Annotated in this window: 42 protein-coding genes and 1 pseudogene (2 of these 43 running past the window's edge); 15 read left to right on the top strand and 28 right to left on the bottom strand. The window is 66.2% G+C overall.

All coding sequences use genetic code 11. From position 1 onward, the window contains the following. Together ACIBCN_RS01610 and ACIBCN_RS01605 are read left to right on the top strand one after the other, a co-directional pair. Positions 1 to 11,202, top strand: partial view of an ADP-ribosyltransferase gene (locus tag ACIBCN_RS01610; RefSeq protein WP_396989516.1) — the end only. 20,424 nt of this gene lie to the left of the window's left edge; the window shows 11,202 of its 31,626 coding nt (coding positions 20,425–31,626); its start codon lies off the left edge, out of view; the stop codon is at positions 11,200 to 11,202. Between the two features lie 77 nt (positions 11,203 to 11,279). Next, positions 11,280 to 12,074: a hypothetical protein gene (locus ACIBCN_RS01605; RefSeq protein WP_396989515.1), complete on the top strand. Its 795-nt coding sequence runs from the start codon at positions 11,280 to 11,282 to the stop codon at positions 12,072 to 12,074. A 150-nt stretch (positions 12,075 to 12,224) separates the two neighbouring features. On the opposite strand, the gene ACIBCN_RS01600 is transcribed toward ACIBCN_RS01605, so the two are convergent. From ACIBCN_RS01600 to ACIBCN_RS01580, 5 genes are all read right to left on the bottom strand, one after another. Next, positions 12,225 to 15,182, bottom strand: coding sequence for an AfsR/SARP family transcriptional regulator (locus tag ACIBCN_RS01600; protein ID WP_396989514.1), 2,958 nt, complete (start codon positions 15,180 to 15,182; stop codon positions 12,225 to 12,227). 142 nt (positions 15,183 to 15,324) lie between these two features. Then, the gene (locus ACIBCN_RS01595; protein WP_396989513.1) at positions 15,325 to 16,176 is read right to left on the bottom strand and encodes an NAD(P)-dependent oxidoreductase; all 852 of its coding nucleotides are present in this window, start codon (positions 16,174 to 16,176) and stop codon (positions 15,325 to 15,327) included. A gap of 2 nt (positions 16,177 to 16,178) precedes the next feature. Further along, the gene (locus ACIBCN_RS01590) at positions 16,179 to 16,304 is read right to left on the bottom strand and encodes a hypothetical protein (protein WP_396989512.1); all 126 of its coding nucleotides are present in this window, start codon (positions 16,302 to 16,304) and stop codon (positions 16,179 to 16,181) included. A 208-nt stretch (positions 16,305 to 16,512) separates the two neighbouring features. Next, positions 16,513 to 16,713 (bottom strand): hypothetical protein, encoded by a 201-nt coding sequence (locus ACIBCN_RS01585; protein ID WP_396989511.1) that lies wholly within the window; start codon positions 16,711 to 16,713, stop codon positions 16,513 to 16,515. After that, entirely contained in the window at positions 16,710 to 16,949 is a 240-nt protein-coding gene (locus tag ACIBCN_RS01580) for a hypothetical protein (protein ID WP_396989510.1), read from the bottom strand. Before ACIBCN_RS01580 ends, ACIBCN_RS01585 begins: the two co-directional genes overlap by 4 nt. Positions 16,950 to 17,206: 257 nt before the next feature. Here ACIBCN_RS01580 and ACIBCN_RS01575 point away from each other — a divergent pair, with 257 nt between their 5' ends. Genes ACIBCN_RS01575 through ACIBCN_RS01565 form a run of 3 tightly spaced genes read left to right on the top strand, consistent with a single transcriptional unit; the run spans position 17,207 to position 18,905 of the window. Continuing rightward, positions 17,207 to 17,503: a hypothetical protein gene (locus ACIBCN_RS01575; RefSeq protein WP_396989509.1), complete on the top strand. Its 297-nt coding sequence runs from the start codon at positions 17,207 to 17,209 to the stop codon at positions 17,501 to 17,503. Beyond that, positions 17,503 to 18,054: a DUF6879 family protein gene (locus ACIBCN_RS01570; RefSeq protein WP_396989508.1), complete on the top strand. Its 552-nt coding sequence runs from the start codon at positions 17,503 to 17,505 to the stop codon at positions 18,052 to 18,054. The genes ACIBCN_RS01575 and ACIBCN_RS01570 overlap by 1 nt, the downstream gene beginning before the upstream one ends. Then, positions 18,051 to 18,905 carry a helix-turn-helix domain-containing protein gene (locus ACIBCN_RS01565; RefSeq protein ID WP_396989507.1) on the top strand — a complete coding sequence of 285 codons (855 nt, stop codon included), beginning with the start codon at positions 18,051 to 18,053 and terminating at the stop codon, positions 18,903 to 18,905. Before ACIBCN_RS01570 ends, ACIBCN_RS01565 begins: the two co-directional genes overlap by 4 nt. 58 nt (positions 18,906 to 18,963) lie before the next feature. Here the strand turns inward: ACIBCN_RS01565 and ACIBCN_RS01560 are convergent, their stop codons facing one another. Further along, complete coding sequence (locus tag ACIBCN_RS01560; RefSeq protein ID WP_396989506.1) at positions 18,964 to 19,497, bottom strand: hypothetical protein; 534 nt, start codon at positions 19,495 to 19,497, stop codon at positions 18,964 to 18,966. After that, positions 19,497 to 19,652, bottom strand: a complete 156-nt coding sequence (locus ACIBCN_RS01555) for a hypothetical protein (RefSeq protein WP_396989505.1) — start codon at positions 19,650 to 19,652, stop codon at positions 19,497 to 19,499. Before ACIBCN_RS01555 ends, ACIBCN_RS01560 begins: the two co-directional genes overlap by 1 nt. 236 nt (positions 19,653 to 19,888) lie before the next feature. Here ACIBCN_RS01555 and ACIBCN_RS01550 point away from each other — a divergent pair. Further along, positions 19,889 to 20,806: pseudogene (locus ACIBCN_RS01550) on the top strand (LysR family transcriptional regulator); the annotation flags it as partial. Positions 20,807 to 20,833: 27 nt separating this feature from the next. Here the strand turns inward: ACIBCN_RS01550 and ACIBCN_RS01545 are convergent. The 4 genes from ACIBCN_RS01545 to ACIBCN_RS01530 form a co-directional block, all read right to left on the bottom strand. Further along, positions 20,834 to 20,959 (bottom strand): zinc-binding dehydrogenase, encoded by a 126-nt coding sequence (locus ACIBCN_RS01545; protein WP_396990155.1) that lies wholly within the window; start codon positions 20,957 to 20,959, stop codon positions 20,834 to 20,836. Between the two features lie 121 nt (positions 20,960 to 21,080). Next, positions 21,081 to 21,500, bottom strand: a complete 420-nt coding sequence (locus ACIBCN_RS01540; RefSeq protein ID WP_396989504.1) for a DUF2871 domain-containing protein — start codon at positions 21,498 to 21,500, stop codon at positions 21,081 to 21,083. Then, a complete protein-coding gene (locus ACIBCN_RS01535; RefSeq protein WP_396989503.1) occupies positions 21,497 to 21,991 on the bottom strand; it encodes a DUF1772 domain-containing protein in 495 nt (164 codons plus the stop codon). The genes ACIBCN_RS01540 and ACIBCN_RS01535 overlap by 4 nt, the downstream gene beginning before the upstream one ends. Next, positions 21,988 to 22,425, bottom strand: a complete 438-nt coding sequence (locus tag ACIBCN_RS01530) for a DUF4267 domain-containing protein (protein WP_396989502.1) — start codon at positions 22,423 to 22,425, stop codon at positions 21,988 to 21,990. The genes ACIBCN_RS01535 and ACIBCN_RS01530 overlap by 4 nt, the downstream gene beginning before the upstream one ends. A gap of 284 nt (positions 22,426 to 22,709) precedes the next feature. On the opposite strand from ACIBCN_RS01530, the gene ACIBCN_RS01525 reads away from it, so the two are divergent. After that, the gene (locus ACIBCN_RS01525) at positions 22,710 to 23,927 is read left to right on the top strand and encodes an MFS transporter (RefSeq protein ID WP_396989501.1); all 1,218 of its coding nucleotides are present in this window, start codon (positions 22,710 to 22,712) and stop codon (positions 23,925 to 23,927) included. Between the two features lie 10 nt (positions 23,928 to 23,937). Here ACIBCN_RS01525 and ACIBCN_RS01520 read toward each other — a convergent pair whose 3' ends face one another. The 8 genes from ACIBCN_RS01520 to ACIBCN_RS01485 all read right to left on the bottom strand — a co-directional run bounded on the left by ACIBCN_RS01520 (position 23,938) and on the right by ACIBCN_RS01485 (position 34,374). Continuing rightward, positions 23,938 to 25,959 carry a LuxR C-terminal-related transcriptional regulator gene (locus ACIBCN_RS01520; RefSeq protein ID WP_396989500.1) on the bottom strand — a complete coding sequence of 674 codons (2,022 nt, stop codon included), beginning with the start codon at positions 25,957 to 25,959 and terminating at the stop codon, positions 23,938 to 23,940. A gap of 229 nt (positions 25,960 to 26,188) precedes the next feature. Further along, on the bottom strand, positions 26,189 to 27,130 hold the full coding sequence (locus ACIBCN_RS01515) for a hypothetical protein (RefSeq protein WP_396989499.1): 942 nt from the start codon (positions 27,128 to 27,130) through the stop codon (positions 26,189 to 26,191). Between the two features lie 3 nt (positions 27,131 to 27,133). Further along, entirely contained in the window at positions 27,134 to 28,183 is a 1,050-nt protein-coding gene (locus ACIBCN_RS01510; RefSeq protein WP_396989498.1) for a 3-oxoacyl-ACP synthase III family protein, read from the bottom strand. A gap of 91 nt (positions 28,184 to 28,274) precedes the next feature. Continuing rightward, on the bottom strand, positions 28,275 to 29,105 hold the full coding sequence (locus ACIBCN_RS01505; protein ID WP_396989497.1) for an SDR family oxidoreductase: 831 nt from the start codon (positions 29,103 to 29,105) through the stop codon (positions 28,275 to 28,277). Between the two features lie 654 nt (positions 29,106 to 29,759). Then, the gene (locus ACIBCN_RS01500) at positions 29,760 to 30,773 is read right to left on the bottom strand and encodes an ABC transporter permease (RefSeq protein ID WP_396989496.1); all 1,014 of its coding nucleotides are present in this window, start codon (positions 30,771 to 30,773) and stop codon (positions 29,760 to 29,762) included. Further along, positions 30,770 to 31,738, bottom strand: a complete 969-nt coding sequence (locus ACIBCN_RS01495; RefSeq protein ID WP_396989495.1) for an ABC transporter permease — start codon at positions 31,736 to 31,738, stop codon at positions 30,770 to 30,772. Before ACIBCN_RS01495 ends, ACIBCN_RS01500 begins: the two co-directional genes overlap by 4 nt. Then, complete coding sequence (locus ACIBCN_RS01490; protein ID WP_396989494.1) at positions 31,731 to 33,275, bottom strand: sugar ABC transporter ATP-binding protein; 1,545 nt, start codon at positions 33,273 to 33,275, stop codon at positions 31,731 to 31,733. The genes ACIBCN_RS01495 and ACIBCN_RS01490 overlap by 8 nt, the downstream gene beginning before the upstream one ends. 22 nt (positions 33,276 to 33,297) lie before the next feature. Further along, positions 33,298 to 34,374, bottom strand: coding sequence for an ABC transporter substrate-binding protein (locus ACIBCN_RS01485; RefSeq protein ID WP_396989493.1), 1,077 nt, complete (start codon positions 34,372 to 34,374; stop codon positions 33,298 to 33,300). Positions 34,375 to 34,535: 161 nt separating this feature from the next. Here ACIBCN_RS01485 and ACIBCN_RS01480 point away from each other — a divergent pair, with 161 nt between their 5' ends. Next, positions 34,536 to 35,540 carry a LacI family DNA-binding transcriptional regulator gene (locus ACIBCN_RS01480; protein ID WP_396989491.1) on the top strand — a complete coding sequence of 335 codons (1,005 nt, stop codon included), beginning with the start codon at positions 34,536 to 34,538 and terminating at the stop codon, positions 35,538 to 35,540. Between the two features lie 119 nt (positions 35,541 to 35,659). Here the strand turns inward: ACIBCN_RS01480 and ACIBCN_RS01475 are convergent, their stop codons facing one another. From ACIBCN_RS01475 to ACIBCN_RS01450, 6 genes are all read right to left on the bottom strand, one after another. Continuing rightward, complete coding sequence (locus tag ACIBCN_RS01475; protein ID WP_396989490.1) at positions 35,660 to 36,601, bottom strand: hypothetical protein; 942 nt, start codon at positions 36,599 to 36,601, stop codon at positions 35,660 to 35,662. A 551-nt stretch (positions 36,602 to 37,152) separates the two neighbouring features. Continuing rightward, positions 37,153 to 40,083 carry an AfsR/SARP family transcriptional regulator gene (locus ACIBCN_RS01470; RefSeq protein ID WP_396989489.1) on the bottom strand — a complete coding sequence of 977 codons (2,931 nt, stop codon included), beginning with the start codon at positions 40,081 to 40,083 and terminating at the stop codon, positions 37,153 to 37,155. A gap of 107 nt (positions 40,084 to 40,190) precedes the next feature. After that, entirely contained in the window at positions 40,191 to 41,504 is a 1,314-nt protein-coding gene (locus ACIBCN_RS01465) for a hypothetical protein (RefSeq protein ID WP_396989488.1), read from the bottom strand. A 60-nt stretch (positions 41,505 to 41,564) separates the two neighbouring features. Beyond that, entirely contained in the window at positions 41,565 to 42,374 is an 810-nt protein-coding gene (locus tag ACIBCN_RS01460; RefSeq protein ID WP_396989487.1) for an ESX secretion-associated protein EspG, read from the bottom strand. Next, a complete protein-coding gene (locus ACIBCN_RS01455) occupies positions 42,371 to 44,908 on the bottom strand; it encodes a hypothetical protein (RefSeq protein ID WP_396989486.1) in 2,538 nt (845 codons plus the stop codon). Before ACIBCN_RS01455 ends, ACIBCN_RS01460 begins: the two co-directional genes overlap by 4 nt. A 141-nt stretch (positions 44,909 to 45,049) precedes the next feature. After that, positions 45,050 to 45,547 carry a YbaB/EbfC family nucleoid-associated protein gene (locus ACIBCN_RS01450; protein WP_396989485.1) on the bottom strand — a complete coding sequence of 166 codons (498 nt, stop codon included), beginning with the start codon at positions 45,545 to 45,547 and terminating at the stop codon, positions 45,050 to 45,052. Between the two features lie 290 nt (positions 45,548 to 45,837). Here ACIBCN_RS01450 and ACIBCN_RS01445 point away from each other — a divergent pair, with 290 nt between their 5' ends. Genes ACIBCN_RS01445 through ACIBCN_RS01430 form a run of 4 tightly spaced genes read left to right on the top strand, consistent with a single transcriptional unit; the run spans position 45,838 to position 51,301 of the window. Further along, positions 45,838 to 47,235 carry a class I adenylate-forming enzyme family protein gene (locus ACIBCN_RS01445; protein ID WP_396989484.1) on the top strand — a complete coding sequence of 466 codons (1,398 nt, stop codon included), beginning with the start codon at positions 45,838 to 45,840 and terminating at the stop codon, positions 47,233 to 47,235. A 21-nt stretch (positions 47,236 to 47,256) separates the two neighbouring features. Further along, positions 47,257 to 48,825 carry an NAD(P)-binding domain-containing protein gene (locus ACIBCN_RS01440; protein WP_396989483.1) on the top strand — a complete coding sequence of 523 codons (1,569 nt, stop codon included), beginning with the start codon at positions 47,257 to 47,259 and terminating at the stop codon, positions 48,823 to 48,825. Next, positions 48,822 to 49,898: an alpha-hydroxy acid oxidase gene (locus tag ACIBCN_RS01435; RefSeq protein ID WP_396989482.1), complete on the top strand. Its 1,077-nt coding sequence runs from the start codon at positions 48,822 to 48,824 to the stop codon at positions 49,896 to 49,898. The genes ACIBCN_RS01440 and ACIBCN_RS01435 overlap by 4 nt, the downstream gene beginning before the upstream one ends. Then, positions 49,895 to 51,301, top strand: a complete 1,407-nt coding sequence (locus tag ACIBCN_RS01430) for a cytochrome P450 (protein WP_396989481.1) — start codon at positions 49,895 to 49,897, stop codon at positions 51,299 to 51,301. The genes ACIBCN_RS01435 and ACIBCN_RS01430 overlap by 4 nt, the downstream gene beginning before the upstream one ends. Here the strand turns inward: ACIBCN_RS01430 and ACIBCN_RS01425 are convergent. From ACIBCN_RS01425 to ACIBCN_RS01415, 3 genes are all read right to left on the bottom strand, one after another. After that, on the bottom strand, positions 51,279 to 51,662 hold the full coding sequence (locus tag ACIBCN_RS01425; protein WP_396989480.1) for a type II toxin-antitoxin system VapC family toxin: 384 nt from the start codon (positions 51,660 to 51,662) through the stop codon (positions 51,279 to 51,281). The two genes, ACIBCN_RS01430 and ACIBCN_RS01425, sit on opposite strands and share 23 nt — an antisense overlap. 5 nt (positions 51,663 to 51,667) lie before the next feature. Further along, positions 51,668 to 51,895, bottom strand: a complete 228-nt coding sequence (locus ACIBCN_RS01420; protein WP_396989479.1) for a type II toxin-antitoxin system Phd/YefM family antitoxin — start codon at positions 51,893 to 51,895, stop codon at positions 51,668 to 51,670. A 174-nt stretch (positions 51,896 to 52,069) separates the two neighbouring features. Next, a complete protein-coding gene (locus ACIBCN_RS01415) occupies positions 52,070 to 55,075 on the bottom strand; it encodes an alpha-mannosidase (RefSeq protein ID WP_396989478.1) in 3,006 nt (1,001 codons plus the stop codon). A gap of 198 nt (positions 55,076 to 55,273) precedes the next feature. On the opposite strand from ACIBCN_RS01415, the gene ACIBCN_RS01410 reads away from it, so the two are divergent. The 3 genes in view from ACIBCN_RS01410 to ACIBCN_RS01400 are tightly spaced (each overlapping or abutting the next) and all read left to right on the top strand, a layout consistent with a single transcriptional unit that may run on beyond the window. Next, positions 55,274 to 56,659, top strand: a complete 1,386-nt coding sequence (locus ACIBCN_RS01410) for an extracellular solute-binding protein (protein ID WP_396989477.1) — start codon at positions 55,274 to 55,276, stop codon at positions 56,657 to 56,659. Further along, positions 56,652 to 57,563, top strand: a complete 912-nt coding sequence (locus ACIBCN_RS01405; RefSeq protein ID WP_396989476.1) for a carbohydrate ABC transporter permease — start codon at positions 56,652 to 56,654, stop codon at positions 57,561 to 57,563. The genes ACIBCN_RS01410 and ACIBCN_RS01405 overlap by 8 nt, the downstream gene beginning before the upstream one ends. Then, positions 57,563 to 57,671, top strand: the beginning of a protein-coding gene (locus ACIBCN_RS01400) for a carbohydrate ABC transporter permease (RefSeq protein ID WP_396989475.1). Its footprint extends 716 nt past the window's final position; only the first 109 of its 825 coding nucleotides appear in the window; its start codon is at positions 57,563 to 57,565; its stop codon lies off the right edge, out of view. The genes ACIBCN_RS01405 and ACIBCN_RS01400 overlap by 1 nt, the downstream gene beginning before the upstream one ends.

The raw sequence follows: 57,671 nt of genomic DNA, 5'->3' as shown, positions 1-57,671 counted from the left end.
TGGCTGCCGTTCGGCAAGCACAAGTTCCTGGGCCTGGTCGCGAAAGCGTACGGAGTCAACGTCACTGTCGTGCATGAGCACGGCGGCGAGATCGAATTCAGCCCTTCGCAGGGCGACCCGCGTGTGTACCTGCTCTACCAGGACGGCCAGGCCAGCCACTATGCGATCGGCGTCACCGAAAACGGCAACCTGTATGCGGAGCGGACACGTATCCGGCCATTGCCGTCGCTCAGTTCGACGAACGGCCTGGTAGTTCCCCGGGCGGAGATCCCGAGACCGTTGGACCGGGTGCTCGCCTCGCGGTACATCCCGCTCCTCGACGGCGCGGCCATCCGCAAGAAATACCATACCGAGCCTCGGCCGATCGAGATCAAATCCACGGTCGGGCCCATCGAAAACGCACGAACGCTCGATGAACTGAATGGACTGAACTATCACACCCCGGTGCGGTACCTGAGCCTCGATGAGCTCGAGGACCATCGGCTGTTCGTCGGCCCCGGCGGCCGATTGTTCCGGGCCGTCGACGGCCGTCTCTTCGATACCACCAGCCTCGCTACCGAGCCGTCGACGGAGGGCGGTCGCGCGATCTTTGTCATGGACGAGTTCGCCAATCTCTATGCCGGTATCAAGGAGATCGGCCTGGTCCACCACTCGTCGTTCCGTCGCGGGGCCATTGTCAGCGGCGGCGGCACCATCGCCGCGCGCGAGGGCGAGCTCACCGCCATGAGCGACCACACCGGTCACTACCGCCTTCCCACCGACGCCGACGCTTCCGACATTGCGTACGCCCGCGACATTCTCTTGGTCAACGACTATGCGCTCGACACCCTCCGGCGCCAAGGTCTGCGGCCTGCCGAGAACTTCACCCGATACACCTTCGACGAAGCGCCCCGTGCGCGCTTCGGCGAACTCGACCGTCAACGCGCCGAGGTGGAACGGCGCCAGATCATGCTCGACGCGGAGAACGCCGCGCTGACCCGCAAGGAGAACACGCGCCCCAGCTCACCGCACGACGCCGATACGTTGCTACGGCAGCTGCGGCGCGAGTCTGTACAAAACCGGCAGAACCAGTTGAACCACTGGCGAAGCGAGCTCGCGCGGGAGATCATCCAGCCCGACCTGGGAGACGAGCTCTTCGCGCACCCGGAACCCAGGGGACCTGACGACCGGCTCATCCCGCCGCAACTACCCACTGGACTGGACAGCACCCGATCATCGGTCCACACAGTGGGCAACTGGTGGGTCTATATCGGCAAATCCTGGTGGAACGACCTGCATTTCGACGACCTCGCACCCGGCTATCAACGTGGTCTGCTCGTCGACTATCCCGTCCTGCGCACCAACGACGCCGTGCCCGCGGCAGTCCGGCACACCCTCAACACCCGATACCTCCAGCTCGAAATCCAGCACCTGCAAACCCTCGCCGCCACCTCCGAACGGCTGCCCGCGAACCAGCGTCTCCAGCTGCGCAATCTCACGGCCACCCTCACCTACCTGCACACCACCAGGCTGGAAATCGAAACAACCGCACAGAAGGTGAGTGCCAGACCGACAGCAGTCCATCTGCTCGTCTTCGACCAGGACGACACGGGCAGACGCGGACGAGTCGCGATCAGCTTGGGCACCATCGATACCGCAACAACGGTGCACTGGCACATACCGGCCAACGCGGCCATCACGTCGTCCGCACACGCGATAATCCACGCAGCGCAGGACCACACCAAAGCCGTCCGCTCCCACCCTGATCACGCCACGGTGATCTGGATCGACAACGAGCCCGCCACCGGCACACTCACACCAGAATCCAGCTCCGGCACAACCGATCACCCGAGCGCAGCACTCATCGACTTCACCCTCACCCATCCCGCCGCGCGGCAGATCCACGTCTTCGCACCCGAATCCGTCGCGAATTCCATTAGCCAACAGGTGGATTCGGACCGGGTCACGGTGCAGCGCCGCGCAGGCCCGCGCCGCGACACCACAGTCGACGGCAGCACCCGGCACGACCGCACCAAAGCCCTCGCCAGTGCACACCCGCTCCGAGGCGGTGCCACCCAACACACCAGCGCACCCACGCGACGCACCCACATCGACAACATCCCCGCACCCCACAACGGACTCTGGGAATCACAACCAGGCGGCGGCAACTGCATGTTCCACGCCCTCGCCCGCATCACCGGCATGAACGACCCCGACGCACACATAGACCTACGCGCCCACGCAGTGGAAACCGCCTACCAAACCCGCACCACCACCCTCCACGACTACACCTCCCCCACCCCACCCGAACACTTCATGCCCGGCAACCCACCCACCGACTTCCACCCCGACCTCCCCGAAACCGACCGCCACAACACCTACCAGCAACACCGCGACACCACCTACCAACGACTCCGCGACGCCACCCCCTCCAAACTCCAAAAACTCCTCCTCAACGCCCAATACGCCGACCACGCCGCCGAACTCCTCCTCCCCGAACTCGCCCGCACCCTCCAACTCAACCTCGACATCCAGCACCCCGACCGCACCACCCACCACCTCCAACACGGCACCCCGGGCACCCCCACCTACACCCTGTTCCGCGAAAACACCGGCGACGGCCACTACCACGTCGCCATCCACCCCCACGGCCAACCCATCACCACCCACACCACCACACCCACCAAACCCTCCACCAAACCCCTCCGCGGCGGCGCCGACACCCACCATGAGCGCAGCGCCGAGATCCTCGGCAACATCGGCATCGGCGCGAGCCCCTCCGACACCGACCAGGTCCTCGATATCTCCGACCTGAGCCAGGTGCTGACCGAAAACACCTTGGACACCGAAACCGAGATACATTTCCGCGACGGCGACCTGCCCCGGGTCGCCGTCGTGCGCAGGGACGGGAATCTGGCTGTCCGCGAGCCGCATACCGCAGGTGATCTACCACCGGCCCCGCAGGAAATCATCAGCCGAGCGGAATTCGAACGCCGGCTCGGCGAGTACGGGACCCGGCATGTCCGGGTCACGCCGCCGACGCCCGTCGACTGGTATCGCGTGCCGTCCAGCGGGCCGGAGAACCTGTTTCCGACGCTGGCCTACATTCTCGGACTCGAGGCCGACGTCGTGCGGAATCAAACCCACCAGAAGATGGAATCGGATGGCATAACGTCCGAGCTCTCCGCAGCGGCCGAGAGCTATGCCCTGAACTTCTTCTTCTCGCCGACCGACGAGCCGCGCACAGAAATGATAAACAACCCGAAAACACCGAAACTCTTCCTGCGGCACTTGTCTACCACGGGCTACGAGATCGGTGTCACGGCCACTGGACATTTCGCCGCCGCCGTCAAACCAGACTTTCCCTCACCAGCCCGGGCCGGTGCGACGACCCTACCGAGAGAGCAGATCCCCGCACCCCACACCACGATGCTTGCAGGCGGACCTGAATCTCTCCTGGAAGGTGCTGCTATACGGCGATTCTATATGTCAGATCTGCGACCGGCGTCAGCGCGAGCGCCGAAGCCCGCAACGATAATAAGGAGAAGGCGGAGGAGGACGCATTGGATACGACACCGAACAGTCCCGAAACCGAAACTAGCGGGCCGGAATATCACGTCGGAACACTTGACTCGGGAGAATATCCGCGATCCAACGCCAGTCCACTACATGGACGATGTGGAGCGCGAAGCCCATCGGCTCTTCGTGGACCGGGACGGCAGGCTCCGGCATGCTCGCGACGGGTCGCTGTTCAATTCTGAGCGGAACGAGAAAGACCTCATCGAACGTAAAACAATTTTCGTCATGGACGAGTTCGGCAATCTGTACGCCGCCGACAAAACCAGAGGCCTGATCCAGCATTCGTCTTTCCTCGGCGGCCGGACCGTCACCGCTGCGGGCGCCATCTCGGCACAGGATGGAATAGTTACCCGGATCGTCGACAGCAGCGGGCACTACTGGCCCGATGAGCAGACGAACGACTATGCCCTCGCCTTCCTGGAGACGCAGGGCCTGCGGTTCGCCGACGACTTCCAGCGGATCTTCTATTCGAAGAACGAACAGTTCGAACAGCGCGATGCGACAACCGAGGCGCGCACCCGACGCGCAGCTCTCGCCCGTGCAAAACGTATCCTCGCCAACGGTCCGACACCTACCTGGCCTTTCAAGATCTATCGAACCGCGTCGCACCATCAACTCAACTGGCGACATTTCCCGCCTGGCACGACGATCGGTTTCCAGGACGCACTGTTCGACACGACAGTCACGGTCGCCGACGACCGCCGACTCCGGTTGGTCGCTCGCAGTATCGACGGATCGCGCCCCGACCGGGCACACGAACTGGATGTCGAGGCGCTGCAAGAGCTGGTGACCAGGCTGGATGTCGAGGCTATCCGAGTCGAGCGACCCGAAATCCCCGGCATTTTCCCCCCGGCTACCTATTACGGTGAGGACCTGCTGCGGCAACTGGCGCAGGGCGGCGAAACAGTCACCTCCGACCTATCCGAGACCACGGCCGTAGCACGCCCGCCCGCGGTGGACCGGCCTGCGCAGCCCATGCCATCGCGCTGGGAGCCGGTGCCGACCACCGGCGATCCGGGGTTCGCCGTCTTTGCCCAAATATTCGAGGTCGCCGAAATCGGAAGTATCCGCGAGCGCATCATGGACCACCTCCTCGAGGAAGTGGTGGTAGAACGCGACCGCCGCGAAGAGGTCGACGAAAGCCGGGCGGACGGCGAGATCGACGACTTGGACTGGCAGGAAGAGCTGCGGGAACGGCGCGATTTCGATCGCTGGCGGTCGAGCGCGTATTGGGTCATGGTCGATCCTGCCGCGCAATGGAATTCACCGGATTTCGATGCCGGTGACGAATTGCTGCGATTGATCTCGGATACCTACGGTGTGAACTTCGTCAGCGTGCACCCGGACGGTCAGGTACGCGAGATCATCGAGTCCCCGGACCGGTTGACGGTATTCCTGCGGCGCACCTCCGATGGTCGAGCCGAGATCGGCGTCACCGCCACCGGCGATCCCTTCACGGTGTGGCCGCAGCAGCGGCTGTGGGACGAACTCAGCACACCTACCGGCCGCGTACCCATGGACCAGATCCCGGCGCCGCTGCACCGTGCACTGACCGCGCCGCATACACCGCTACTCGTCGGCACGGTCGCGAGCAAGATTTCCGAGCCTGGTTTCACCCGCCCGGTCCATTATCTGGACGCCGTGGAACTCGAGTCGCATCGGCTGTTCATCGGCGAGGACGGGAGGCTGTACCGGGCCAGCGACGGGCGGCGGTTCGACACGACCGAGGCCGAGGACGCACCGGAGGGCCACCGCGATGTGCTGTTCGCCATGGACGAGTTCGGCAATCTCTATGCCGCCGCGACCGAGCCGAGCGGCCGAATTCAACACGTGTCCTTTCTTGGCGAGCGTGTCACCACCGCCACCGGCGTGCTGAGTGTGGTCGATGGCCGGCTGGTCGACTGGTCCGACGACGACCGCATGGGCCCGCCTCGCCCGGAGCTCAACGATCTCGCACTGGATTGGCTACGCCGCCAAGGCCTTACGCTCGCCTCCGGCTTCACCCGGACCGATGAGGACGGGCGCTACCGTGATCGGGTCGGCGAGCTGAAGCGCCAACAGACCGAGGTCACGCACCGGCAGCTATTCGCCAACGCCACGGAAGCGGCGCTGGACCGCATCGAGCACGCGTCCACCGGGCAGGACCCGGCGGTACGCGAGGTAGTGCGGGCCGCACGCGAGCCGTTCTTCCAGGAACAGTTCGAACTGGGCCGCTGGCGTCAACAGCTACGCACCGGACGGATCTCGAGAACGGAGCAGGACAAGACATTCGCCCATCCCGAGCCCACCGGTCCCGGCGATCACATCAGACCGGCGCCACCATCCGACACCCTGCGCTCCGTCGAGGGTTCCGCCGGCGACCGGGCTACCTGGTGGGAACAGCACGGCCGCGAGTGGTGGCAGGCCCTGCGTTTCGCGGATCTGGCACCGGGTTACCAAGCGCCGCTGCTCGCCGCCTACCCCGGTCTCCGCAATGGCGACGGCATCCCCGCCACGGTGCGAAACACCTTGAACCGCAAATACATTCTGCTCGAGATCGCGCGCATGAAGGAAGGCGCCGATACCATCGCACGGTTCGCCTCCCTGCAACGCCGCTTGCACAATCTCGAGACCACCCTGGCAGCGCTGCATACCGCGGATCTCGAAGCGGCGATAGCGGCACGACGCTCGGGTGTCGCGGAACCCGAGGTGCGGTTGCTGTCGTTCGACCAGAACCTGCAGCGCCGCCGCGGCCGCGTGACGATCGCGTTCGGGCCGGTGGACACCGCGACAACCATTCATCGGCAGGAGACCGAGAACGCGTCGTTCGGATCGCTGGCGCCTGCAATATCCCGCGTCGCACGATTCCAGACCGAAACCACCCGAACCCGAACCGATCACGCGACCGTGCTCACCCTCGGCCGCGACGGCGCGGGAGACGCGACGCGCGGACCGCCGGGACGCGGGCCCGCCTCCAGCCGGGATCCCTCCGAGGCCAACCCTGGTACCAGGGCAATCCCGGATCGAACCGCGCCGAGCACCCGAGCACGCCGCAGCACAACAACTCCCGCAACGACGCAGACCGATGGGTCCGTCGTCCGGACGACGGACAGCAGCACACCGACAGGTCGCGGGTTCGAGCCCGGCCCCGACGAGACAGTCGAGGGTGACGATGTCCTGGCAGGCCACGCGCTGCCATTCGGACCTGAAAGAGATGACACCTACTTCGGCGACCACCTGCTGAACTACCTCCAGTCCGAACAGTACGAACATCACACCACCAAACCCGAGCGAACCTCGTTCGTCCGCACCAACCTCGAACCGCCCACACTCGCCGAGCATCAGGAATTCCTGAAAACCCTCACCCCGGAGAAGGAAGCCGAACTCTTCCCAACCATTCCTGTCACGATCACAGCCGGGCGCACCAAGGATCCCGACAACACTCTCACCCTCGTCAATGGGGGCGGCGCAGTTCTCGTGCTACCCGCGACCGGCAGCGCGTACGCGAAGTTGACGGTCCTGCCATCCGGGCACAGCTATTACGAATTGGCGAACACGAGCGGCCAACAGTTCTCGGTATCCGCGAAAATGCTCGACGATTTCAATTACCCGCCCAACACATTCAACGTCTATCGCCCCATATCGTGGAGCGTGAAGGGCGAAATCCGCATCTTCGGCGTTGACCGCCACCAGAATCACGACGACATCCGAGTTCCATACGGCGCCGGACTCGTCACCATGCCCCACCCAACGCGGCGGTTCATCAAGAACCCGAGGAATTCGGACTGGCTGGCCGTCGAAGCCCCGCACAACATACTGTCCGCGACGCCGACCCTCGACGATCTCCCCGACGAAGAATTGTACGGTCCGAGCGGCCTGCCACATCCACGAGACGCGCGGCAGGGGACGATCGGCAATTGCTCCCTGATCGCGCCGCTCAAGGAGAAAGCGCACCGCGAACCGCAGTCGATCCGGGAGGTGCTGTGCGACCACCGTGACGGCTCCGGCATCATGTATGTCCGTCTCCTGATCGGCAACAAGATCGAATGGGTCCCCGTCCGGAAAAGCATCCGCGTGACCGGTACCCACCATGGATACGTCGTCGGCCACGAACCCGGACAACCACTGTGGACCTCGATGATCGTCAAAGCCCTCGCGCAGCGGCTCGGCGGTAGCGACGGCTACCACGTGAGCAACGTGTCAGCCATGGCCAAGATGGATGTCTTCGCCTACCTCGACGTGGGCTCCTACCACCCCGCTGGCGGCGCATTGCCACAACCGTCCCGCGTTGTCCTCGATTGTTTCCACGCACTGCGCCTCGACACCGAAACCATGTATGAGATGGTGGGCGGCGACCCCGAATTCCACCGTAGCCTCGTCGGCGCCCTCGACAACATCCAGCCGCACTACGACGCGCTGTACCGTGCCACGGACAAGGCCATCGAAACCGCCCACCCCAAGGACGCCGCCGCCCGCCGGACCGCGTGGGCCAAGTTCAAGCGGACCGAAGACCCCACGACGTCCGTCGGCTTCCGCAAATACCTCGACCAGAAGTTCCCGGGGCGGTGGGCAACCGAGAAGAACATCCTGGCCACCTACTTCGACGCGATGTACGACGGACCCGCCGAAAAGCGGCTGCTCGACAAGGACGACCGGAACTACCGGTTCGCCGAGGTGATCGCGGAACGGCTCGGCTGGCTGGGGAGGCGCAACACCACGGTCACGATCGGCACTGCCAAGTTCGGGCAGGATCACGGCGATAGGGCCTTGGTGCCCGGCCTGATCGGCGGCCACGCGTACGCGCTACTCGAAGTCATCCGTGACGCCAACGGCAAGCCGATCGGGCTCCTACTCGAAAACCCACACGACCACAACGGCGCCTACCCCAAGCCGATGGAAGGCATCGAATACCGCCTCGCCCCAGGAGGATCGGGCTACATCATCGACCCCGGCAGTATCCGCCGCGACCCTGACAACCGGACCTACGCCACCTACGTCCGCCGCGACCCCGACAACACCACCTACCGCATCCGATACCGCCGTGACCCCGACGGCACCACGCACCGCGAATTCGAATCCCGCGAAGACCCAGACGGAACTGTTTATCGAATCACCCCGCAAGGATCCCGGCATGTCCGATACACCAATGGCGCACAGCAGTGGTCCACCCACCTGGGCAATATTTGGGAAACACCGGACGGTCTCCAGCTCTGGACCGAACCGAACGGCAAGAAACACCGTAAAGCCCCAGGCAGCACGACATGGCAGCCCGACGATCCCGCACGCACAGACCCACCCGACACCGCCACCCCCCTTCGCGGCGGCATCATCGCCGTCGCCCTCACCCATATACCGCTGTTCGACGTCGTCGCGATCGGCGGTCCCGGCGCGTTCGGGCTGTACGGGCCGGACAACCTCGTCCAGGCGGGCACCGGCACAGCACCCGCACCCGGCGGTGTCCACGCCCCACCACCGACCGGACCCGCCGACCTCGGTCCCACAGCACCGTCCGACGCCACCACGCTCCCGCAGATCACACTGTCCAGCGACACCGCGGAACCGGCGTTCGCCCCCGAGCCGCCCGGCCCGTTCGATGGTGTACGCGTATTCGACACGGACTACGCGGGTGCCGTTTACGGGTTCCTTCGGCTACGCATCTGGCCCCATCTGCCCGCCGAGCAGCAGGCTGCGTTGCGTGGGTACCAGGAGTGGCCGCTGGTCAACAATAAACTGCGGATCTACGCCGAAGAAGCTGCCTTCGACGAAACCTGCGAAAAACTCCGGCGGAACGCCGAAACCGCGGAACGAGTGACCAGGGCGCACGATACAACGCCGGATCTCGCGGCGTTGCGGCTACGCTATGCCAGCCTGAACGGCCGGTCCGAACAAAGCTACGACGAAACGCTGGAGCTGGTGGACCTGCTCGCCATTCTGTCGAGTCCCCGTCCGGAGGCCTATTGGGAAGAGATTCGAACGAACGCCGACCTCGCCCGCGTCTTCGACGATTTCAGCCAGCGGCATTTCGGTAAGCCCATGGGAGCCGACGTCATCCGTGCGCAAATCAAGCACCTCGAGCTGGCGACCAACCAGCCACTGCCACTGACGGAATCGATTCAGGTGGTCCGCTCGCTCCGAGGGATCGACTTCATGGTCATCGATCAGCAGGGCAATACGATGCATGGGCAGTCGGACCTCTCCCTGCTACTCAACGTTCCCCAGCAGGAACTCGGCTTCATGTCCACCTCGGTAGCGGCCGAGCCCGCCGATCTCACCAACCCCACGAATTTCTGCCTGAAACTCGTGGTGCGGCCCGGTGCACGCGGGGTCTATATCGGCGAGGACGGCGTCGAAAGATTTGCCGACCAGAACGAACTCCTGCTGGCGCGCGGCACGCGCTATGTGATCACCGGCTACGACCAGCCCGATCCCCGGGTCACCGTGCTCTACGGCTACATCGAACCCCCCATGGCCTCCGAACCCGGCATCGGACTCACCCCGGGACCGTCTCCGACCGACAACCCCGTGCCTCCCACACCGACGTTCGAACCCGAAGGCGACGACACCTACTTCGGCGCTCACCTGCTGGACCCCGCGTTTCAAGAACGCGCCCGGACGGTGAATGCGCTGTCCGCCGAATCCGGGGAGTCGCAGGTTCTGCTGCCCGGCGACAGCACGCACCCGCAGGTCATGCTGACCGGCGACACCGCAGACCCGGCGTTCGCCCCCCAGGCGCCCGGGGCGTACGACGGTGTACACGTATTCGACACTGATTACGCCGGTGCCGTTTTCGCTTCCCTCCGGCTCCGTATCTGGGACGAACTACCAGGCGAGCTGAAAGCCGTGCTGCGCTCGTATCAGGAGTGGCCGCTGGCCAACAACAAACTGCGGCTCTATCAGGATGAGGCGGCTTTCGACCGCTCCTGCGAAAAAATCCGGCGGAACGCCGAGCTCGCTGCGCGGGTGAATCCGCGCGGCACCGCTCTTGACCTCGCGATGCTGCTGAATCGCCACAACGAATTGGACAGCGGCACCGGTCGCAGCGCAGACGAAACGCTGGAACTGGACGCGCTGAACACTGTTCTGGCGCATGACCGGCCGGACGCCTACTGGCAGGACATCCGGACCGACGCCGAGATCTGCCGCAACTTCGACGATTTCAGCCAGCGGCATTTCGGCGTGCCGTTCCACGCCGACGTCATCCGCCTGCAGATCGAGCTGCTGGATCAGGCGACCGACCGGCCGCTGCCACTGACCGAACCGATCCGAGTCGTCCGCTCGATCCAAGACATCGACTTCCTGGTAGACCAGTACGGCAACACCATGCATCGACAGTCGGACCTCTCCCTGCTGCTCAACGTCCCCCAGCAGGAACCGGCCTATCTGTCCACCTCGGTCGGTGCCGATCTCACGGATCTGATGCACGACACCAATTTCCGCATGGAGCTCGTGGTGCCGCCGGGCGCACATGGGGTCTATATCGGGCAGGACGGTGACCAGGATTTCGCGCATCAGAACGAACTCCTGCTTGCGCGCGGCACGCGCTACGTGATCACCGGCTACGACCAGTCCGATCCCCGGGTCACCGTGCTCTACGGCTACGTCGAAACCCCCACGTCCGCCCAACCCGGCATCGGACTCACCCCGGACCTGCCAGGCTGGCCGTAATGGCGACCCGAGCGCGGATCGATGGCAGCAACCGGCACGACCCCACCGACCAATCCCAACCTCGGACCGGAGCATCGATGACAAGCACCCCCACCGCCTACAGCCGCTGGACACGCCGCCCGCTGAGCTATCTGCCAGTGCATCGGCAGGGTCAGCTCATCGGGTATCTGTGGGCATCCACCGACCACCACGCGGCGGGCTTCGAACGCCAACTCGCCACGGCCGGAGACGATCTCGACTGCCTGCTCGCCTGGGAACGACGCCTCGACAACGCGGCCGGACGTGGGCTGGCGCCGATCGCTGCGCTCGAGGAGTGGATCGGCGTAACCGAAGATGCGGTCGCCGGTGTCGTTCCGCCGGGGATCCGGCTTGGCAGCGCACCGAGCCTGGCCGAGCTGTGGGCCCGGCTCAACCCCGACGGCCCACCCCTCGACGAGGGACCGCTGGTCCAGGACGGCACCTACCCCGACGGCACACCCGCCGACCGCAGCGACGGCTGGGGACCGCTGCGGAGCGTCCCGCTACAGACCTACGCCGACGACACCGACGCCCCGGTCCGGTATCTCCCGGTCCGGATGAATGGCACTGTGGTCGGCTATATCTGGGCTGCCATCACCGGCGAGGCGGGCGGCTATCTGCCGCGGACACAGGCCGGGCGGGCCGGGGAGATCGCGGCCGGGTTGTGGCAGTTGCGCTTCAGCGACGCCTACCTTGCCGGGCAACCCGCCACCGTGGCGCTGAACCGGTGCCGCGCGTTCCCCGCCGATCGGCTGTCCGGAGTGATCGGCGCCGACGCCATCGAGCGAGAAGTGTCCGGCCTCACGGAGGTCAAGCGCCTCGCCGAGGAAACCACCACCGGAGGCACACGATGAATAAGCGCGTAGCGATCGGACCGACGTATTTTGCTGTGCCGCAGCCGAATTCCAGGAGGTTGCCGAAACGCTGAAGTTCGCCACCGGCAGCATTGGCCGAGGCCGCGACCGGCGCCGTTGACGACTCAGCCGAGGGGGAGCAGTTCCCCGTCAACTGGCGATCGACGCCTCGGCGTCCGGACCATCAAGCCCGATACGCCTACTCCATTGTGCGACCTTCTGCAGAATCGGCGCCGCCTCTTCCCCGCGCCCGACTGCGGCCAGCGCACGGCTGTACACCTGCATCGCCCGCACGCGTCGCTCCGCAGCCGAGACCTCGGTAAGGGCGCGCACCGCCTCGTCGGCGACCTGCACGGCCTCGTCGGCGACCAGCACCGTCTCGGCGGGGTCGCCGCTGTCCAGCATGACCTCGGCCAGCCTGGCCAGCGCCCACCCCTCCTGATGCCTGCGGCCATCTCGGCGGGCCGCCTCGAGCGCCTGCTCGCACAACTGCCTGGCGGTCTCGGGATCGCCGCCGTGCAGCGTCGCGAATCCCAACTCGTGCAACGCCATCGACTCGACCCGCAGGTTACCGACCTGGCGAGCGAACGACAGGGCCTGTTCGGCAGCTTCGACGGCTTCCGGCCACCGCCGGGCCTCGCAGGAGACGCGAGCGATCGTCGCCCAGACGATCCCCTGGCTCGCCGACCAGTCCTGGCTGACCAGTTCGATTGCGCGCCGGTAGTGTTCGATCGCCGTATCGATGTCGCGCTGGTAGGCCATGGCCGTGCCGAGCATGATCTCGGCGATGCCCGCGCCTGCCCGGTCTTCCAGTTCCAGCAGGGTCGCACCCGCGCGACTCAACGCGCCGACGGTGCCCAGGTCTCCCATTCCGACCAATCGGGCCATCGCGGCGGCCAGTTGCGCCCTGGCCACGGTCCGGCGTTCGCTGTCGGTTTCGGCCGCCCGGCTCAGCACCTCGAGGGCATGCGCCACTTGTGGTTGATGCTCGCCCACGTCGCCGCCCACCGCCAGCGACAACGCGAGATCGACCGCGAGCGTGCGGGTTTCCGCGTCACCACCGTCGGCCGCTTGCCGATAGAGCGCCACCACCGCGCGATGTTCGGCCAAAACCCAGGCGGCACACTGCTGTCCGGTGCTGAATCGCTGCCCGGCCGCGCTGGTGACCGCGTATTGGTCGGTACCGAAGCCCGGATCACGCAGTTCCACAATATTTTTTGCGCTGGCGAGATAGAAATCAACCAGCCGGTGCAACGCCTGCGGCCACTCCCGCACCTGCTCGCGTTCGGCCACCTGGCGGCCGAACACCCGCAACAGCTCGTGATACCGGTAACGCCCCAGCTCCGGTGTCTGCAACATGCCCAGGTCCACCAGCGTTTCACAAAGCCGTTCGGCCTCGCCCCAGTCCCGGTCGAGCAGGGCGGCGATGGCCGCGACGGACAGCTCCGGCACGTCGGCGAACGCCATCAGCACGAACGCGCGCGACAGCTCCGGTTCGAGGCTGCGGTAGCTGGCCAGGAAAGCGAGCTCCACGCTGGCGTTGCCGACCGTGAGTTCGGCCAACCGGCCGCGCTCGTCGGCCAGCCGCTCGGCAACCCCACCGAGCGGCCAGGTGGGCCTGCTCGCCAGCCGCGCCCCGATGATGCGCAGCGACAAGGGCAAATGCCCGCAGGCGCGCAGGATCTCTCGTGCCGCATCGGGTTCGGCGGCCAGCCGCCGGGCCGACACCCTGCGCTCCAACAACTTCCACGCCGCGTCGGGAGTCAGCACATCGAGCGGGACCAGCCGCGCGTCGAACATTTCCGCCAGACTCGACCGGCTGGTCACCAGCACCGCCGCCGCACCGGGACCGGGCAGCAACGGAGTGACGTGCTCGACGTCGCGCGCGTTGTCGAGCAGCAGCAGTACCCGCTTGCGGGCAATAATGCTGCGCCACAAGTCCGTTCGCTCCGCCCGGTCGAGCGGCAGCGCGCTCGATTCGAAACCGAAGGCGCGCAACGCGGTCTCGATCAGCACGTCGATCGAGCGCGGCAGTTCGTCCATGCCACCGAGATCGAGCGACAGCACGCCGTCCGGATACCACTGGCGCACCCGATGCGCGAGATGCACCGCGAGCGCGGTCTTTCCGATGCCGCCCATCCCGGTGATCGCGACCATCGGGCGGCGGTCGGAGTCGGTACCGAGCAGCTCGGTCAGTTCGTCGACGAGGTCGTCGCGCCCGACGAAGTCGGCGATGTCCGAGGGCAGCTGCGCCGGGACCCGCGGCGAATTCAGGTCGCGTTCGGGCGAACGCGATGTCCGCGTCTCCACCGGCGCCTTGGCCGCGAGGATCTCCTGATGCAGCCGCACCAGTTCCGGACCAGGATCGAGCCCGAGCTCGTCGGCAAGCAACCGGCGCGCCTTCCGGTACACCTCGAGCGCCTCGACCCGCCGCCCGGCCCGGTACAGCGCGACCATCAGCAGTTCGTGCCACCGCTCGCCCTGCGGTTCGGCCGCGACGAGCGCCTCCAATTCCGCGACGGCGGCCGAATAGCGACCGAGGTCGAGCGTGACGGCTATCGCGGCCTCGTCCAGCGCCGAGCGCAGCCCGCCGAGGCGGGCCCGCTCCTTGTCCGCCCACGGCCCCGGCACCCCGACCAGCGGATCGCCGCGCCAGAGTTGCTTGGCCGCAACGAGTTTCTCGTTCGCCAGGTCGGGCGCGCCCGCGGCCCGGTCGGATTCCGCGGCCATGATCAACCCCTCGACCGCGGCGACATCGAACTCCACCGGCAGGTCGAGCCGATAGCCACCGATGGTCGAGCCGAGCCACGCCGCGCCGGCCCCGGCATGGCCGTGCGCGTCGAACTGCTTACGCACGTCGTGCACATGATTGCGCACCACATTGACCGCCGAGGTCGGCGCCGGGTCCGCCCACAGGCGCGCCGCCAACTGCGTCGTCGACAGGGTGCGCCCGGACTCGGCCGCGAGAATCGTCAGCATGGCCAGTGTCTGCGGCGCCGAGATATCCAGCTTGCGCTCGGCCAGCCGCACCTCGACCGGACCCAAGACATCCAGCCGAAGCACCCCGAAGGGCGCCACCCGCATATCTGAGATCTCTTGCGTCGCCAAATGAATCCTCACCTCGAGCCGATAGCCCGAAGTTTAGAAGCCCGGCAACACCCATGCGTGCACCACAGCGACAGCTACGCAGAACATACGCGTCAGTTATGCGCTGGCCCGCCAGCGTGTGGTAGCGGGAAACGGCGAGCAGTTACCTGGGTCGGCGGTGCCTGATATATGCCAGCACGGCCGTGTAGTCGAGGCCGCCGAAACCCTTGTCCGACGCGTCGGACAGCCACGTGGCCATCGCCGCCGACAGCCGCGCGTCGATGCCGGCCTCGCGTGCCGAAGCCGCGATGAGTCCGGCATCTTTGAGCGCCGTGTCCAGCGCGAATCGCGGCGGATACTGGTCGTCGGTGATCGCGGGCCGCCTGCGTCGCGCCTGCGCCTGCAGCGGCGTGCGGTCCAGAATCTCGAACGCCGCGTCGGCGGACAGGCCGAACGACTCGGCCAGGGCCAGACATTCGCCGAGCACACCGATGACACCGAACAGGGCATTGTTGGCGACCAGCTTCGCCGCGGTCCCCGCGCCGAGGCCGCCGACCCGATGCTGCGTGCCCAGCACCCGTAGCACCGGCTCGCAGGCGGCGACAACCTCGTCATCGCCACCGGTCAGCAGCACCAGTGTGCCTGCCTCGGCCTCGGCGATGCTGCCGAGCACTGGGACATCCAGCAATCCGGCCCCGGCCGGAAGGTTCCGCGAAAGCCATTGCGCCGCTGCGGAATCGACCGTGGACATCTGGACGACGGTGGCGCCGTCACCGAGGCCCGCAGCCAGCCCGTCCGCACCGGGCACCACCGCGCGCAGGGCGGCGCCGTCGGAGACCATGGTGATCACGACGTCGGCTCCGCACGCCGCATCCGCCGGGGAACTGCCCACCCGAACGCCGGGCACATCAACGGTCGAACGCCGCGACCACACACTCACCGAGTGCCCGGTTCGCGCGAGCCGACCCGCGATTCGTCGACCCATCGCGCCGAGTCCGATCACGGCGACCTGCATCCCTACCCCGTTCTGCCCGCGGTGGTACCGGCGGCCGCGAGTGTATCGAGCACTTCGTCGCGCACCACCCGATCGAGCATGTCCATATTCACCCGCCACAGCGCGCACCGCGCGACAATCGCTCGCAAACGCGCTTTCCTGGCGGCATAGGTCCGCCGAGCCGGGCAGTCAGCCGCGGTAGTGGCTAACCCGACATATCTCTATATATGGGCATAGTCCGGCACGTAGCCGAGCCTCCGGCGCGTCGAAGAACGCGGCGCATCGCGCACCCTCCCCGAGCCGGCTGCGTATCCGGCCTCATCGGCTCATGTTGCGAAAAGGGCCCGAGCACGGCCATCAGGATGTCGTGCGCGGCGACCCAGAAGTCCCGGCGTGGTGTCCAGAGTGGTTGTCTTCCTCGCGAATTCGGTCGTGGATACCGCTCACCGACTGCTCGCGCGGAATGCGCTGCGGCCAGCAGATCGCGCCGACGATGACCGCAAGCGGCAGGCCGACCGCCACGACGAACCCGACGATCACCCAGATGTTGTTGCTCATCGGGTCTCGGTGTCGGTGACGGCTATCGGGTCCACATCGATCACGGGCCGCGCCGCGGTGGCTATCGCGCTCATAGCATCGGCGTGCAACTCTCCGGGGCTGACCGGCCATCCGTCGTCGCCGACGAACGACCATGAGCCATCCCTGTTGTGCAGGTAAGCGCGCGGGGAGTCGTCCGGCGCGAGCGCCGGCTTCCGCGCATCTACGTCGTTGTCCCCTCGTCCGGGTGTGCTCACGGCCCACCTCTTCCGTCGTCCGGCGGGTACGCACCACCGCCAGGGAATGTTGCTGCCCCACGACCTAGTACAGGCAGCCCGCCGCGCCTCTCAACAGCATCGAAACTGCGATGGGGCATGAAATTGACGCTAGGCGGGCATTGCCTTGACCCGATACAACTTTGCGCAATCTTGCGCAAAGGCCTGTGAGCTGAGGAGCTGGCACAGGGATGATTGCGAGGCAGGTTTCGCCTCAATCCGCAAAGGATGGCACCACAATGAACTCTCACCTCACACTTCGTCTGCTCGGCTCTGGCTCGGACCACGGCACCTGCCCGGCGGTGTACGCCACCGAGACCGGCGAGCTGGTCGTACAAGGCGACATCACCGACCGAACCGGGACCGTGCTGGTACCGCACGTCCTGCTCGACTGGCTGGAGCCGGGCATGACACTTCCTGTGGAGGCCACTGAGGCCCCCGGCTCGTTCTTGGTCAGCGGCGAGCAGGTCACCTTGCCGGAAGTCCTTGAACAGCTCCGTCTCGCCGACCATGAGACAGCCGTGGTGGTGCGCTGATGCTCCACGTTGTCGGCGACGAGGTGTTCGAGCCGCTGTTCCGCGCAGCCCGCCGTTATGCGTTTCACTTGGAGGTGCAGGACACCTACGGCGTGGCCGATGAAGTCGAAGCGCTACGGCGCTGGAAGGCCGGGGAAACCTACGAACCGGAGGAACAGCCCGCGTCGTGGAAGGCGTGGGACGACCTGGTGGTCGAGACTGCCGGTCGCGGCGTCACGCTCGAACGCCTGCGCGTGGTCACCGTCCCGCACTCGGACTACACCCGGTGGTTGCTCAGCCAGACCGAAATCCGCCTCGAGGTCGGAGAGGCAGTGCGGTGGCTACCGCGCCACCTCGCCGACCCAGCTGACGTGCCGGGCGATGACTTCTGGCTGTTCGATGACGACACGGTGGCCTTCACGACCTTCGCAGAGAGCGGGGAGTTCATGGGGCTGTCCATTACCACCGATCCGGGAATCGTCTCTCGCTGCGTGAACGCACGGGCGACGTTGTGGCCGCACGGCATTGACCACATCCAGTACGTCGACAGTGAGCACGCGCACGCACAGTGAGAGCTGTCGATGACGCACGGGCCGCGCTCGGCGCCCGCCTTCGGGAGCTGCGCCGAGCCGCGCATTTGTCCGGCGTCGATCTCGCTGCTCGATGCGACTGGCACTCCAGCAAGATCAGCCGCATCGAACGCGGAAAGCAAGCGCCGTCCGAAGCCGACCTCGCCGTCTGGTGCGAGGCGTGCGGCGCTCTGAACGTGTTGGACGACCTTGTTGCGAGCCTGCGGAATCTACGCGCGATGTATCTAGAGTGGCAGCGCACCGTGACCGCCGGGCACGCGCACCGGCAGCGCCAGTCCATCAAGCTCGAAGGCCAGACCCGGCTCATCCGCTGGTTCGCTCCCGACACCCTGCCTGGGCTGTTGCAAACCGAGGGTTACGCGCGGGCCATCCTGCGCGCTTGCATCGCCATCACCGGAGGCCGTGACGACCTGGAGGAGGCCGTCGCCATGAGGATGGCGCGCAAGGGCGTTTTCCAGCGCCGCGAGCACCGCTTCCACATTTTGATCAGCGAGGCTGGGCTACACCGGACCGTCGGCGACAGCGCGGTGATGGCGGCACAACTCGAGCACCTACTCGGCGAACTGGCGCGTCCCAACCTCCTACTGGGCGTGATCCCGCTGGACGCCGAATACTGCGCCCCGGCAACGAACTTCGTCATCTACGACCGAACCCAGGTGCTCACCGAGACCGTTAGCGCCGAACTCACCATCACCCGGCCATCGGAGATCGCCCTGCACGAGAAGACCTTCGCGCTGCTCGCGGGCCAGGCGGCCTACGGCGACGCCGCACGAGCTCTGATCACAAACGCACTGGCGCGGCGCACGGCTGCTGAACCCGGCTCCGACCTCTAAGTATCGGACTCTAAGAGACAAGGCGTCGCGATCACGCCGGCGGATTCGGACGTTCCGGTCATCGCCGCGCCTCCGTCGTGCCCTTCACCCACGCCGGGCCGGTCAGGAACCAGATGACGGTGATGATCCCCAGGGGCTGCAGCACCTCGCGCAGCGCGGCGGCCTGTTGCGCGTCGGCGACCGTCACCGACAGGCCGAAGCACACGGCCAGCGCGATCGCGGCCGCGACCAACCATTTGACGAACGATTTCGTCTCGTTCTTCAGCGCTTCCGGGCCGTGCTTGGGGCGTTTCGCCGGACGCGGCGCGCCCGCGAACCGGTATGCGAACCAGCCGTCGAGCCAAGCGATGGTCCCTTTTCCGAAGACCACGGTCCAGCCAAGATAGATCCCCGCCAGAAGGTGTATGCCCGTGACCTCCGCGCCCCGGTACACGTCGATGGCTACCGCGCCGACCAAGCACACATCGATCAGCGGAACCAGAGCCAGCACAACCGAACTCGTTTGTCGCCAGCGCACTACGTAGCGCAACAGCAGTCCGGTCGCGGCGAGAATCCAGAACGCGACCTCGCAGGTCAGAATGACGGTAACCATCACCGCACCTGTCGGAGTGCGCTCGAGCAAGCGAGCAGAAACACGATCTGCCCAACCGCGACCAGCCCGGTGGCGGAGCTGACCGGATCGAGCACGACACCGGTGACTGCACGCAACCGCAACACCGGAGCAGACGGATCTGCCGAGACCTTCACAGCACCGATTCCTTTTCGCTCAGAAGCCACCCCCGAGGACGCGCGACCCGCGTTCCACAGTGATCATGGTCCCGTCGTAGGCCCGTGCCGTCGTCCTCCTTTATGACGACTTCGGGTACCAGATCCGCCGATCGGGCCAATCCAGGCTAGGTCCCTTGCGAATACCCTTGCCGCCAAGCTAAATTGAGCGGTTCTGCCCAGCTCCCAGGGAGCGGGTAACCGAACAGCTACCTCACGTGCGAAGATCGGTTGCGCAAAACTTCCCATCGCACTCGAGGAGACCGGTGATCGAGCGCTATGAGATCGAGACGTTCCTGACCTTGGCCGAGGAGCTGCACTTCCGGCGAACGTCCGAACGGCTCGGGTTGTCACCGGGGCGGGTGAGCCAGACGATCAAGAGGTTGGAGCAGCGCGTCGGCGTACCGCTGTTCGGCCGCACCAGCCGCCACGTCGTGCTCACCGCCGCCGGCCGACGACTCCGTGACGAGCTGCGGCCCGCCTACGAAGGCGTCCAGCTGGCGATTACCCGGGCCATCGAATTGGGTCGCGGCGTCACGGGCACGCTCCGCGTCGGATACTCCACCCCGTGGGTGGCCGACCTGCTCGGCCGCACCGTCGAAGCCTTCCATGGGCGCAATCCCGACTGCGAGATCAAGGTCCACGAGATCCAGCTCGGTAATCCGCTCGGCGGACTCCGCTCGGGCGACCTCGATCTGCAGATCAGCGAATTCCCCATCGACGAGCCGGATCTCACGGCAGGCCCGGTGATCTTCGCCGAACCACGCGCGCTCATGGTTCCGGCGCGGCATCCGTTCGCGCGCCGGGAGACCGTGTCGCTGGAGGATCTCGCCGACGTCCCGCTGGTGTCGCTACGCGGCGACATCCCCGCCTACTGGCTGAACTTCCACCTCCCCACCCGTACGCCGTCCGGACGGCCGATCCCGCAGGGACCGGCCGCCACCTACTGGACAGAAATGCCTACCCACGTCGCCGCCGGGCGCGGCGTCGCCCCCGTGGCGTTGCGCGGCCGTCACTATCATGCTCGCCCCGGCGTCACCTTCGTACCGTTCAGTGACGCTCCGCCCATCGAATACGGCCTGATCTGGCCGAGGACCGGAGACTCCGCCCTGGTGTGCGCGTTCATCCAGACGCTACTCGAAACGGCTGCGGCGCAACGCCGTTCAGTCGACGGTGAGGACGATCTTCCCGACGACGCGTCCGCTGTGGCTGAGCTCGTGCGCCTCGGCGGCGAGTTCGAGAGGCAAGACCCTGTCGAGGGGCCGCAAGCGGCCGGTTTCGACGATCATGAAGACGGCCCGAATTCCGAGCGGCCGCGCCTCGTCGGCTAGGTAGGCGGGCCCCGCCGCACCTCGACAACCCGCAAGACGTCGGACCCGCCGAAGCGATCCTGGGCGATAGCGCGCATGGTCATTGTGCTCCCTGTTGTGGCTCCGAAACCCGCTTGCCGAGGGCGATGAAGAACAGAATCAAGCCCACCGTCAGCACGATGTGCCCGAGCCCGGCGATGCCGGAGATCGCGGCGCTGGTCTCGGCGCCGACGACGGTCTGAATGCCGTGCACGGTCATCATCACGACGGTCAGTGCGAGACCCGCGTTGTAGACCCAGAAGAACCAGCCGAACAGTGTGCTGGTGCTCAGGGTGAACACTTTCGCCAACGCCAGCACGATGAGGTGGAACAGCATCCCGAGGGCGAGCAGGTGCGTGTGCACCACGCCGAGTTGGGTGTCACCGGTGACGTCGTACCACTTGGTGAGCTCGCGGTAGAACAGACCGCTGATAACCCCGACGATCATGTAGGTGTGCGCCGCGTAATAGATCTTCTTCACAATGGCCTGCGCCCGAACCGCACCAGCGCCCACGCGAAGCAGCCGAGCGCACCGGCGCTGGCGACCGCGCGGGCGATGTTCCAGGCCACCCACGGTCCTTCGAACCGCGCGCGGACCGCGGCCAGATCGGCGATCTGGGCCGGATCACCGGCGGCCGCCAGCTTGTCGTTGAGCGGGACACTCACGCCGGTCGTGATCGCGAACATCAGTAGGTAGCAGAAGAATCCGGCGATGGCCCAGTTGCGAGCCGTCGGGAACCGCCAGTTCGTCAGCACGGCGGCCACCGCGGCGGCGAGCCCACCCATGAACAAGGCCATGAACAGCGGGTTCACGATCACCACATTGATTTGCTGCATGACCTCGACGAAAACGCCGTCGCTCGCGTGCCGCAGGGCGGGCATCACCGAGTAAGCGAACCCGGCGAAAAGTCCCGCCATCAGTCCGGCCGTGACCACCGCCGCGACCAGCGCGGCCGCTCGGGCCGTTCTCACCGCGCTGCCCCGGAAACGACAGGGGCTGCGCCCGTTGCCATTTCGCCGGCACCGCGCCGCTCACGAAGCAGCAGTCCGCCGGTGAGCACCACCAGGATCGCGGTGAGGCCATGCACGCCGAGCGCGGTCGCCGTCGACCCTCCATAGCGCAGCACGGTCACCATGTCGCCCAACGGATTCAGCGCGATGACGAGGGTGGCGACCCCCAGCGCGAATCGCTGTCGCACGGCGAGCAGCGCGAGGATGATCAGCCCGCTCGTAATGTCGCGAATACCTTTGAGATTCAAGAAGGCGACCGCGTCCCCCTGTGGCCACTCGGGCAAGCCGAATTGCGGGGCCATGGACGCGGGCGTGACCACGTAACTGACGCCGACGTAGATGATGAACGCGGCACCGATCAGCGAAAGTGCGGTGGCTATGCGGGAGAGATTCAAACTCGTGCTCCAGATATCGATCGTTGAACTGCCTGTCCAAGGATTCAGAACGGGAGTTCCTGGAACAATGACGCATTGGTCAACCACCGTTTAGATCCGCTCAACGATCGAGACGAGCCGGTCCAGCCGCTGCGGCGGCTTCGGTGATCCACCTCACATGCGCAGTGGGCTGCCCCGACCTCGCGAGATCGATTGTAATGTTTCCACTCGGAATCAGGGGACGGGAGCGCGTTGCTGTCACACTTGTTCGAGCCGTTCTCGCCGCATGCGTGCGGGGCGTGCCGATGAGCCAAACCATCCGGCAGGTGCCGGGTTTCGGCAGGCTGATGTTCGGGCGCACGCTGTCGTTCCTGGCCACCGCCCTGGTGCCGATGGCGCTCACCCTCGCGGTGATCGACGCCACCGGACGGGCGGGCGACCTGGGCCTCGTCCTGGCCGCGGAGTTGTTGCCGCAGTTGGTATTACTGCCGATCGGCGGGGTGCTGGCCGACCGCTTCCGGCCGCAGAAGGTGGCCTTCGCCGCGGACCTGACGCGCGGGCTCGCGCAGCTCGGGATCGGCATCGAATTGCTGTGCGGCGTAGTACGAATCACCGATCTGGCAATTCTCTCGGCGATCACCGGCATCGGCGTCGCCTTCGGCACCCCGACGATGTCACCGCTGATCTTGGCGACGGTCCCGCAGGTCCATCGGTTGCAGGCCAACAGTTATCTCGGCGTGGTGCGCGGCATCACCCTGGTCGCCGGGCCGGGCGTCGCCGGCGTGCTCGCGGTAACGGTCGGCCCCGGTTGGACTTTCATCGTGACCGCCGCGGTGTTCGCGGTGGCGGCGTGCACCCTCGGCGGACTCCGGATCGCACCGCGCCCGGTGGTCGAGCATCCGGTCTCGTTCGTCCGGCAGCTGGCCGACGGCTGGTTCGAGGTGCGCAGCCGACCGTGGTTCTGGTCCAACCTGATCGGGCACGGCGTCTCGAATCTCGCCGCGGGCGTCCTCCTGACGCTCGGCCCGCTCATCGCGGTGCGATCGCTCGGCGGCGAGGTTTCCTGGGTGCTGATCTACCAGTCCGGTATGGCCGGCGTGGTGCTCGGCGCACTGATCGCACCCCGGCTGCGAGTACAACGCCCCCTCGTACTGACATCGGTCTGCAGCGCCCTGTTCGCCCTGCCGATGATCAGCTTCGCGACGCTGACACCGGCGTGGGTCGACGCCATCACCTACTGCGCCGCGATGCTCGGCGTCGGGCTCCTGAACACGGTGTGGCAGACCGCAATACAACGCGAGTTCCCACCCGAGGCGCTGGCCCGCGCCGATTCCTACGACGTCCTGCTGTCACTCGCCGCCCGCCCACTCGGCACGGCCTTCGCCGCCCCGATCGCCGCCGTCACCGGCGACGCCGTCCCACTGCTGACGATGGCGGTCCTGGTCGCGGTGGTGAATCTGTCGATCATCGCGCTCCCCGATGTCCGGGCGATGACCACCGAGAAGGCCATGACCCGGCGGTAGCCTGCCCGGCCTAGCCGGTAGCGGAGACGGACGAGCCCGCGTCCCCGAGGACGAAGCTCAGTTCGCTGCGGCGGGCGATCTCCAGTTTGCGGTAGACGCGGGTGAGGTGTTGTTCGACGGTGCTGGTGGTGATGTCGAGGGTGGCGGCGATGTCGCGATTGCGGTTGCCGTGGGCGGCGAGTTCGGCGACGCGGCGTTCGGCGGGGCTGAGGACGTCGAGACCGTTGGGGTGCGCGCGTAGCCGGGGGCCGGGTGGGGTGGGGCAGCGTGGGCGGTCGCCGAGCAGGTCGTGCAACAGTGCGCCCGCGCCGCAGGAGTCGGCGAGCCTGGTGGCCTCCCGGATCAGCAGCCGCGCCTTGTCGTGGTCGCCGACGGCGCGGTGCGCGGCGCCGAGTTCGCCGAGGGCCGTGGCCAATTCGAGGTCGCAGCCGCCGGAGCGGGCGATCGCCGCGGCGTCGCGCAGCAACCGGACCCGCTGGTAGCGGTCGGCGGTCACGGCGAGCAGGCGCAGCGATACACCGCCGGTGCGATGCTGGCTCGCGGTGCCGAGCAGATCGAGATGGCGGGTCGCGACGGCGCGCGCGGACCGGTGCTCACCGAGCGCGAGATGCGCCGCGGCGACGTCGTTGCGCCACGGCACCAGCCAGGCGAAGTCCATCCGCCAGCGACGCATCAGGTGGCCGCAGCGACGGAAGGTGCGCAGTGCCTCGTCGGCGCGGTCGACGGCAAGGTAGTGGTGCCCGCGCGCGTGCAGGTAGGGCAGGCCGAAGCGCGACTCGAACATGGCCCGCGGCACGGGTCTTCGTAGCTGTGCCTCGGCGTCGGCGTGCCTGCCCGCCAGCGTGAGCGCGCGAACGAGCGCCGCGATCGGGGTGCCGATCCAGACGCCGAGCTGTTCGGCGGGCACATGATTCAGCGCGAGCACCGCGTCGTCGGCCGCGGCCCGCGCATTGCCCTTGCGCAGCATGGTTTCCGCGCGCAGGCCCGCGAAGATCGACTGCCAGGTCGGTGCCTGGCGTGCCTCGGCCTCGGCGAGCAGCGAGTCACACCAGGCGGCCGCGGTATCGAGCCGGTCGGTGTAGATCAGGCAATGCACCGCCGCCGCAAGGGTTTCCACGGTGCTCGGAGCGAGCCGATGGCAGGTGAGCAAACGCTGTGCGAGAGTGCTGGTTTCGTCGCGCGGACGCCCGGTGAACAGGCCGGTCAGCAGCTGCGCGCCGAGTAGGTGCGGCGACGGTCGCAGCGCGCTCGCCGTGCGTCGCAGCGCCTGGGCCGCGAGGAGTCGCTGCTGGCGTTGCGCCTGCGGCGGATGGGTGGCACGCAGCCACGCGCACAGAAAGTCGACCTTCGGTGCCGCCTCGTCGAGCCGCCCGCAATCCAGTTGTCCGAGAGCCTGATCCGCGTGCTGGGTCTGACCGTGCCAGAGCAGGAACATGACGGCGGCGGGCAACACCGCGGCAGGCACCCGGCCCGCCCGGACGGCCGCGCGCATCCGGGTGTAGTTCCGCGTTCGACTCGACGGGCTGATCCGCCATTCGGCCCGCACCAGCCGGATCGCGATGGTGGCACGCTCCGCCGGGTCACGCGTGGCGCGATAGGCCAATTCCAGCCGGGCCACCGCGCGGTCGATCTGGTCGTTCGCCAACGCCTCGGCCGCCGCGGTGAGCAGCACCACCGCCGCCCATGACTGTTCGGCGACACCGGCCGCGACCAACTGATCAGCCACCGCGCCCGCCGGAAACCCCTTGTCGTGCAACAGCTCCGCCGCACGCAAGTGCAACTCCCGGCGCACCTGCGCCGGAGTGTCGCGCAGGATCCAGTCGGCGATGTCGACCTCGGCAACCGGCGCCCCCGCGGACGACCCGGCGGCGAGCTGCCGGACGGCCGAGCGCACCGCGGCCTCGTCGGCGGCGAGCAGCTCGGCGACCAGGCCGACCGTGCTCGCGCCGCCGAGCACGGCTATCGCCTGACCGACCCCGGATCGAGCGAGGGTCGACCACTTCTCGCCCTGCGGCGAGATCTGCTTCTGCATATCCGAGCCCCCTTCGTCGACAAGATGTAGCCGACTGGGGAAGGGCACCAACGAAGAGAGAAACTCGGGTGCGCTGAAGATGCGGCATCGTCGCAGCAGGGACGTCACCGGACGCCCCATTGATCCAGCCGGTGCCCATAGCGTAGGGCGCCGACCGCGGCCTGTCATCGAATCACGGCAACAAGATCGCCCCGGCGATTCCGACACCGATGACGGAATGTCGGTAACATCAACGTCTTTCGCGCCGCACCGCGCCGCCCGTGCTCACCGTCGCGACCGCAGCCGACCGCGGATGGTAAGCAAGACAGGCAGCCGCGGCATCGTCGGCGGCCAGGAACAGCACCGAGTCGGCCGCGGCGAGCACACCGGATTCCCGCGCGTGCAGATACGCGTGCACGGGCGCCGCGGTGTACGGATCGCCGAGCGCAGGCGCGACACCGACGACCGATTCCGTTCGGTATCCCAATGTTTCGGCGAGGCTGTCGCCGAACCCCACGACGGGAGCCGGTGCGAGCAACACCGCCCGTCCTTCCGCGAAGTCGGCGCTGTCGAGGCCCTCGTCGGCCACACAGGCGCGCACGGCCGCCGCCGCGAGCTCGATCGGATCCTCCCCGCCGTGCCGAATACGCATGGCCGAGCGGCCGTACGCGCCCGCCTCACCCAGGTTGACCCAGGCCGACGGGTCGGCCTGACCGGTGGTCTCCTTGGTGTGCAGCGGACAGAATCCGCCCGTGCTCGGCGAGCTGCCGAGCAGCAGCGCGGCCGCCCCCGTGGTGTACGGGAACCCCGCGACGTAGCGCCGGGTCGACGGGTGGGTATCCCCCGCCACCAGCAGCGCGTACTCCACATCGCCGGTGGCCAGGAAGCATTCCGCGGTGTTGATGGCGTGCAGCAGCCCGGTGGCGCCGTGCATCAGGTCGAAGGAGAACGCCGGTACCCGGCCCGGCTGATATTCCAGGCCGAGGCCGATCCGTTTCTGGATGAGCGCCGACACCGCGGGCTCGGAAATGTTCTCGTCCCGGAAGACGCCGACGTTGATCAGCATGCCGACCTCGTCGACCGAAACATCCGAGTCGGCCAGGCAGCTGCGGGCCGCGCGGGCGGCCAGTTCGAAATAGCTGGCGGTGTCGAGATCGGTGTTGGTCGCCGCGGCGACAATCGTGGTACCCATGACTTATGCCTCCAGACGCGAAATAGTCGCGGCTAGATGGCCGGAAACGAGCCCCGAAGCCGCGGGAATCATCAGGATCTTCGATCCTTTGGGGATCTTCTGCTGCGCGAGATACTCGTGCAGCACCAGGAAGTGCGAGGTCGACGCCGTATTGCCGTAGTCGTGCAACACATTCAAGGCCTGCGGCATCGGGGTGCCGAAATGCTGCTCGGTCAGCTGCCCGAGGTACTCGATGACCGGCCCGCTGAATTGGTGATGGATCCAGTAGTCGTATTTCTCGCCCGCCCAGGTCCGCCCGGACTCGCTCAGGAAGGTGTCGATGCGGTGGATCGCCTGCAGGTACCTGCCCTCGTTCTGCATCGCGCGGTTGTCGGTGTAGAGCGCGATCCCGCCCGACCTGTCGCTCGGCATGCCGAGGCAATGCTCGGCCCCTTCGGCGGCGGTCAGCAGTTCGACGTAGTGGATTTCGTCGTTGTCGTCGCCGCGATCGTCGAGCACGACGGCCACCGCCGCGTCGCCGACCGTCAGCGCCGCGAATTGCGGATCGTACGGTTGGCTGATCTCCCGCACCGCGGTCTCCGCGATCGGCGTGATCTGTTCACCGCTGACCACCAGACCGTTGCGCACCACCCCCGCCTTGATCATCCGGTCCAGCACCAGCACGCCGGTCAGCATGCCCGCGCACGCGTTGGATACGTCGAAATGCCTGGCCGCCGTCGCGCCGATCGCATTGCCGAGCATCAATGCGAAAGCCGGTGCGTAGCAGAAGATTTCCTTGCCACGGGTGCGGGTAATGGAGGCCGAGATGACGATGTCGAGCTCAGCCGCGGTGTAGTCGGAATGCCGCAGGCAGTCGTCGATGGCCCGGAGCGCCAATTCGAAGGACGATTCATAGCGGTCCGGATGCGAGTCGTAGACCCGCCGATTCTTGATCCCCGTTATCCGCTCCAGATCCAGTGACCTCGGCACGGCCAGGCTGTCGATCAATTCCTCGGTGGAGCGGATGGTTTCCGGAGTGTACGAGCCGATCGACTCGAAACGCGTACGCTGCATTGCCCCTGCTTTCTGCAGATCAGTCGAGGACAAACATGATGTGTCGCTTGGTAATTCCGACAACGTTGTCGTTGACTGCGTGGCAACCGCGCTAGGGTGCGACCAGCATCGCGCTCACCTGGCACAGCCGCTGCCCGAGCGCGTCGTCCCGCGCCCGACGCGACGGAGTCTTGATGCGGTTCCTCTGAAAGTAGGCGCCGGTGATCCCGTCGACCTCGGGGTCGGTCGCGAGATAATTCAGCGCGCGTCCGCCCTCTTCGACGGAGATCATGAACAGCCGCTTGGCCACCGCGACCAGCGGCTGCCCGAACCACGGCAGCGAATCCCAGATGCCGCTCGCCACCGCGCCGGGATGAAAGGCGTTGACCGTCACCCCGGTGCCCTCGACGCGGCGCGCCAACGCCCTGGCATACAGGATATTGGCCAACTTCGATCGGCTATAAGCCTGCTCGCCCGAATACCCGCGCTCGAGGCCGAGATCATCGAAATCCAGCGAGGCGCCGAAATGCAGCACCGACGACGTGAACAGGATCCGCGAGGGCGCGCTGCGCACCATCAGGTCGATGAGCAATTCGGTGAGCAGGAATCCACCGAGGTGGTTGACCCCGAACGTCGCCTCGATACCGTCCTCGGTCTCGACCCGGTCCTTGTGATACCCGCCCGCGTTATTGGCCAGCACATCCAGCCGGTCATACTGCGCCAGCACCGTTTTGGCGAGCTGCCGAATCGAGTCCTGCGAGGCGAAGTCACATTCGAGGGTGTCCACTCCCCCGGCCCCCGCCGCCCGCACGGCCACCGCCGCGTCAGCCAGTTTTCGCGGATTCCGTCCGACGAGAACCAGCCGATCCCCTCCCTCGGCACACTGCTGCGCGGCCGCGAGGCCGATCCCCGACGTCGCCCCCGTGATCAGGATCGTCTTCATAACCGAGCACCCTGCCACACGTTTCCAGCGATTTCGCGCCGCCAAGCCATCCCGCCGTGCCACTGAAAGCTGCTGTGCAGGAACAACATTTACCGAAATGCGCAGGTCCGGCACGACCGCCCCGGATCGCCCCGGCACCCGGCACCACCCTGGCGAGCGCCTACCGGTAGGGGGTTATAGGGGTATGCCCCGCGCGCCATCGCCGACCACACCTGGCCGCGATGAACATGCCGTAATCGTCATCGCCTCGGTCAGGCCGACGCCCGATGCCGGCAGACCGGACAGCGTGCCGCGCGGGGCAGACCAATCAGCCGATGCCCAGCGCCCGGCCGATTCCACTGATGAGCGCGTACGCCCCGCCGATGACGATCAGTGGCGAGAGGATGGCAAGCCAGACGAGCGCGCCTTCGGGATTATTGACGTCCATTGCATTCTCCTAACGTTGAACCTATCTGGTCAGGAGTATTATCGGATAGAGTTTGCTGGATGTTACCTGCCCGGCGTCAGGACTTTCTCCGAGCACCCTCCGCACGCCGTTACCCCACGCTGGAGCACGGTCAACCCATCAATCGAGGCTGGCTGGACCGCCGGACAACGCACGTTGCACACTCGGTGAAACGCTGCGTGCACTGCGCAGGGCTCGGAACTATTCCGTCACACTCGGCGCACGTACCCGAGCAGCCGCTGCAACACGACCACCACCAGCAGGAAGCCGCCGCTCACCACGGACTGGTAATTGCTGTCCAGGGTGCCGATTTCGTTGATGATGTCCTGAATGACGTTGCGCAACAAGACACCGAAGATGGTGCCGATGACGGTTCCCACACCGCCGGTCAGCAGCGTGCCACCGATCACCACCGCGGCGATCGCGTCCAGCTCGGTGCCGACGCCGATCACGGTGACCCCGGATTCCAGATACGCCGCGGTCATCGCACCCGCGAACCCGGAAAGCAGCCCGCTGAGGGTGTAAACCAGGATCTTGGTGCGAATTACCGGCAGCCCCATCAGTACCGCGGAGCGTTCGGAGCCGCCGGTCGCGAACACGACCTGGCCGAATGCGGTGCGCCGCAACAACACCGCGCCCGCCGCGAACAGCAGCAGGGTGAGGTAAACGGGGTAACCGATGCCGAACAGCGTGCCACGGCCGATCTCCAGGAAGGCCTGTCCGCGCTCGATCTTGTAGGTCGTCGCGCCCTCCTCGGTGATGGCGAGCAACAGCCCACGGGCGAACAGCAGGGTCGCCAGGGTGACGATGAACGGCGCCATGCCGGTACGCGCCACCAGCACCCCGTTGATCATGCCGATGAGCCCGCACACCGCGAGCGGCAACAGCAGCGCCGCCACGAACCCCCATTGCGACCCGTACGCGGCCAGCACCCCGCCGAGCGCGTACACCGAGCCCGCCGACAGATCGATGCCACCGGAGATGATCACGAAGGTCATGCCGAGCGCGATGACGGCGAGGAACGAACTCTGCATCGCCAGATCGCGCATATTGGTCCCGCTGCCGAAATGCGGCAACGTCAGCCAGGCGACACCGGCCACCGCGACGAAAACCACCGCGGCGGGCTGCTTCTGCAGCAGCTCGAGCAGCAGCCGCGCGCCTTTGCCCGCAGTCGAATCGGCCGCCGCGGCCCGGCGATCGGCCAGTCTGGTATTGGTACTCATCGGCTGTTCCGCTCCCGTGCGACATAGACCGCCGCGACGATGATGACCGCCTGCACCATCTGCGCGGTCGAGGACGGCAGATCATGCTTGATGAGGGTGGCAAGCACCAACTGCATGAGCAGCGCACCTGCCACGGTGCCGACCACCCTGACCTTGCCACCGGTCAACGGCGTCCCGCCGACGACGACCGCGGTGATCGCCGAAAGTTCCATGAGCAGGCCGATATCGGCCGGATCGCTGGCATGCAGCCGGGCGGTGGCCAGCACCCCCGCCAGTCCGGCGAACACGCCGCACAGCGCATAGACGGTGATGAGCACCCGCCGGACCGGCAGCCCCGCCAGCTCGCTCGCGGATCGGTTGCCGCCGACCGCCACCAGCTGGCGGCCGAATGTGGTTCGGCGAATCAGCAATCCGGTGCCGACCGCGAGCACCGCCGCGATCAGCACGCTGATCGGCACGCCGAACAGGTCACCGGAGCCGAGGGTGAGGAAGGACGCGTTCTTGACGTCGACGAGCTGCCCGTTCGCGATCACCAGCGCAAGTCCGCGCCCACCGACCAGCAACGCCAGGGTGGCGATGATGGGCTGAATCCCGATGCGCGCCACCAGAATTCCATTGAACACCCCCGCCACCAGACCGACCAGCAGCGCCACGAGCACAGCCGCCGCTGGTCCGTAACCGAGGTATTGCGGAATCATGGCGGCGGCCAGCGCCATCACCGCGCCGACGGACAGGTCGATGCCCTCGGTCCCGATCACCAGCGCCATGCCGAGCGCGACGATGATCACCGGCGCGGCCTGCAGCAGCTGGGTCCGTAAGTTGGTGAACGTCAAGAAGTTCGAGGTGGCCACCAGGTTGAACAAGATCAGCCCGCCGAGCGCGGCGTACACGCCGTAGGCCTGTAGCCAGACCGTGGCCCGGCCCCGCCAGGCAGGCGGCCTGCGGACCGCAACCTGCTCAATCATGTGCCTCCCCTTCGGCTTCGACGGTGCCCGGCGCCTCGGCGAGCGCGGCAAGCACATTGCCCTCGGTCAGCTGATCGCCGACGAGTTCGCCGACGGTGGCCCCGTCGCGCAGGATGAGCAGCCGGTCGGCGCCGTCGAGCAACTCCTCCAACTCCGAGGAGATGAGCACGACGGCCAGCCCCGCGTCGGCCAGTTCGTCGATCAGCGCCTGCACCTCGAGCTTGGCGCCCACGTCAATGCCGCGGGTCGGCTCGTCCAGCAGCAATAGCTTGGGCTGCAGGCACAACCACCGCGCGAGCATGACCTTCTGCTGATTACCGTCCGAGAGTTCGGACACCTTTTGTTCCGGACCGGCCACCTTGATCCGCAGCCGGGTGATGAACGTGTCGACGATCCGGTCCTGTTGCGCGCGGCTCACCAACCCGAACCGGGACAGCCGCGGCAACGCGGCGAGCACGATGTTCTCCCGCACCGACAGCTCCGGGATGATCCCGTCCGCCCGGCGGTCCTCGGCCAGCATGGCGATGCCCGCCGCGATCGACGCGGGCGTACTGCCGGACCGAACGGACTTACCGCCGATGACGACCGAACCCCGGTCCAACGGCAGCGCCCCGAAGATGGCGCGGGCGGTCTCGCTGCGCCCGGAACCCAAAAGCCCAGCCAGCCCGACGATTTCACCGGCTCGCGCGGAAACCGAAACGCCGGTGAGGTGGTGCCTGCTGACCAGATCCTCGGCGCGCAGCACCTGCTCGGCCGCGGCGTGTTGATCGTCGCTGAAGTTGGTGGCGCCGTGCGCCTTGATCTCGCCGATATCGCGGCCGAGCATCATGGCGATCAGCGGCAGCCGCCCGAGTTCGGCGAGCGGTCCGGTATGCACCAGCCTGCCGTCGCGTAAGACGGTGACCCGGTTACAGATTCGGTAGAGCTCGTCGAGTCGGTGACTGACGTAGACGACGGCGATCTCGCGTTCGTGCAGCCGCTCGATCACCTCGAACAGGGTCTCCACTTCGCGGGGTTCCAGCGCTGACGTCGGCTCGTCCATGATCACGACGCGCGCGTCGATCGACACGGCACGGGCCAGCGCGACCATCTGCTGTGCGCCGACACCGAGACTGCGCAACGGTTTGCGGACATCGTCGGTGATGCCGTATCCGGCGAGTAGCTCGGCCGCCATCCGGAACATCCGCCGTTGATCTATGAGCCCCAACCGGTTTCGCGGCTCGCGACCGAGGAAGACGTTGTGCGCGATGCTCATCATCGGGATGAGATCGACCTCTTGGTAGATCGTGGAGATGCCCGCGCGCTGCGCGTGCAGCGGCGTCGGGAACACGGCGGGTTCGCCTCGATAGCGCAGCTGCCCGCCGTCGAGCTGGTACACGCCCGTCAACGCCTTGATGAGCGTGGACTTGCCCGCGCCGTTCTCGCCGACCAGCGCGTGCACCTCACCGGGACGCACGGTGAATGACACGCCATCGAGCGCGCGCGTGCCACCGAACTCCTTGCGCGCCTCGACGACCTCGAGTACCGGTTCGATCATCGTAATCTGCTTGCGGGAGCAATCAATACGAGTTAGCCGCCTTCGCGGCGGCGTTCGTTTCGTCGTACTCGTCATCGGAGATGATCACCGTCGCCGGGATGGCGGCACCGTCCTGGAACTGCTGCAGCGTCTGGAAAGCCAACGGCCCGAAGCGCGGATTCGACTCGACGACCGCGTTGTACGCGCCGTCGACGATCAGCTGAACCGCGTTGTGCGTGCCGTCCACCGAGACGACCTTGATGTCGGTTCCCGGCTTCTTGCCCGCGCCCTTGATGGCGTTGACGGCACCGATGCCCATCTCGTCGTTCTCGGCGTAGACGGCGGTGATGTCCGGATGGCTCTGCAGCAGTTGCTCCATCACCGACAAGCCCTTGGAACGGTCGAAATCGCCGGTCTGCTCGGCCACGATCGTCAGGCCCGGCGTGCCTGCCAGCTTGTCCTTGAAACCCTTTGTGCGGTCGGTGGTTACGTTGTTGCCGGACGAGCCGAGCAGGATCGCGATCTTGCCCTGACCGCCGGTGACCCGGATCATCTGATCGGCTGCCCGCTTGCCCTGCTCGACGAAGTCGGACCCGATGAAGGTCAGGTAGTCCGTGCAGGGTTGGGAGGTGACCTTGCGGTCGACGGTGATGACCGGGACCTGCTTGGCCTTGGCCGCGTCCAACGCCGGTTGCAGCCCATCGGAATTCAGCGGTGCCACGATCAGCGCCTGCACGCCCTGGTCGAGCAGCGACTTGATATCGCTGATCTGCTTGTTGAGATCGCTCTGGGCGTTCGTGACGAGCAGGTTGCCCGACGGGATGCCCAGCGCGGCAGCCTGATCCTTGATCGACGCGGTTTCAGTGATCCGGAACGGGTTGGCCTCCTTCTCCGACTGGGAGAAGCCGACTTTCGCCGTTTTCAGGTCGATCTTCGGGTAGCCGGTTTGGGCGAGGGTGCAGGTGGACTGGCCGCTCGGCTGGGTCGCCGCCGCGGACGCCGCGGGACCGGCCCCGGTCGGTGCGGTCGAATCCGTCTCGGATTTCGCACATCCGGACAGGGTGAGGCCGACCGCGGTGGCGACCGCGACGACGACCGTGTTGGTCTTGTTGACTGGCATCGATAACTCCTTCAGGGCACCGGCGAGGGCGCGACCCGAACCTCGCTGCCGTGCGAGGCGTTAGATGAGTTTTACAACGTTGGAACAACGTTGTAAGTAGTTTGGAGAAATCCGTTGATGTTGGTTTCCACGGATTGCCGATCGCGAGGAGGAGCAGCGCCGTGGCCGCCACGCTCAAAGACGTTGCGACACTTGCCGGCGTCTCCATCAAGACCGTGTCGAACGTCGTCAACGGCTACGACTTCGTCAAACCGGAGAACCGGCGCAAGGTGCTGGCCGCGCTGGAGGCCACCGGTTACCGGCCGCACCGGGGTGCCCGCAACCTCCGGCGCGGGCGGACCGGATTCATCGCCCTGGTACTGCCGGAACTCAACATCCCCTACTTCGCCGAGCTGACCGGTCTCGTCATCACCGCCGCCCACCAGCACGAGTGGGGCGTCTTGATCGAACAGACCCAGGGCACCAGGGACCAGGAACGCACCGCCCTCGCGTCGATGGGCCCATACCTGATCGATGGGGCGATCGTGAGCCCGCAGGCACTCGAGGCCACCGACTTCGCCGAACTGTCCCCCGCCGTCCCGCTGGTCCTGCTCGGCGAGCACGCCGTGGACGTCCCCTTCGACCATGTCGCCATCGACAACGTGCGCGCCGCCCGCGCCGCCGTGGGTCACCTCGCCCGAATCGGGCGCCGCCGCATCGCCGCCATCGGCCACAACCCGCGTCGCGGCACCGCCGCCCTCCGCCTCACCGGCTATCGAGAAGCGTTGGCCGAGGCCGACATCCCCGAACGCGACGAGTTGATCGTGACGGCGCTGGAATACCACCGCCGCGACGGCGCCGAAGCCATGAACCACCTACTAGACCTGCCGGAACCCCCCGACGCGGTCTTCTGCTTCAACGACCTCCTAGCCCTCGGCGCCATGCGCAAAGCCGCCGAACGCGGCCTCCGCATCCCCGAAGACGTAGCGATAGTCGGCTTCGACAACACCGAAGAGGGCGCCTTCAGCACCCCCACCCTCACCACCATCGCCCCCGACAAATCCGCCATCGCCCACACCGCGGTAGACCTCCTCCGCCGCCGAGCCACCACCCCCTTCCCACCCCAAGACATCCAAACCCCCTTCACCCTCGAAATCCGCGAAAGCACCACCGGCCGCACGCCGTGACGGCGCAACCCCGGCGACCCAGGTAGGACCGCTCACCGTTTCTGTGAGCCGCACACTCGGTATACCGGGTGTGCGGCTCACAGAAACGGTGAGCACTACGGTCGCGATGGGGTGGGCGGTTAAGTGCGGGGGGTGGGGAGGTAGGTGCCGAGTGTGGGGGTGTTGCGGGCGATTTCGGCGGCCAGGTGGGGCAGCCAGGTGTGGGGGGTGTCGAGGTCGCGCCAGGTCCAGCGGACTACGGTCCAGCCGAGGCGGCGGAGGGCGTCTTCGCGGTTTTTCTCGGCGATCACCACATCCTCCGGGTTCAGCGTGCCGCGGAGTTCGCTGCGGTACTTGATCTCTCCGTCGAATTCACCGATGACACCGAGATCGGGGAACAGGAAGTCGACTCGTGCCACCACAGACTTGGTTGGCGTGAGAATGCGCGCCTGCAACTCCGGGGAAGGCACCTTCAGCTCGCGCATCGCGACGCGACTGCGCGATTCACCGGGGCTCTCGGCACGCCCGTCCAGAAACTCGACAACGCGACTCGCTTGCGGGCGACCGGTCCGCCCTTTTGCCCGTTCGACCTGTTCGCACAGTTCGTCGCGGGTCGTTGTGCCCAGCCGCAAAGCCGCGTCGCCGACCACGACGGCCTGCTCGAATGGCACAGTACGGGCGAGGTCGACCACTGTTCGCGCCACGGTTGTCACCGGCAGGTCATCGACCATGACCCATTCGTCGATCGCGATCGGCATCGAGTGCAGGACCGACCTTCGGCGGACGCGCCCGCCGGTCCGGCGGTTCCGGCTTAGATGTACCCGTGCGAGCGGAATCCTCCACACCGGCAACCCGTGCACGATCGCCGCCGACACATGCGTGACTGTGACAGCGGACGTCGCCGCCGCGACGACCGCCCGGGTCAGCACGTGATGACGTTGCTCGACAGTCAATCCCACGGCGTCAGCAGACTCGACATACAGTCCACGGTGCACTCGCCGCCACCCCGCCCCACGCAACTCGTCATCGGTGAACCCCGCCAAAACCGCGTCTCGCCGAAGGATCGGCACCGGAATCTCCACCCACCCCATCCTTGCGGCCCACCCGCTCCCACACCCCCATCCCCGCCAAATGTGCATAACTCGCGGGTGTGGAGAACTTCGACTTTCGACCGCACACCCCGGCCGCGAGCCGCACCCCACCGTGGCCGCACGCCTACTGCCCGGGCCGCCCACCGTTTGTGCGAGCCGCACACCCGCTATATCGAGTGTGCGGCTCAAACAAACAGTGTGTACTCTGCGGAACCGCAACGCGCAGTGCCCGTTGCGCGGCCGCTCACCGTTTGGGTGAGCCGCACACCGGTTAGGTGAGCCGCACACCGGTCGAGCACGGCGCACACCTGCTATACCAGGTGTGGGCCTCACACAAACAGTGCGCATTCTGCGGAACCGCAACGCTTGATGCGCGGAGCACTGGTCAGAAATGCTTGGGAGGCAGCGTCGTTCACCGGGGGCTCAGCTCGCTTCGCGCGGTGGCCCGGATGGGCACGGCAAACGATCCGTCTCGCTCATGCCCTGAACCTCGCCCGGGGTGAAGGTCAAGACCGGCGATTAGGGCGCAGGTCAGGCAAGACCTATTTGCATTGGCGGAGGGCTAGGGAGGTGGGGGCGGAGGTTACGGCTTGGCGGCGGGGTGGGGGGATGTCGGGGAGGGTGAGGCCGATGCGGCGGCTCGATTGGGCGACCTTGCGCAGGATGGGTTCGGCCTTGTCGGCGGAGCCGACCGCGGTGAGGGCGTAGCTGTAGACCCACATGGCGCGCAGGCGTCGCACGATGGCCGAGACCTCGGTGAGCGCGCGCACGGCTTCGGCGGCGATCGGCACGGCGGCCTCGGCGTCGCCGCTGTAGAGGGTGACCTCGGCCAGCCGGGCCAGGGCCCAGCCCTCCTGATGCCGGCGGCCGTCGCGGCGGGCCACGTCGAGCGCCCGCTCGCACAGCTCTTTGGCTTGTACCGGATCGCCGCGCTGCAGCGTCGCGAATCCCAACTCGTGCAAGGCCATCGACTCGAGCCGGAGGCTGCCGACCAGGCGCGCGATGTACAGCGCGTGTTCGGCGGCTTCGACGGCCTCCGGCCAGCGCCGGGCGTGACAGTAGGCGCGGGCGAGCGTCGCCCAGCTCATCCCCTCACTCCATTGGTTACCTTGCTGCCGTCCCAGTTCGATGGCGCGCCGGTAGTGCTCCACGGCGACGTCCACGTTCTCCTGGTAGGCCATGGCCGTGCCGAGCATCTGCTCGGCCATGATCGCGCCTGCCCCATCGCCGAGATCCCACAGAATCGCACCGGCGTCGCGCAGGGTGCGCGCGGCACCCAGATCCGCCATGCCGACCAGCCTGGCGACGGCCGCGGCCAGCCGCCCCCTGGCCATCGTCCGGCGGTCGCCGTCCTTTTCCGCGGCGCTGCTCAGCAGCTCCAGCAGCTGCGCCACCTGCGGCAGGTGCGCGCCCGCGTCCCCGCCCACCGCGAGCGACAGCGCGAGATCGACTGCGAGCGTTCGGCTTCGGGCATCGTTGAGATCGGCGACCTGCCGATAGTGCGCGACCAGACCGAATCGTTCCGCCTGCGCCCATACGGCACACTGCCGTTCGTCGACGAACCGCTGCCCGGCCATTTCGGTAGCCGCGTAATAGTGCGTGCCGACGCCCGGATCACGCAGTTCCACAATGTTTTTCGCGCTGGCGAGATAGAAATCCATCACCCTGCGCAGCGCCTGCGGCCACTCCTGCTGCTGCGCCGGGTCGGCCACCTCGCGAGCGAACAGCCGCAACAGGTCGTGATATCGGTAGCGACCGCGTTCCGGAGTCTGCAACATTCCCAGATCAACGAGGGTTTCGCAGAGCCGCTCGGCCTCGGCCCGACCCCGATCGATCAGGGCGGCGATGGCGGCGACGGACAGATCGGGTGCGTCGGAGAAGGCGACGAGCACGAACGCCCGCGCGAACTCGGGGGCGAGCAGCCGGTAACTTTCCCGGAATACCAATTCCACACTGGTGTTGCCGATCGAGAGTTCGGCCAGCCTGCCGCGCTCGTCGGACAGCCGATCGGCCACCGCGGCGAGCCGCCAGGTCGGCCGGCTCGCCAGCCGCGCCCCGACGATCCGCAGCGAGACGGGCAGGTGCCCACACGCACGCAGGATCTCCTGTGCCGCTTCGGGTTCGGCCGACATCCGGCGCACCGATACCGTGCGCTCCAACAAGGTCCATGCCTCGTCCGGGGTGAGCACGTCCAGCGGGACCAGCCGCGCACCGAACAGTTCCGCCAGACTCGACCGGCTGGTGACCAGCACCGCCGCTTTCCCCGTGTCGGGGAGCAAGGGGGTGAGATGGTCGACGTCGCGCGCGTTGTCCAGCACCAGCAGTATCCGCTTGCCCGCTACGGTGCCGCGCCAGAGGGCCGCTCGCTCGGCCAGGTCCGACGGCAGCTCGCCCGGCTCGATGCCGAACGCGCGCAAGGCGACCGCGAGCAGCATGTCGGCGGATCGCGGACGCTCGTCCATCCCGCCGAGGTCCAGATACAACAGTCCGTCCGGGTAGCGCTTCCTGGCGCGATGCGCGAGATGCACGGCGAGCGTGGTCTTTCCGACGCCGCCGAGCCCGGTGATCGCGATCACCTGGCGCCGGTCGCAGTCGGCGTCCAACGCCTCGAACAGCTCCTGGGCCAAGTTTTCCCGTCCGACAAAGTCGGCGATGTCGGACGGCAACTGCTCCGGCACCCGCGGGGTCTCGAACTCCGTTGCGGCAGCGGGCAGTTCGCCCGTCGGCCCGGAGGTCGGCAGCTCGGCCGACAGGATCTGCTGGTGCAATCGAACCAACTCCGGGCCGGGTTCGAGGCCGAGTTCGTCGGCGAGCAGCCGACGCGCGTTCCGGTACACCTCGAGCGCCTCGGCCCGCCGCCCGCTGCGGTGCAACGCGACCATCAGCAGTTCGTGCCACCGCTCGGAGTGCGGTTCGGCGACGACGAGCGCCTCCAACTCCGCGACCGCGGCCGAATGCCTGCCGAGATCCAGCGCGACCGCCATCGCGACCTCGTACAGGGACAAGCGCAGCCGAGCCAGCCGTGCCCGCTCCCGTTCCGCCCACGGTCCAGGCAGCCCGACCAGTGGGTCGCCGCGCCACAGTTTCTGCGCCGCCGTGAGTTTGGCGTCCGCCTCGTCGACCGCGCCCGCCCGGCGATCGGTTTCGGCGGCCGCGATCAGCCCCTCGACCGCGACGACATCGAACTCCACCGCCAGCCCGAGCCGATACCCGCCGCGGGTCGAATCGAGCCACTCGTTTCCGGCGCCCGCATGGCCGTGCGCGTCGAACTGCCGACGCAGCGCGAGGACATGGTTACGCAACACGCTGGCCGCCGATTTCGGCGGACCGTCGGCCCACAGGCGCGCGGCCAGCTGCGTCGTCGACAGGGTGCGCGCGGGTTCGGCCGCGAGCATGGCAAGCACGGCAAGCAGCTGCGGCGCGGCGATATCGAGGCGATGATCCCCCAGCCACACCTCGACCGGCCCCAACATCCGTAACCGAAGTACCTCTGGCCCCACCCCGTCCGTACCCGAGCACTGCTGCGGTGCCAAAAGAAACCCTCACATCCGATCTGGCCAAGCCGACGCGAAGCAGCAGTTTACTTCCGATCGAGAATTTTGTCCGATCGCGCAGACCGAGAGGTCTGTCTCTCCTCCGGAACCTTGGTGACCAGACCCGCCAGCGACAGCTGATACAACGCGCCGTCGACATCGTCGTCCGGGTCGTCGAACAGCGCGGTCAGGGTATCGCGGGTGACCACGCCCGCCTCCGCGGCGGCCACCAGAGTCGCTGCGGCGGTGCGTAATTCCGCGCTCGGCTGGTCGCTGAGCACACCGCACACCACGTCGATCACGGTCTCGTCGGTCCAGATGCCCGGCACCGCCGCGCTGAGCCGATCCGCCGACGGGGAATCACCGCGATACCAGTTGCCGTCCTCCCACCAATAGCAGAACGACATCAGCCCGCGGGCGGCACGCGGATTCAATATCTGGTTGGCCACCCAGTCCGGAGCGCCGGCGTACAGATCCGGCAGCTCGGTGCCGTTGTGGTAAGCCACTTCCAATTCCGGTGCGTTCCAGACGCCACCCGACAACGTGGCCCGACCGCCGGGCAGCACATACAGCGTGGCACCGCCGCGCGAGGATCCCTCGAAGACGCCGACCGCGGGCTGGATCCGCGGACCCCATTCCGAGCCGACGGCCACGAACGCCGCCGCGATCGCCGCCCAGCGGGCCCACAGCACGGACAGCTCAGGGAAGTCGTCCACCGACCGCATCGCGACAACGCCCGCCGCCCAGTCGGCCCTGGTCTGCGCGGCGGCCTCGCGCGGCGTGCGCCACTGCCGATTGTCGTGCGCGAGATAGGCGGCCAGCCACACCGGTAATCGTTGGCGCGGAAACGCTTGGAGATCGGCCAGATACGCCTCGGGCACCAGCAGGTGCTCGTCGGGGAACGGCTCGGCGCCGTAGTCGTAGTCGAACTCGGCCTGGCCGCTGACCTCGAATTGGATCGTCATCCGCCACCATGGACCGTCGCCGAGCGGCGCCGAAACCTCGCGCTGCCGTCGGACCAGTTCCATGATCTCGTCCGACGGCTCGATGCTCGCCGCCTGATCGGCATCGTCGTAATAGATGACGGTGTGCACCCCGCCGAGGACGGTGAGCACGAACACCGCCGTAAACCGCTGCCAGCCCTCCGGACCGGCGACCGCCAACTCCTGGGCGACCCGGTAGGCCAGATCGGCGGCCCGGTCTTCGAGCGTCGGCTCGGTCGCGGCCGGATCCGCTTCCGGGACAGCCGAATCCGGCGTCTTAGCGGGCTCGGCACTCGAAGGCCCGTTGGCACCCATCTTGAAGGCAACGTCCGGCAGAGCACCTGCCTGCGCCGGAGTGTTCTCTTGTGCGGCAGTCATCTGGCCAGGTCCTCCATCACGGATTCCGGGAATCCCGGTTGCGTTGTCGTGTTCCCACGATCAGTACCTGTCGTCGGGACGTCCTGACTCCCAATGCGATTCGAGGCGCCGCATCAGGTTACGGATATCGGCCTCGATCCGCTCGATCAGCGTCTCACGACTGGACGCGACGGCGACCGGTGCCGCGTCCAGCGACATCACGTAGCGTCCGTCGCCTGCCACGTCCCGCCACATCATGGCTATCTCGTGAATCCCACGTGGCCCGAACTTCGACCGGCCTTGCACCACGGTGATCGCGCCCGTTCGAACGGCACGCTGCTGAAAGAACTGCTGCGTGCGGTAGACCGGCGTGTCCTCGCGGTCGTCTTCGACGTAGCTGCGGCCTGGTGTCGGCGTGACATGCTCGGCCGAGTCGGTCACGATCGGAATGTCCGGCAGCCGACCGGCCTTCATCGGTGGGAGCGAGTCGATGACGACAGTGGCCAGCTGCCGTGGGTCGCATTCGGTGATCGTGAACGCCGGAGTGTCGTAGGTGAGCAAGGCGGGCGCCTGCTCGAAGAGGTACGCGAGCGCACCGGCCCGCGCGGCGTGCAGGCGCTGTTCCTTGGCCATGTTGTCCATGTCCAGCTCGTCCCAACTACTGGCTCGCACAAACAGTTCGGGCGCGCGTAGCACCTCCAGCACACCGTCGAACGAGCCGTCCAGCCGGTGCCGCAGTTCTTCCCATGTCACGCGTTTGCGACGTTCGAGCTCGTCGACCGTGATCTCCTCGTCGGACACGAACTGGAACGGCCGCGGTAGCGAACCGCCGCGATACTGCTCGCACAGGACGATGAATTCGAGCGCGGTGAACTTCCATTGCTGGGTCACGGCTCGATCACCGGCTTCGACCGCGCGATGTCCGGCCCGAGCGCACTATCCAGATTGCTCACCGAGTCGAGGAACTTGCCCCGCTTGTGCTCCCCGTTGCCGCTCTGCGCGCCGGGCCCAGGACCGGGACCCATCGGCATTCCCGAGGTCCCGGGCCCAACCTGCGCCTGGCGTCCATCGATAGCGGGCTGAATCTCCGCCCGCGGGAACAACTTCGACGACTCCGGCGGGCCGGAATGGGTAGTAATCGGCGGATTCAGGTTGCCGCCCGGCCCGGGGCCAGGACCGGGACCAGGGCCGGGGCCGCCGACCGGAAGACCGGCACCCCGCAGCGCATCCGTGAGTTCGGTCGGCAGGTTCACGTTCTGCAGATCACCGAGACCCGGAACATTGAGCATGCCGTTGGACGCCAAACTGGCGAGGATGTCGGTACCGGACTTGATGACGTCGCCGATCGTCTTCGTGATCCCGTTCAAACCGTCGGACAACAACTTGAGCAGATCCGCGCCACCCGGAGTCTGCGGAAGAGCCTTCCCGAGATCACGCAATGTCTCCGGACTCAAGTTCCGGAGCGTCTCCGGATCCAGTTTCTTCAGCGTCTCCGGGTCCAGGTTCTTCAAACCCTCTGGGGTGAGGCCGTTCTGAATGTCTGCCCCGAGCTTCTTCAGCTGCTCGGGAGTCATATTCTTCAGCAGATCCGAACCCAGCTTCTGCAAGCCCTCCGGAGTCATATTTTTCAGCAGATCCGGACTCAGGCCACCGAGCAGCTCTTTCCCGATCTTCTGCATCGCCTCCGGGCTCAGGTCCTTGAACGGATTCTCGCCGTTGAGCAGCTTGTTGAGCAGGTCCTGGGGCGAACCCTTAGGCGGCTGACCACCCGTGGGCTGCTGCGGGTTCGTCTGCGGCGGGGTCTTCTGCGGCGGGGGTGGGATGGCGGGGCCTGGTCCGCTGCCGTAGCTGCCGGGGCCGGAACTGCCCGAGTTGCCGGGGCCGCCGGTGGCACCACCGCTGGAACCTTCCCCACCGCCCGGGCCGGCGCCGCCACTCGGTTTGAGGCTCGCCAAATTAGGCATATCCGGCATTTTGGGGCCAGGGCCGCTGGAACCCGAGGCGTTGCCCGGGCCACTGGAACCCGCTCCACTGCCCGGTCCGCCCGAACCTGAGCCATTGCCCGCGCCGCTACTGCCGCCGTTCGGGCCGCCGCTGCCGCCTGCGTTGTTGCGGCCATCTTCGAAACCGCCCTTGTAGTTGGGGCTGTTCTTGTCGATATTGCCGCTGCCACTGTTTCCGGGGCCGCCACTGCCACTGTTCCCAGGGCCGCCGCTACCGCTGTTCCCAGGGCCGCCACTGCCGCTGTTCCCAGGGCCACCGCTGCCGCCCTTGCCACCGGCGTCTTGCAGACCCTGCTTGTAACCGTCCTCATAGCCGGCCTTGTATTCAGGACTGTTCTTATCTATGTTGTTATTGTTTCCACCTCCATTATTATTATTGTTGTTATCGTTCTTGTTCTTGTTCTTGTCTTTATCTTTGTCTTTGTCCGGCGGCGGAGGGGGCGGCGGAGGCGGAGGCGCCGCAGTGCCGCCGAGGACGGTAATTGTTGGCATCGCACTCATCGAACCCTTGATACCGGCAACATAATACTTGTTGTAGGTTTCGCGATATTCGCCGAGAACGTCATTGCACTTTCCGCTAGTGTCCGGGATTTCGCTCGGCAAGTTACTATACGTGAGATTCAGCCACTGCGCGCAATACGTGAGATTATTCCCGAGATCGACTAGACTGTTGGTGAACGGCAGCGTGTTATCAGTGAAGCGCCGAATCGCCTTCATGGCTTGATCCGCACCGTTACCGTCCCACATTTCAGCCTTGACCCTATTTAATGCTGCGTTCAGGTCCGAGAAATCTTCGGTGAGCTTTCCGGCCAGCCAACCGTATCGGGCGCCCGTCTCATACGCTCGCTTATCATGATCGGCCAGAGAATCATGTAGTGCAACGAAATCAGCTGCAGACTTGCCATCGTAAGACGTTATCGAGATCGTCGTCGGGGCATCAGCGACAGTTGGCTTCGGCGGATCCGGAAGGCTGCTGTTCGCCTTGAGTTCGATATCCTTCAGCAGATCACCTCTCGGCGGCATAGGATCCATCTTCTGCAGGTCGCCGACCTTCTCGAGCTCAGCTGTCGACTCGCCTTCGGCCCGCAGATAATTCCCCCCTGCGCTCAGGAACGTATCCCCCATATCCTCCAGGGTCCATTTCAAGGTGTCCAACGCATCATAGACGAGGACACCCTTTTTATTAAAAAGAGCCGTCAGGCTTTTTCCGCCCGATTCAAGTGACCAGTCCGTCATGGTGTTCATTTTGGTATCATTGATGAAGTTCTGAAACCACACCAATCTTCCGATCAGGTCGTGACAAGCTTTTGCACAGTCGGCGAAAACCTTCGGATCGAGTTTCACCCCCTTGAAATTCAACGCGTGGCTGTCCGCCTTGGATCGCAGACCTTTCCAGTCGTCGCGAACTGTTCCGTCACCCATCCGAATTGCTCCTCGTGGTCTTCGTGGTCGATCGCGACTTGATATCCCTGGCCTCGTTCACGGCACCGCCGAGCCACGCACCGCCCGCGATCCCCGGCCGGCGGAGTTCGAGCGGAGGATACAGTCCCATCCGTCGCGGCCTCAGTCGTCGTGGTCGCTGATCATCGACCGTGGTCGCTCGAATCTGCTTGCGTCATCGAAGTCGGTGCTCTCGTCGTCGTAGTGCCGTTCCGGCGAATTCGGCGGTGCGAGCGACACGGGTGGTGCCACGGGCACCGCGGATCCGACGTCGGGCACGTTCTCGATGAGATCGGCCAGCCGAGGCAACTGCGCCTTTCGTTCGCGCAACGGTTCCATGAGCTGCCTGGCCTGCTCGTTCACCTGAGCGGCGGCGGCCTGCACCGCCTCGGTCATCGCCTTGGCGATCTCCGCGTGCGTCAGATCGTCGATGTCGTCGGCGAACAGGGTCTCGATGAGAATGCCGTCGGCGTTGACGGTCACGCTGATTCGCTTGTCGCAGGCGGTGACGGTAGCGGTGAGCTTGGCACGGTCGCGGTGGATCTCGGCAAGGCCCTGCATTTGTTCGTGCAACGCTTCCATCATCATCGCGGCATCGGCCTTCAGCCGTTCATTCGCCACCAGAAGCCTCCACATCATCGGTCGAGCCGTGCCGCAACGCCGCGCCGAGCCCAGTTGGCACCCACTGGGATTCAACACGGTCCGAGTCACGCACGCGTAAGCGCGACATAACACGGAGATAATCGTGGATTTTCCGCGCGATGCGGGGCAGGCTCATGCCACACAACACCGCGTAGGCAGCGAACTGTACCCCAGCGGGCACGCGCCGGAGCGCTAACCGGCTTTGGCGTAGTGGCCAAACTTGTTGAATCTCAAAGTATCTCGAGCCCCGAATCACTATCATCTGTCCAGTGAGCTTTCCGGAGTCGATCGTGCGGGCATTGCGGGCCGCTCCGGAAAAGGTGGTGGTCGAGCACGGTGCGCGCGCGGTCACCCGGGGCGAGCTGCTCACGATGACGGGCACGATCGCCGGTGGCCTCCGCAGGTGTGGGCTCGGCCCGGGGCGCGGCGTCGCCATGGTCGTCGACGTCAGTGCCGAGTCGTTGGCCGGGTATCTCGCGGCGTACACCCTCGGCTGCCGTGTCATCGGAGTGCGTCCCGGCCTGAGCGAGCGACAGCAAGCCCATGTACTGGGCAACGGCGTGGACGCCGTGCTGGACGACCACCAGGTGGCGGCGTTGCTGCGAGGCCCAGCGACCCCGTTGACAATCGAAGCGCGACCGGGTGACATCGCCCGGGTGGCCTACACCAGTGGCACCACCGGCCTACCCAAAGGCTGCGCGCAGACCTATCGGGCGATGTCCGCGCACTGGTCCTGGGGCAGCGAGACCTGGAGTCGGGACACCGCGGAATTGGCCGCGTGCGACGATCGCTACCTGCTGTTCGGCACGCTGGCCAGCGCGGTGGTGCAGGACTACCTCGCGCTGTGCCTGTTCGGTGGCGGCACCGCGGTGATCCCGGAACCCGACGGCACGCCGCTGTTCCCCGGCGTCATCGAGCGGCTGCGGATCACCGCCACCATCATGAACGTCCCCCGGCTATACCAAATGCTGGACGACCTACGGGCCGCGCCGACTGACACCAGCAGCCTGCGCGCCATGGTGGTCGCCGGATCGCCGCTCACCGCGCACCGGTTGACCGCGGCTGTGCGGGCGTTGGGCCCGGTGGTCCACCAGGCGTACGGCCAGACCGAGACCGGCGGTCTCACCGCGCTGACACCGCGGGATATCGACGCGGGCGTGCTCACCTCCGTCGGCCGTCCGCTGCCCGGAGTGCGGGTGGACATCCGGGACAACGAGATCTACGTGCGCACCGACTACATGATGTCGGAGTACCTCGGGGATCCGGCCGAGACCGCCGACGTACTCATCGACGGCTGGCTGCGCACCCGCGACCTCGGCTACCTCGAGGACGGATACCTCTACCTCACCGGCCGGGTGCGGGACGTGATCATCGTGGACGCGCTGCCCGTGTACGCGGGCCCGATCGAGCGAGTATTGGCCGGGCATCCGGATGTCGATCAGGCCTATGTCGTCGGCGCACCGGATCATCGCCGCGGCGAGGCGGTGCACGCCTTCCTCGTGCCCCGAGCGGGGCACTCGCCGGACTCGGCCGCATTGTCGGCCCTGGTCCGCACGGAACTCGGCGAGTCGAGCGTGCCGCAGACCTACACGGTGGTGCCGGACGCCCCGATCGCGGCGAGTGGCAAGCCGGACAAGAAAGCCTTACTGGAGCTGTATCGACGGTAGAACACGACATTGGGAGGAACCTTGTCCGAACTCGACTACCTGGTGATCGGCGCTGGGCCGGCCGGTCTCCAGATGGGCCACCACCTACAGCAGGCCGGCCGCGACTATCTGATCGTGGAGGCCGGCCCAGCGGCAGGCACGTTCTTCAGCCGATTCCCCCGGCACCGCCAGTTGATCTCCATCAACAAGATGCACACGGGCTGGGACGATCCCGAGCTGAACCTGCGCATGGACTGGAACACGCTGTTGGGCGGGCGGCCGTTCAAGGAATACACGCAGCGGTTCTTCCCCGCCGCTGACGACATGGTCCGCTATCTCGGCGATTTCGCTGCGGCACAGGGATTGTCGGTTCGATACGACACCAGGATCGAACGGATCAGCAGGCCGGACGTGTTCGAGGCGGTCGATCAGCACGGGAACGTGCTCCGCGCGCACCGGTTGATCGTGGCGACCGGTGTCTCGAAACCCTATATCCCCGAGATTCCCGGCATCGAGACCGCTGAGCTGTACACCGAAATGCCGGTGGACCCAACGGAGTTCACCAACCAGCGGGTGCTGATCATCGGAAAAGGCAACTCGGCCTTCGAGACCGCCGACAACCTGATCGAGCACGCCGCCGTCATCCACGTCGCAGGCCCCCACTCCATACGAATGGCCTGGCAGACGCACTTTCTCGGGCATCTGCGCGCGGTCAACAACAACTTCCTCGACACCTATCAGCTCAAATCGCAGAACGCGATCCTGGACGGCAACGTCGTCGACATCGCCAGGCAGCCGGACTCGTCGTATCTGGTGACGGTGAGCTTCTCCCGGGTCAACGAGGTCACCAAGGACATCCGCTACGACCGGGTGCTCGCGGCGACCGGATTCCGTTTCGACGCTTCGATTTTCGCACCGGAATGTCGGCCGGAGCTGAAAATCAACGACCGGTTCCCGGCTCAGACCTCGGCCTGGGAGTCGATCAACGTCCCCGGCCTGTATTTCGCGGGCACGTTGATGCAGGAGCGCGATTTCAAGAAGTCGACCAGTGCGTTCATCCACGGATTCCGTTACAGGACAAGGGCATTGCATCGAATCCTGGAGCAACGTCATCACGCGCGGACCTGGCCGCACCGCGCGCTGGCGGGCACCAGCGCGGAGGTCGGCGAGGCGATCCTGGCGCGGGTGAACCGCACCTCCGCGTTGTGGCAGTTGTTCGGCTTCCTCGGGGACGTCGTCACGCTGAGCGCGGACGGGTCGGCACGGTATTGGGACGAACTGCCAGTCGATTTCGTGCCGGATGCCATCGCGGCCGGTTACCTCGGCGAGGTGGACACCTACCTGGCGATCACCCTGGAATACGGCAAGGACCACGATCGCCTCGACCCGTTCGACATCAACGCTCGCCGGATCGCGCAGTCCGACGCCGAGCACGCCCTGGACGGCCGCTACCTGCACCCCGTACTGCGGCAGTATCGCGGCGACCGGCAAATCGCCGAACACCACATCACGGAAAACCTCGAGAACGAGTGGACGGACGAAGCGGCGCACCGCACACCGCTGCTCGACTTCCTCGAGTCCGCGCTGCGCTCGCCGGAGCTGACCCCGTGACCTCGTCACTGGCCGCCCTGGAACAGCGAGCCCGGGAACTGCTCGATCTCGTGCACTACGACTACTTCGCCGGCGGGGCGGGCGACGAAATTACCTTGGCCGACAACGAGCAGGCCTTCCGGCGGCTCGCACTGCTGCCCCGCGTGCTGCGGGACACCAGCAGCCGATCCATCGCGACGAACCTGCTCGGCGATCCGAGCAGCATGCCGGTGTTCGTCTCGCCCACCGCGTTCCACAAGCTGGCGCACCCGGACGGCGAGCGAGCCACCGCCAGGGGCGTGGCCGCAGCTGGTCTCATCCTGATCGCCAGCATGGCGGGGACGGTGGCCATCGGCGAGGTCACCGCCGCCGCGCAGGATGTCGATCGTGAAGCGCGCGTGTGGTTTCAGCTGTATCTACAGCCCGATCCGGAGGTGACCGCTGAGCTCGTCCGGCGGGCCAAGCGAGCGGGCTGCACGGCGCTGGTGGTGACCGTCGATTCCCCGGTGCACGGCCGCCGGGCCAGGGAAGATCGCCACGGTTTCCACGATCTGCCCGCGAATATGCGCGCAGAGAACATGCGGGGCTTGCCGGGGTCGACCGGCGACGCGGTCCGGTCGATCGCGATGTCGTCCGACTTCACGTGGGACCACTTGCGTCGACTTCGTGAGATGACCGACCTGCCCCTTGTGCTCAAAGGGATCCTGCACCCCGAGGACGCACGGCTCGCGGTGGAGTTCGGAGCCGACGCGATCGTGGTGTCCAATCACGGTGGACGCCAACTGGATCGCACACCCGCCTCGTTGGATGCCCTGCCCGCTATCGCCGCTGCGGTGGCCGATCGGATCCCGGTATTCCTCGACGGCGGCGTACGGTGCGGCTCAGATGTAGCGCTGGCGTTGGCACTTGGCGCCACGGCGGTCGGCGTGGGACGACCGGTGTTGTGGGGCTTGGCCGTCGGTGGCGACAAAGGGGTCACCGACGTGCTGGACACGCTGCGCTCCGAGTTCGAGCACACCCTGACCCTGTGCGGGATAGCCGAACTGTCCGAACTGAACACCAGTCTGGTCATCACGCGAGGGGCGTCACAGTGACCAGACCGGCCCCGGTGCTGGCCGCCGCGGGCGCACTGTGGGCGGTGTCCCGCTGGCTGCCCAAGGCGGTGGTGGCACTGCGGGTATGGATCTTCGCAAAAGTCAACGGCAGCAACGAGATCACCCTCCCCGGCGAACGCGGCGGTGCAGACTTGTTCTGGAAGCTGTACACCCACCGAGCGGCCAACGGGCGCAGCCGAGGCGCGGCCCTCTCGGACCTGTTCTGGTACTGGCTCGCACCCGGCCCCGAAGTACACCAGGAGCACCTCGAGGACGGCCCACGCTACGACGAGGCGGCACGCACCACCCGAGCCGTACTGTCCATACCCACCGCCGAGATCGAGCAACTCGCTGACCGCTGCGCCCGCCGAGTACTCGACGAATTGCATATTCGCCCAATGACTCTGGTCCGACTACGCGACCTCATGATGCCGATCTGGGCAGAGTTCTTCTACGAGTTGGTCTTCCGCGAACCCTGCCCCCGAGCCGCCAGGGATCTCATCGTCGGCAACGCCGACGACGTGGTCACCTCCCTGAAATGCACCGGCCTACGTCACATGAGCCGACGCGACCGACTCACCCAATACCTGCTCACCAGAATCGACGCCGACGAGATACCGCACCAACTACCCACCTTGCTCAGCCGCCGCGAACGTGCGTACTACCTGCAAGGCGCGTTCTTCAACACCGCCGTAGTCCAGATGTCCGAGGGCATGGCCCACCTACTCCTCGCGATCGCCCAACACCGAGACGTCCAGCACCGCATCCCGGCCGAACCGAACACCCAATACCTGGATCACGTCCTGGACGAAACCCTGCGCCAGTTCCCACTTTTCGGCATCGCCCACCGAATCACCACCGACGACATCGACCTCGACGACGGCACCACCATCCCCACCGGAACAGTGCTCTGCTTCAACTACCCAGACTTCGAACGCACCGGCCACACCGACCCAGACCGCTTCGACCCCGACCGCTGGTCCACCCCCCGCCCCAAAGACACCCACCACATCCCCTTCGGCGTAGCCGCCAACCGCCCGTGCCCAGCCTGGCGCCTATCCCCCATCGCCATGCGAACAGTCACCCGAACAGTCCTCGCCCGCTACCACCTACGCTCCCCGGTCTCCCACACCCGCTCCATCCCCCACCGAGCCCCCTGCCTACTCCTCTCCACCGAGACGCCACCATCACCGGCCCTGGTGCGCGCCAGCCTCACCGCCCTACGAGCCCGAGACCGATTCGAAGACGTCTGGCGCGGCATCACCCAACTCGTCCTGGCCACCTACATGGTCCTCGACGCCCGCCACCAACATCTCTGCGCAACCTACTTCGCGGCACAAGACCTACGAGGCACACCGACCTGTCCCGCTGAACGATCTACTACTTCGTCGAATCGACGATGAAGTCCCGTCCCAGGCCCAACAGCACTCGATCCGCGGTCAGCAACTGGAGCCGTTCGCACAACGCCTGAGAAGTGATCAATCGATCGAATGGGTCGTGCCGCACCAGCTCGGGGAACTCACGCACGCCCTCGGTATGTTGTCCTGTCACGTCGACAATCCCAAGGCCTTGCTCATCCATTATTTCGGTGAGGTTGGCCGGCACCGTCAATTTGCCCAGCATGGACTTGATGGTCAGCTCCCAGATCGTCGCCGCCGAAACGTAGACCTCCGTCGTGGACGTGATCGCCTTGCGAGCCGCCTCGCCCAGTCTGGGATTGTCATCGAGCAGCCACAGCGCGGTCTGGCTGTCAAGCAGAAGCATCGGCGTCATCCCCCGTAAAACATCTGCTGAATGTCTGGATCGATGTCGAAGGCGCTGTCGTCGTACTGCAGTTGCCCCTTCAACCCGCCAATTGTCACCGGAGCCGCTCGGTGCGGCACCAGATCAGCGATCGGCTTACCTGCCTTGGAGATCACAATGTGCTCTCCCCGCGAGACACGTTCGAGCAACCTGGACAGGTGCGTCTTAGCCTCGTGGATGTTTACCGCCGTCATAGCCCCAAACTATCAAACCTAGTCTAGTTTAGTCTAGTCATAGTTCGTTGACCAGGCGATGTTCGACTGATCTCCCGCCGAACGCCGACGCGAAATAATGTAGATCCGATCTACGTAGATCGGATCTACATAGACGCTCGCGATTGACGCTGCGCCTTGGCTTCGCGGACGTTGTCACCCGACGGAACGCGTGAATCGGAGCGTGACCAGTTGAAAGGGGCGCAGGTGCAAGCGAACTCCTGTGCCCTCTGCGGTCGCGGGGACTTGCTCCCGCAGCGGACGTTCCAGCAAGTCGCACATCTCGAAGCCGGTTGCCTCGAATCCGGGGGTTGCCAGGGCTGAGGCCCGGCCGCCGTGTGCCTCGTAGACGCGGAGCACGACGTCGCCGCTGCCATCGTCCGCGAGTTTGACGGCGCTGGTCACTACGGCGTCGTTATCGATGGTGAACAGTGGTTCGACGGCTTCGGCGACGCCTGGCCGGAGTGGGGTGAGGTTGATTCGGTAGCCCGCGCGTACCGCGTCGCCGATGGTAGCGCCGGGGATCAGGGAGTGGCGGAAGTGGTGGGCGCCGTGGTCGGTTTGTGGGTCGGGGAATCGCGGGGCTCGCAGTAGTGACGCTCGAACTGTGGTCGTTGTGCCGCCGTCGGTTCGGACGGTTCGGGTGACGTCGTGGCCGTAGGTGGAGTCGTTGACGAGGGCGACGCCCCAACCCGGTTCGGCGACGTGTACGAAGCGATGGTTGCAGGCTTCGAATTTCGCGTATTCCCAGCTGGTGTTGGTGTGGGTGGGGCGGTACAGGTGGCCGAATTGGGTTTCGGAGGCGTAGCGGTCGGCGTGGATGTCCAGGGGGAAGGCGAGTTTGAGGAATTTCTCGGTCTCGTGCCAGTCGACGGTGGTGTCGATGTCGAGGGACGCCGAGCGCAGGGTCAGGGTCTGTTCGACCGTAGAGGACCCGAACGAGCGGACGATCCGGATACTTTCCGAATCAGTCGATGCCGCAATGGAATCCGTCTCGGTGAGATCAGTGACGCGGTTTCGGTAGAAGAGATCGACATCCCAGGCGTCCCACGAGTTCGGGAGATCCGGATGCAACTGCAGCAGGTTCGCGACCGAATCCGGCGGCAGTGTCTCGCGCTGCTGCTCGAGGTCGAATATCGACACGATCAGACCGCGCGCGTCCACTTCGACCCGCAGCAGTCCGTTGTCGAGGACGAACCCGCCACCCGTACGCTCAACCGCCGAACACGGATGATCCGACCGCTCCGGGCCAGCCGCACCAGCCGGGACCGACCGCCATGTGTGCGGCGCCGGGTTGAAGACATTGGGCCCCACCGCCGCACCGCCGAGCGCCCACTGCGCCCCCTCGATGATCGCCGTCAGCTCCGCCGCCACTTCCGCGTACGTCTGCTCCGCCTCGCGATACACCCACGCGATCGCCGAGCCAGGCAAGATGTCGTGAAACTGGTTCAGCAGCACCGTCTTCCAGATTCGATCGAGCTCGGCGTACGGATACGCGACGCCCTTGCGCACCGCCGCCGTCGCGGCCCACAACTCGGCTTCCCGGAGCAGATGCTCGCTGCGCCGATTGCCTTGCTTCGTCTTCGCCTGACTGGTCAGCGTGCCGCGATGCAACTCGAGATACAGCTCCCCCACCCACACCGGCGGATTCTGATACTCGGCCTCGGCCTTGGCGAAGAACGCGGCGGGCTTGTCCCACACCACCTTCGGCGAACCCTCCAGATTCTTCATCCTGGCGGCCTTCGCGACCATCTCCCGGGTGGTGCCACCACCACCGTCGCCGAATCCGGTCGGCGCCAGCGACATCGACGCCCGCCCCTTCTCCTTGAAATTCCTTGCGGCGTGTGCGATCTCGCGGCCTTGCATGGAGCAGTTGTAGGTGTCGACCGGCGGAAAGTGGGTGAAGATCCGGGTGCCGTCGACGCCCTCCCACAGAAAGGTGTGGTGCGGAAACTGATTGATCTGACTCCAGGAAATCTTCTGGGTCAGTAGCCATTTGTTCCCGGCGGCCTTGATGATCTGCGGCAGCCCGGCGGCGAAGCCGAAGGTGTCGGGCAGCCACACCTCCCGGTCCTCGATCCCGAATTCCTCCAAGAAGAACCGCTTGCCGTGCACGAACTGCCGCGCCATCGCCTCGGAGCCGGGCATATTCGTGTCGGCCTCGACCCACATGCCACCGGTCGGCACGAAACGTCCCGCCGCCACCGCAGCCTTGACCTTGGCGTAGACCTCCGGCCGATGCTGCTTGATGAAGTCGTATTGCGCGGCCTGCGACATCGCGAAGACGAACTCGGGTTCCTCGGCAAGCAGCGCGGTCATGTTCGCGGTGGTGCGGGCGACCTTGCGCACCGTCTCACGCAGCGGCCACAACCACGCCGAGTCGATGTGCGCGTGCCCCACCGCCGAGATGGTGTGCGCTGACGGAATCGCCGGTTTCGCCAGCACATCGACCAGACACGCCCGTGCGGCCGCCGCCGTGGCGTTGACGTTCTGCAGATCGATGGCGTCGAGCGCACGCTCGATCGCCCGGACGATGTCGTAGCGCCGAGCCGGATCCTCCGGCATCTCGTGCATCAGCTCGCCGAGCACCTCCAGATCCAGCACCAGCTGCCAGACCTGCTCGTCGAAAACCACGAGATCCATTCGGCCGAGCCGGTATTGCGGCTCGCTACCTGCGGTGAGCTTGTCGCCGAGTGCGGTCGGCGCGAAGAACGGAATGACCGGGTTCGACGCCGCCTCGACGTGCAACAGCACCTGCTCGCCGCCGACCGACGGAGCCGCCACGCGCACCCACTGGCTCCGCGGGTGCAGACCCTTGACCGGCGATCCGTCCGGCCGATAGACCAGCCCCTCGCATTGGAAGCCGGTCATGTTCGGATCGAAACCGATGTCGATGATCGCCTCGACGGTCTTACCCGCCCACTCGGCAGGCACCGTCCCTTCGACGGTGAGCCAGCTCGTCCCCCACGGCGCACCCCACCGGTCGCCGGATCGCACCGGCGTCCGCGGCGCGGCCAAGCCCTCGGCGACCGGCACCGGTTCGTCCGGCGCCACCCAGATACCCGCGGTGAGCGGCACCGACTCCGGGTAGATCGCCGGTGCGATCCGCTCGTTGAGTACTCGCCCGAGGCGGTCCTCGATCAACCGACGGTCATCGTGCATAGCGGTGGCTCCATTCGGATCGCGGCCATGATCAACGAACTGCACCCATTCTGCGGCAGCGCGCTGAATTCTCCGGTAGACCGGCCGATTTCGGTCCGGCATGGACGTCTTCTGCCTTATTCGCGGGAATGGGCTTCGGTGGGCATCGTCTTGTGACAACGTCGGGGTGAGGATGGATTTGCCTTTCAGGAGGACCCCATGGCATCGAACTGGCGGATGTTCGCGGCGGTGGTGAGCGTCAGCTCGCTCTTGGTTGGGGTGGCGGCCTGCGGGTCGGGCGGCGACGGGACGTCGTTGACGATCACCGCCAACGCGATCAACTCGGCGGGCGGGAAGAACGCGGCCGAGGCGAAGTGGATCGAAGACTGGGTCATCCCGAAATTCGTGGCGCAGCAGCAGGCCAAGGGTGCCACCGTGAAAGTGAAGTTCCAGGCGACCGGTGTGCCGGACGAGGATTACAAGAGCCGGATCGCCAAGGACCTGAAGACCGGCACCGGCGCCGATGTGGTGTCGCTGGACGGGATCTGGGTCGGCGAGTTCGCCGAGGGTGAGCAGATCAAGCCGCTGGACGACCTGGTCGGCGCCGACAAGGTCAAGGCGTGGGACGGCTGGCAGCACATGCCGGACACCGTGCAGCAGTTGACGTCCTACCACGGCACGCAATACGGCATACCGCAGGAAACCGACGGTCGGGTGCTGTTCTTCAACCGCACGCTGTTCGCGCAGGCGGGGCTGCCAGCGGATTGGCAGCCCACCAGTTGGGACCAAGTCCTGGAAGCCGGCCGGAAGCTGAAGGCGGTACCTGGGGTGACCCCGGTACAGCTGAACGCGGGCACCAGCTTTGGCGAAGCGACGACCACCCAGGGCATTCTGCCGTTGCTGGCCGGCACCGGCAGCACGCTGTTCGAGAACGGCAAGTGGGTCGGCAACACCGCGAAATTCCGTCAGGTGCTGGACTTCTACCGCGCGCTGTACGGCGAGAAGCTGGGCGACGCGGAGTTGCAGCAGGACGCCAAAGGCCGGGAGAAGAGCTTCGAAAAGTTCGCCAAGGGCCAGGTGGGAATTCTGTTGGAGAGCGACTACTTCTGGCGCGGTGTGCTCAATCCGACCGGGGGCAGCTTCCCGATGGCCGAGCGGGATACCCAGGTCGGCTGGGCCAAGATTCCTGCGGCAACCCCCGGTTCCGGGGTGCGTCAACAGGACTTCGTGAGCATGTCCGGCGGCGGCGGACGGGTGCTCAACCCGAAGAGCAAGAACGTCGGATTAGCTTGGGAACTATTGCAATTCATGAATTCGCCGGAGGCGTTCACGAAGCTGATCGCCGACGGCGGGCCGCGGATCACCGCGCGGCAGGACGTGAACGCGGACGCGCTGGGCGGGGATCCGATGCTGACCTTCGTGTCTCAGCAGATCCTGCCGATCACGTCGTTGCGGCCCGCGCTGCCCGAATACACCCAGGTATCCAAGGCATTGCAGCAGGCGACGCTGGATGTGGTCACCGGCAAGAGCACCACGGACGCCGCCGCGGCCTATGGCAAGGCGGTGGCGGAGGCGGTCGGTAAGGACAAGGTTGCCGGTGACTGATACCGGGCCGCCCGTTGGCGCCGAGGTGCGAGCTGATACCGACGTTGCCGGGTTGGGGCGTTGGAAGGCGAGCGCGTTCGTCACACCGGCACTGCTGCTGGTCGCGGCCTTCCTGGTGTTTCCGGCGCTGTGGTTGCTGTGGATCGGACTGACCAACCTCACCGTGTCGGGGCGCACCTCGGTGGACGTTTCCTTTGTGGGACTGGACAATTACGCGAAGGCGCTGCAGGACCCGCTGTTCGGCAACAGCGCCTGGATCACGCTGCTGTTCGTGTTCGGCTCGGCCATCATCGGACAGAACTTCCTCGGTTTCACCCTGGCCTGGTCGATGCGCACCGCCGCCCGCGCGGTACGCGCCGTGGTGGAAAGCCTGGTGCTGCTTGCCTGGATTCTGCCCGCCAGTGTCGTTGCCGTGCTGTGGATTACGATGCTCGATCGCGACGAAGGCACCGTCAATCGGCTGCTGGATCATCCCGGCTATGCGTGGATGATCCACCAGCCACTAGCCGTCATCATCGTGTTCAACATCTGGCGCGGCACCGCGTTTTCCATGCTGCTGTACTCGGCGGCGCTGTCCACGGTGCCGCCGTCGCAGCTCGAGACGGCGCGGCTGGCCGGTGCGTCCGGGCCGCAGCTGCTGCGGGACGTGGTGTTTCCGCACGTGCGCGGGCACACGCTGACGAACACGTTGCTGATCAGCCTGTGGACGTTCAACGATTTCACGCCCTACCTGTTGACCAGGGGTGAGCCGAACCACCGCAGCGAAACCCTGCCGATCTTCCTGTACCGACAGGGAATCGACGACGGCGCACTGGGTTACGGCGCCGCCGCGTCGGTGCTGATGCTGCTGATCAATCTGGTGCTCGCCCTGTTCTACCTGCGGCTGCTGCGGCGGAGGACCTGATGAATCCCAGACAGCTCGTCGCGCGAATCGGGTTCTACACCTTCGTCGCGGTGGTGACCGGTTTCTTCGCACTGCCGATGCTATGGCTGGCCTCGGCCCCGTTCGACG

The sequence above is a fragment of the Nocardia sp. NPDC051052 genome, from assembly GCF_044456045.1.
Lineage (GTDB): Bacteria > Actinomycetota > Actinomycetes > Mycobacteriales > Mycobacteriaceae > Nocardia.
The sequence above is the reverse complement of the archived record's forward strand: the minus strand, read 5'-3'. Positions and strand labels throughout refer to the sequence as shown.

Bases quoted from the DNA above. Each gene is read 5' to 3' on its own strand.
- ACIBCN_RS01605 (WP_396989515.1), top strand. From the start codon at position 11,280: ATGACAAGCACCCCCACCGCCTACAGCCGCTGGACACGCCGCCCGCTG.
- ACIBCN_RS01595 (WP_396989513.1), bottom strand. From the start codon at position 16,176: ATGCAGGTCGCCGTGATCGGACTCGGCGCGATGGGTCGACGAATCGCG.
- ACIBCN_RS01585 (WP_396989511.1), bottom strand. From the start codon at position 16,713: ATGAGCAACAACATCTGGGTGATCGTCGGGTTCGTCGTGGCGGTCGGC.
- ACIBCN_RS01575 (WP_396989509.1), top strand. From the start codon at position 17,207: ATGAACTCTCACCTCACACTTCGTCTGCTCGGCTCTGGCTCGGACCAC.
- ACIBCN_RS01570 (WP_396989508.1), top strand. From the start codon at position 17,503: ATGCTCCACGTTGTCGGCGACGAGGTGTTCGAGCCGCTGTTCCGCGCA.
- ACIBCN_RS01560 (WP_396989506.1), bottom strand. From the start codon at position 19,497: ATGGTTACCGTCATTCTGACCTGCGAGGTCGCGTTCTGGATTCTCGCC.
- ACIBCN_RS01545 (WP_396990155.1), bottom strand. From the start codon at position 20,959: ATGATCGTCGAAACCGGCCGCTTGCGGCCCCTCGACAGGGTCTTGCCT.
- ACIBCN_RS01525 (WP_396989501.1), top strand. From the start codon at position 22,710: ATGAGCCAAACCATCCGGCAGGTGCCGGGTTTCGGCAGGCTGATGTTC.
- ACIBCN_RS01520 (WP_396989500.1), bottom strand. From the start codon at position 25,959: ATGCAGAAGCAGATCTCGCCGCAGGGCGAGAAGTGGTCGACCCTCGCT.
- ACIBCN_RS01515 (WP_396989499.1), bottom strand. From the start codon at position 27,130: ATGGGTACCACGATTGTCGCCGCGGCGACCAACACCGATCTCGACACC.
- ACIBCN_RS01510 (WP_396989498.1), bottom strand. From the start codon at position 28,183: ATGCAGCGTACGCGTTTCGAGTCGATCGGCTCGTACACTCCGGAAACC.
- ACIBCN_RS01505 (WP_396989497.1), bottom strand. From the start codon at position 29,105: ATGAAGACGATCCTGATCACGGGGGCGACGTCGGGGATCGGCCTCGCG.
- ACIBCN_RS01500 (WP_396989496.1), bottom strand. From the start codon at position 30,773: ATGAGTACCAATACCAGACTGGCCGATCGCCGGGCCGCGGCGGCCGAT.
- ACIBCN_RS01495 (WP_396989495.1), bottom strand. From the start codon at position 31,738: ATGATTGAGCAGGTTGCGGTCCGCAGGCCGCCTGCCTGGCGGGGCCGG.
- ACIBCN_RS01490 (WP_396989494.1), bottom strand. From the start codon at position 33,275: ATGATCGAACCGGTACTCGAGGTCGTCGAGGCGCGCAAGGAGTTCGGT.
- ACIBCN_RS01485 (WP_396989493.1), bottom strand. From the start codon at position 34,374: ATGCCAGTCAACAAGACCAACACGGTCGTCGTCGCGGTCGCCACCGCG.
- ACIBCN_RS01470 (WP_396989489.1), bottom strand. From the start codon at position 40,083: ATGTTGGGGCCGGTCGAGGTGTGGCTGGGGGATCATCGCCTCGATATC.
- ACIBCN_RS01465 (WP_396989488.1), bottom strand. From the start codon at position 41,504: ATGACTGCCGCACAAGAGAACACTCCGGCGCAGGCAGGTGCTCTGCCG.
- ACIBCN_RS01455 (WP_396989486.1), bottom strand. From the start codon at position 44,908: ATGGGTGACGGAACAGTTCGCGACGACTGGAAAGGTCTGCGATCCAAG.
- ACIBCN_RS01425 (WP_396989480.1), bottom strand. From the start codon at position 51,662: ATGCTTCTGCTTGACAGCCAGACCGCGCTGTGGCTGCTCGATGACAAT.
- ACIBCN_RS01420 (WP_396989479.1), bottom strand. From the start codon at position 51,895: ATGACGGCGGTAAACATCCACGAGGCTAAGACGCACCTGTCCAGGTTG.
- ACIBCN_RS01415 (WP_396989478.1), bottom strand. From the start codon at position 55,075: ATGCACGATGACCGTCGGTTGATCGAGGACCGCCTCGGGCGAGTACTC.
- ACIBCN_RS01410 (WP_396989477.1), top strand. From the start codon at position 55,274: ATGGCATCGAACTGGCGGATGTTCGCGGCGGTGGTGAGCGTCAGCTCG.